The sequence below is a fragment of the Micromonospora aridisoli genome (assembly GCF_056150025.1).
Genome location: NZ_JAXCFK010000012.1, coordinates 169,993 through 223,663, shown reverse-complemented (window position 1 = coordinate 223,663; position 53,671 = coordinate 169,993). Strand labels below are relative to the sequence as shown.

Genomic DNA, 53,671 nt, shown 5'->3' with positions numbered 1-53,671 from the left:
CCGGCACGCGGGGCAACCGCCACTTCGCGCCGCCGGGACCATGTCCAACGACCGGCGGCCCACCATCATTCCCGGGCCACACCCACCCACCACGCCGGCAGGCGATCTTCCTCGGTCGCTCAGCCATGTCCAACGACCGGCGGCCCACCACCATTCCCGGACCACACCCACCCACCAGCGGCGGCAGGCGATCTTCCACGGTCGCTCACCCGTCAACAACCACCCCGACCCCGCCACCCATTCCACCCCGAGCCCCCAACCGCCCCGCAATCTTGGTCCCAAACCACCCACCGAAGGACGAAACCGCACCCAAGATCCCCACCCGACACCCCACGAAACCGGACACCCGGCGCACCCGGGCGGAGGTCACCCACGACGAGGGTGTGGCCCGCCGCGCCCCGCGCAGGAATCAAGCCTGACCGCCCGGAACCGGGCACGGCGGGCCACACCCCCAACAGCGCCCACAAACGGAGGTCGCCAGACCACACCCCCGACAGCCCCCAAAGCGACACGGCCCCGCCACACCTCCAACTCCGCCAGCAGCCGGGCAGCGGACCCAGATCGCCCTCTGCGGCGACGGCTGCGGCGTCCGGGTGGACACGGGATGGCAACGAGGATTTCTCATTTTCACCGGATCGGGTCCCAAGCCCACCTAGTGTTGGGCACACCGGTGCTAGTCACGGAGTTGGCCACCCGAACGACGTCCCACGCAGTCAGCGGACGAAAAGTGAGGGAAGACGCGTATGAAGGCAACAAGATTTCTCGTACCGGCTGCAGGCGGCATCGCCCTCGGCGCGCTGCTGCTGCCCGGCGCCGCGCTGGCCGACACCACCGTGTCGCCGTCCACCACGCCGGTCGGCGGAACCGTCGTACTGACCGCGACGACCTGCAACCCGAAGTCGGGCGACGCGATCTTCCGCGTCACCGGGCCCGACCGCGACCAGAACGTCCGCTCCACCACCGCCGCCGCGGGTGGCGGGTTGAGCGCCGAACTGTTCACCGCCGGGTTCACCCTCGGCACGTACACGGTGACGGCCACCTGCGGTGACGGCACGCCCGACGGCAGCGCCACCTTCACCGTCACCCCGATCGGCGGTGCCCAGGCGGGAGGCCGTGACGGCGGCGACGGCGCCGGGACGCTGGCCACGGGAGCCACGCTGCTCGTCACCGCGCTCGGCGGTGCCGTCATCCTCGCCCGACGTCGCCGCCACGCCATCACCGCCGCGACGCGCTGACCCGCGGCTCACCCCATCCATCCTGCGACGGGTGCCCGTACCGCTCCACGGTGCGGGCACCCGAGGTGGTTCCGACGGACGCCCCCCGCCGCCGCTTTCCCAGCCCTGTGTCGACGTGCATGGCCGGTCGGCGGGACCGAGGACGGTCGACACCGGCCCTCGCCCGCCGGGCGCGGGCACCGGCGAACGGAGGTTCCCGTGCGGGCGTACCACCTGCAGCGCTTGCTGCTCGCGCTGCTCGCGCTGACCGGTCTCGCGCTGGTCGGCACGGGCGTGGCGCGGCTGCCCGCCCGACCACCGCAGCCGGACGGCGCGGCCGTCCCACACCGGGCGGCGCCCGCGCCGAGCCTGCCGCCGCTGCCCCGGGCCGCACCCGTCGAGGTGCGGATCCCCACCATCGGCGTACGCGCACCGCTCGTTCCCGTCGCCGCCGACGACACCGGAGCGCTGGAGGTGCCGCCCCTGGACCAGCCCGACGTGGCGGGCTGGTACCGGCCCGGGGTCAGTCCGGGCGAGATCGGCAACGCCGTGCTCGTCGGCCACGTGGACTCCCGGACCGGGCCGGCCGTCTTCTTCGACCTGGGGCGACTGCGTCCCGGCGACACCGTCGAGATCGTCCGGACCGACACCCGTACGGTGCGCTTCGCCGTGGACGGCGTCGAGGCGTACCCGAAGGACAGGTTTCCCACCGACCTGGTCTACGGCCCGGGCGAGGCCGCCGGGCTCCGCCTGATCACCTGCGGCGGCCGCTTCGACGGCGAGTACGCCGACAACGTCATCGTCTTCGCCACCCGGGCATCGTGAACCCGCGTTTGACCGTCGGGGCGTCGGGAAGACCCGTCGCCAACGGCAGATCCCGAGGAGCGACGATGGCGCAGGCAGGACGGGCCAGGAAGCGGACCGGGGCGGACAAGGCCCCGCCGCCGCGGAAGGTGGCGGCGAAGAAGGCGGCCACGGCGGCGAAGCGGGCCACCGGAGCCACCGCGGCGAAGACGCCCGACACGAAGCCGACGCCGACGACGTCCCGCGTCGCCCGCAAGAAGGCCGTCTCCGCCACCGCCACCCCGGCCCGCCGGCCCACCGCCAAGGCGACCGCGGCCAAGAAGACCGCTGCGGCCACGAAGGCACCCGCGAAGAAGGCACCCGCCAAGGCACCGGCGAAGGCGTCCGGCGCGACGGCACCGGCCCGGAAGGCCGCGGGTACGAAGCGGACGCCGACGAGGAAGACCTCGGCCACCCAGGCCGCCGCCGCACGGCCGCGCTCCGCCAGCGCACCGCCGGCGAAGCGGGCCACCACGATGGAGTCGTTCGGCAGCCGCCGGGGTGCCCGCGCCGGATCCCGCTGACCGGCTCGGGCCACGGTCCGCGTCGACGCGGGTGGGACGCCCCGACGTCCACGGCCGAGGCGGCGACCGGAAGGATGGCGACGTGGCGAAGCGAGACAGACGACCGGCGCGCGGGGCCGAGGTGTCCGGCACGTGCCCGTGCGGGCAGGGCCTGCCGTACGCGGACTGCTGCGGACGGCTGCACCGGGGCGAGGCCGACGCGCCGACCGCCGAGGCGCTGATGCGGTCCCGGTACGCGGCCTTCGCCGTGGGCGACGCCGACTACCTGCTGCGCAGCTGGCACCCCCGGACCCGGCCACCACGGCTGCACCTCGACCCCGCCCAGCGGTGGACCCGGCTGGAGGTGCTCGGCACTGACGGCGGCGGCCTCTTCGACAGCACCGGCACCGTGGAGTTCCGCGCCCACTACCGCGAGGGACGGGAACCGGGCACGGTGACCGAACGCAGCCGCTTCGTCCGCGAGGACGGCCGATGGGTCTACCTGGACGACGATCCCGGCTGAAGCCGGTCATCCCGTCCGGACCGCCGGCACCGGCGAGGGCGGTCTCCGGTGGGCGGCCGGCCGGGCCGTCAGCAGCGCCGCGATCAGCAGGTACGGCACGGCGGCGACCGCGAACGCCACCGGATTGCCCGCCACGGTGGCGACCAGGCCGTACCCCGCGTACACGACGATGACGGTCAGATCGGTGCCCATGCCGGCGAGCGAGGTGACGGTGGCCCGCCCGGGCCCGGTGATCCGAGCCTGTAGCCGCGCATCGGCCAGCACCGAGGCCAGTTGAAGGCCGCAGAACGCCACCGCCACCAGGCCGAAGCCGGCCGGATGACCGACCAGCGCGCCGCCGGCCAGGGCCAGCGCCGAGCCGGCCAGCAGGAGCGCGTACCCACGACGGCCGAGCCGCTGCCCGGCGGGAGCGAGCAGGCCCCCGAGGATCTGCCCGATGGTGACGATCAGGAGCAGCAGCGGCACCGTGGCCAGCGCGACTCCGGTGTCGCGGGCCAGCAGTGGGGTGTACTCGTCCAGCGCTCCCCAGACGGCCGTGACCGTGGCGACGAGCAGCACGGCCCCGCGTACCGCCCGGTCGTCCCGGGCCTCGGTTACTCCCGCCCGCAGCCCGTCCCACCAGCCCGGCTCGCCGCTGTTCGGACCGGGGTCCGCGACGGCGTCCGCGGGCCGGCCCCCGACGGTGCGCGCCGTGCCACCCCCGACGGTGCTCTCCGCCGTGGCACCCTCGACCGAGGAGGCCGCGCCGCCCGGGTCGGCGTTGCGGGCAGCCGTGCGGCGGTGTTCGGGAAGGCGGAGAGCGACAGTGGCGGCGAGCAGGCAGGCCGCGACGCTGGCCGCGCCGACCGCAGGGAAGCCGCCGAGGCCGAGCACCGGGGCGGCCAGCACGATCGATCCCAACACCCCGACGGTGCCGGCGGTACGCGCCCGACCGATGACGCGGGCGTACCGGTCGGCGGCGCCGAGGCGGTCGAGTTCGTCGAAGACCAGGGCCTCCGTCGCGCCGGAGGCGAGCGCGCCGCCGGCTCCCCAGAGGACGAACCCGGCGGCGAACGCCGAATAGGACGGTGCCAGGGTCCAGAGCGCGAATCCGGCGGCGGTGCACAGGGGCGCTAGGCAGAGCATCCGACGGCGGGAGGTCACATCGGCCCAGGCGCCGGAGGGAACCTCCAGCACGATGCCGGCCAGCGACCAGATGACGAACAGCGAGGAGATTTGTCCCACCGACAGGCCGGTGTCGGCGAAGAGCAGCGCATACGCCGGATAGAGCAGGACCAGGTCGGTGAGGAACGCGTACGCGTAGAGCGTGCCGGCCAGGCGACGGACACGCGGCGAGGTCGGGGTCATCGGGGCCTTTCGGGTGGGACGGGTCACGGACGCCGGTGTCGGTGTCCGTGGCGGCCCACGGCCTCGGATGACGGATCAATGTCGCCAGGTCATGGTGGTGATGTTAGCGCCTCCCCCGGCGGCCCAAGCCGGTGCGGCGGACGCGACCGGAAGGCCGGGGGCGGAACGGGACCGCCCTCGGCCCCGTTCCGCCCCGGTGTTTCAGCGCTGCTCCCCGGTCCTCGGCAACACGATGGTGGAGTCGGCGTCGTCGCGCTGCGCCGGCACCTGCGGCGCGTTCGAGGAGACCACCTGGGTGGCGTCCGGGTCGCTCTCGCCCGCCGGCGGCGTGGTCGGATCCTGGCGCGGCAGCGGCGTGGTGGGGTCGGAGTCGATGCCGGGTCCGGTGACGACCTGGGTCGCCTCCGGGTCGTCGCCTGCGGAGGTGCGGGTGGCCGGTTCTCCGTCCACCGGCCCGAGAGTGCTGGGCGCGGCCGGGGCCGGCGCGTACGTGGGTGCGGAGGCCGGGGTGGCGGGGTCGGCGAGACGCTCGTCGGTGTCGCGGCGGCCGGCGGAGTAGGCGCGGGCGTGCTCGGCGATGGTCCGCGACTCCTGCTCGGCGCGGGCCAGCCAGGACTCCCACCGACTCTGCATCGGACGCACCAGGCCCCCACCGACGCCGACCACGAGGATGCCGCCGACGGTGGCCAGCACCGCGATCAGGACCGGCGTGGTCACCGCCGTGGCGACACCGATCTGGTTGAGCGCGGCGATGATGCCGAGACCGAGGATGAACGCCGACGCGACGGTGGCCAGCAGCCGGCCGTACGACAGTCCGCCGAGGGCGCCGGAGATGATGTCCCGCACCGCGCTGGCGATGGCGGCGGCGACGACCACGATGACGATCGCGACGAAGGCGCGGGGCAGCCAGGCGATGACCCCGCCGATCAGGTCGGAGATCGGGTTCGGTCCCCAGACGCCGAAGGCCAGGTAGAGGGTGAGCAGCAGGATCCCGTAGTAGGCGAGCCGGGCGACGATGTCACTGGCGTCGTAACGGGATCGGGCCAGGGCCCGACGGATGCCGCCGCGCTCGACCGCGCGGTCGAATCCGACCCGTTCGAGCAGCCGGTTCACCAGCTTCAGGGCGGCCTTGGCGATCAGCCAGCCGACCACCAGGATCGCCACGAAGGCGAGGGCCTTGGGCAGGAAGAGAAGTATCGAGCGGAGGGTGTCCCCCACCGCGTCACCGAAGTCGTCTCGCATCGGATGGTCCTCCACAGGGGGCGGGTGTCTCGTCCGGGCCGACCTACCCGTCGGGCGGCGGACGGAAACCCGGCCCACCGGGCGGGCAGGCGCACCGGCTCCGGCTGCTCACGGTCCGTCGCCCCGGAGGACGGTGCGACGGTCTCCGCGTAGGTGACCGACAGACCGCTCCGACCCAGGCCGGTCGGGCCTGGGTCGGAGCGGTGATACCGATGTCGACCTTGACGATCAGACGAAGTTCACGTCACTGCACCACATGTAGGCCTGGTCGAGGTGCGAAGCCTGCCAGATGACGAAGACGATGTGGCGTCCGGTGTAGCCGGAGGTCGAGACGTTGAACGAGATGTTCTGCGCCGGAGCGTACCTGCCGGTCTGCGTGATGAAGTCGAGGTTGCCCCACCCGAGACGCTGGGTGGTGGGGTCGAACCCCTGCTTGCTGACGTAGACGCGGAAGTAGTCGGCGCCGTGGCTCGCCTGGTCGTACAGCTGGACCGTGAAGTTGCGGCTGACGTTGGTCGCCCGCCACGCGCCGGGCTGGTTCAGGCTGTCGTTCCTGGACAGGCCGTTGCTGCACAGCTGCCCGTCCGGGGTGCGGGCCTGGAAGTTACCGCCGAGACCGTCCCGCAGCGCGCTCATCCAGTTCCACATGGTGTCCGGGTTCGCCTGGAACGCCCGGTAGCACATGGGGTCCTGTTGCTGCATGGCCGGGTTCGTGTGCTGGCTACCCCAGCTCTGCCAGCACTGGTAGGCGCGCGAAGCCGGGTTGATGATGGTGCCGTGGGCCTGGGCCGGGCTGCTCCAGGGCAGCACGCCGACCACCATCGCGAACAGCACGGCGAGCACCCGAAGGGGCTGGCGGACGGCTGACCGGGACGCCCCGCCGGACTGATCGGGCCTGCGTAGACGCATGGTGCATCCTCCGTTTTGTCGGTGATGTCGGTGTGGGAGCGCTTCCAACGACAGACAAGCATCGAGTCGGATGAATGTCAACATTGATCTTATTTGATAGCAGTGTGTGCCGAGTTGGTCCGAGTCGTCGCGAAGGGCGGCAATGCGGCATCTACCTGGGGCGATGGACCGCGCCGGAGCCCGGAGAGTCAGCCGATCGACGTCCGGGATCGAAACTTTCGGCCGTTGACGAACCGCGTCCTCTGACGCTGCGGCCGACCGGATCGACCACCTGTTCGGGGAGATCGCCGGGGGGACGGAACCAGCGGCGGCGGATTGGACCTGGCTCGGCTTCGGGTCGCCGCTCCTACGATGGCGGGCCGGCATCGTCGTGGAAAGGACGGACGGAATGATCGACCGATTCGCCGAACTGTCCACGCCCCTGGTGGCCGACGCCTGCGTACGCCTGGGGGTGCCGCCCCGCGCCGCGCCGGTGGGCGTCCGGCCGGTCCGCGACGGACAGCGGGTGGCCGGACGGGTGCTGCCGGTTCGGCACCACGGCAGCGTGGACGTGTTCCTGGAGGCGTACGGCCGGGCCGCCGCCGGTGACGTGCTCGTGATCGACAACGAGGGGCGCGTGGACGAGGCGTGCGTGGGAGACCTGGCGGTACTGGAGGCGGTCGCGGTCGGACTCTCCGGTGTGGTGGTCTGGGGGCTGCACCGGGACACCCCGGAGCTGGTCGACATCGACCTGCCGGTGTTCAGCTACGGCGCGTGTCCGCTCGGCCCACTGCGACTCGACGGGCGAGGGCCGGAGACGCTGACCAGCGCGCGCTTCGGCCCGCACCTGGTGGACTCCACCGATGTGGTGCTCGCCGACGACGACGGGGTGCTCTTCGTCGCCGCCGACCAGGTCGGGCAGGTGCTCGACACGGCGGCGCGGATCGGGCGTACCGAGCGGGAGCAGGCTCGCCGGATCCGGGCCGGCGAGACGCTACGCGACCAGACCGGCTTCGCCGACTATCTGGCCGCCCGGGCGGCCGACCCGTCGCTGACCTTCCGGCAGCATCTGCGCCGGATGGGCGGAGCCATCGAGGAGTAGGTCGCCGCCGACCTGCCATGCCGGGCCTGAGCTGCGCGTCTGGACGTTTGACCGAGGCCGGCGACGGAAAGTGTGGCGGGATGAGATGGGCCCGTCACGCCGTACCCGCCGCCGTCACCGCCCTCGCCGCGCTCGCCGCCCGTGACCTGCTGCAGCGCGAGCACGCGCTGAGACGCAACTTCCCGCTCCTGGGTCGCGCCCGCTACCTGCTCGAATCGCTCGGGCCGGAGCTGAGGCAGTACATCGTGGCCGGCAACAACGAGGAACGTCCGTTCACCCGGGACCAGCGTCGCTGGGTGTACGCCTCGGCGAAGCGACAGAACAACTACTTCGGGTTCGGCACCGACAACGACATCGAGTACACCCCGGGCTACCCGGTGATCAAGCACCGCACCTTCGGGCGGGCGGTGCCCGCGTCAACCCCGACGATCGGCCACGAGGTGCGGCTGCCCTCGGCGAAGGTGCTCGGGGCCGCCCGCAGGCGCACCCACGCGTTCCGGCCCGAATCGGTGGTGACCATCTCGGGGATGAGCTTCGGCTCGCTGTCCGGTCCCGCGGTCGAGGCGCTGAACCGTGGCGCGGCGATCGCCGGCTGTCTGCACAACACCGGCGAGGGCGGGCTGTCGCCGTACCACCGCCATGGTGGAGAACTGATCCTGCAGATCGGCACCGCGTACTTCGGCTGCCGCGACGAGCGAGGCCGCTTCGACCTGGCCCGCCTCAAGGACGTGGTGGCCAGCGCCCCGGTGCGGGCGCTGGAGATCAAACTCAGCCAGGGTGCCAAGCCCAGCCTGGGCGGCCTGCTACCGGCGGCGAAGGTCTCCGCGGAGATCGCCGCGACCCGCGGGATCCCGGTGGGGCAGGACTGCGTCAGCCCGTCGCGGCACGCGGAGTTCTCCGACTGCGACAGCCTGCTCGACTGGGTGGAACTCCTGGCCGCCGAGACCGGTCTGCCGGTCGGCATCAAGTCCGCCGTGGGCGACCTCGACTTCTGGACCGAGCTGGCCGACCTGATGCGCGACACCGGCCGGGGAGTCGACTTCGTCACCGTCGACGGCGGCGAGGGCGGTACCGGCGCCGCGCCGCTGATCTTCACCGACTCCGTGTCGTTGCCGTTCCAACAGGGCTTCGCCCGGATCTACCCCATCTTCGCCGAACGTGACCTGCACGAGCAGGTCGTCTTCATCGGCTCCGGCAAGCTCGGCCTGCCCGACAACGCGGTGGTCGCCTTCGCGCTCGGTTGCGACATGGTGGCCGTCGGCCGGGAGGCGATGCTGGCGATCGGCTGCATCCAGGCGCAGAAGTGCCACGCCGACACCTGCCCCACCGGGGTGGCCACCCAGAACGCCTGGCTGACCCGAGGGCTGGACCCGACGTCGAAGGCCGTGCGGGCGGCACACTACGTGAAGACCCTGCGGCGGGACCTGACGAAGGTCGCCGAGGCATGCGGGGTCGAGCACCCCGGCCTGATCGACACCGACGCCGTCGAGATTCTCGGCGGGCGGACCAGCGCCAGCCCGCTGCGCGAGGTGTACGGGTACCAGCCCGGCTGGGGCCTGCCCTCGGCGGCCGACCGCAAGGCGATTGTGGAGCTGATGTCCGGCGAGGCCACCCAGGGTGGCAGCGCTCCCCCGTCACCGACCGCCCAGCGCTGAGCCCGCGGCCGGGCCGTCCGGGCGCTCCCCGAACCGGAGTTCGCGAGACGCCCGACGGCCCGGCGACACGCCAGCGGTCACCGGCAGACCGGGACACCTGCCACGGCCTCGGTCACCGTCAGCGACCGGGCCGGTTCCGGGGCTCCGGCGGGATCCGACCGAGGCATCGAAGGATCGGACCGGAAGAGCCGGACCGACGGCACCGGTCGCCAGAGGAGGTGTACCGCGGACCCGTCGGGCCGCGAGACGCGGTGCCGTGCGCGGTAGCCGAACCGGTGGTGGAGGTGCAGGTCGTCGTCGCCGTGCACTTCTGTGTACGTGGGCAGGCCGAGGTTGTCCATCCACCGGTGGCTGCCGGCGAGGACCGCCGCGGCCTGTCGGGCCCGGTCCGCGTCCGGTGGTGCGGCGAGGAACGCCAGGTGGTTGTGGGCCTCGACGGGACGCCGGTTGGTGAGGATGTGATCGAGACGACGGAAGCGGACGGCATGTTCGCCGCTGCCGTCGTCGAGTCGCTCGTCGTAGCGTGGCGGCGGTGGGATCGGGCGGTACCGGTGGAACCAGACGGTCGCGGCGGTGCCATCCTTGAGCAGGAACGCGTCGCCGAACAGCAGGGCGTGCTCGATCCAGATCCGGGCCACGGCGGCGATCACGGCGGGTCGCCGCCGCTGGTCGGGCACGAGCCACGCGCCGAGGGACGTCGGGACGATCGTGGCGGTGACGAGGTCGACGAGCCAGTCGAGGTCGCACCATCGGGCGCGGTTGACCGGCAGGGTGACGTGCATGGCAGCTCCTGGTGAGGCGTGAGGTCGGCAAGACGGGGTTCGGCCGGCACCGCGCGGACGAGCGCGGCCGAGGCCGATGACGGTCGCGGGGTACGGCGGTCAGGCGTCGCGCCGCACGGCCCTGACCGGCGTGGCGGCGCGGATGGCGCTTTCCGCTCCGGTCAGGCCGGCCGGCTGCGTGGGCGTGGCGATCGGGAGCGCCGCAGCCGGGCACGCGCCGGGCGGCTCACCCGGCTGCTGACCGGCGGCGGCGTCCAGCCGGCCGCACCGGTGTCGACCGGGCCGCTGTGCGAGGTACAGGCCTGGTCGGCGCCGCTCGTGCCGGGAGCCGGGGACAGCGGCGGCTCGCCCGGTGTGCGCCCGGCCCGCCGCTTCCGCTCGTGCTGTCCTTCGTCGACGATCCGTTCGGGGCTCTGCGGCCGCGACGCTGTCGAGGGTTCCGAGCCGTGGCGGATTACGCCGTGGGCCGAGCGGGCCGACCGGCGGTTGTCCGTGCCGAGGCCGGCAAGGCCCGGCAGGCTCGGTGCCGCCGGCTCGGCTCCCGGCGGCGCGGCGGGATCCGGATCGGGTTCGGGAGCGGGGTCCATCGGCGTCGGGGCCGGCGCGGGCTGCGGCAGGCCGACGACGGGTTCCAGGACGTCGAGTACCGGTGCCAACAGGTCGAGGATCGGCGCCCAGTCCAGCAGCGGAGGGTCCAGGCCGGCCACGATGGAGTCGAGCAGTGGCGGATCGGGCTCCAGGAGCTGCTCGAGCACGGCGATCAGCGGCTCCGCGAGCGGTCCCGCGGCGGCGACCCGAGCGGCCACCTCGTCGCGTACCGCTTCGGGCAGCGGCGCGATCAGCCGCGCCACCAACTCCGCCGATCGGTTGTCGACGCTGCTCGGAGGAGGCGGCGATCCGGCCGCGCGGTCCGCCGGCGGCGGGTCGCCGGCCCGGTCCGGAGCGGCCGGTGGCGACGCCGGCCCGGTCGGAGCCGGGTTCGACCGAGCCGGGTCGGCGGGCGGCGTCATCTGTCCGGCGGGCGGTGCCGCACCCACCGGCGGCGCGCCGGCAGGTGGCGGCGGAGCGTCCGGTGGTCCGGCATCGGTGGGGGGCGTGGTCTGATCCCCCGGCTCCGCCGGTGGTGACTGGTCGGGTGATGACGTCGACCCCTGCGGCTCCGGGGCGAGCAGGCCGCGGACCAGGTCGGCGGCCCGGGTGGCCGGTGCGTCCCGGGTGGCGACGGGCGGGTCGTCGGCGGCGTGGGCGACATCCGGAGAGGCGACGTCGTAGGCACACCACGCCACGCCGGCAGCCACGATCAGGAGGCCCAGTCGTAACGCCGCGCCAACGAGGCCACGCCGTCGTCTCGTCACCGGCGCCTCCCATGCCCGACCGCCACTCACCGCGAAGGCACCCTAACTCACCGCAATGCCCAGGTCACCAGCCTACGGGCGTGTCGGATCGATGCGACCGATACTGGTCCAACCAGTTGACGAGTTGATGTGCGCTGGGCCACACTGCCGGTCATGGCATTCGTCCCCGTCACCCGGGCCTCCGTCTCCGACCTCGTCTTCGGACAGTTGCGCGACGCCATCGTCAGCGGCACCTATCGCACCGACGACAGCCTGCCGGGCGAGCGCGAGCTGGCCGCGACCTTCCAGGTGAACCGGCACGCGGTACGCGAGGCACTACGCCGGTTGCAGCAGCTCGGCCTGGTCCGGGTCAGCCAGGGCGGGGCGACCCGGGTGCTGGACTGGCGGGTGCACGCCGGCCTGGACCTCGCAATGTCCCTGGTGCAGTCCGGCGACGTCCTGCCGGTTGCCACCCTGGTTCGCGACATGATGGACATGCGGGCCTGCATCGGGGTGGACGCGGCCCGGCTCTGCGCCCGCCGCGCCGACGAGGCGGCACGGCGTCGGATCGTGCACGCGGTCGAGGAGTTCGCCGCCCTCGCCCCCGACCTGACGGCCATGGGTGAGGCCAACATCGGGGTGTGGCGGCTCATCCTGGACGGCTGCGGTAACACCGCGTACCTGCTGGCTTTCAACAGTCTGGTGGCCGGTGCCCTGGCGGTGGCCGAGGTGCCGCCGCAGCGGCGCGCCACCGAACTTCTCGACGTCACCGGGCACCGCCGGCTGGCCGAGGCCATCGCCGACGGCCGGGACACCGACGCCGTCGAACAGGCCCGGTCCCTGCTCACCGCCGCACTCACCGCCCCGACCAGAAAGGACAGCCGGGCATGATCCCCGCCGTGCTCTACGCCATCCCCGCGTTCCTGCTGCTCATCATCGTCGAGGCGTTGTCCTACCGGTTCGCGCCCGACGACGCCGAGCGCGGCTACGAGGCCCGCGACACCGCCACCAGCCTGACCATGGGCGCCGGCAGTCAGGTCATCGGCGTGCCGTGGAAGCTGCTCACGATCGGTCTGTACGCCGCCGCGTACACCATCTCACCGTTCAGTCTCTCCCCCGGCGACTGGTGGGTGTGGGTGCTGTTGTTCTTCGCCGACGACTTCGCCTACTACTGGTTCCACCGGGCGCACCACGAGGTCCGGCTGCTGTGGGCGGGACACGTGGTGCACCACTCCAGCGTGTTCTTCAACTTCTCCACGGCGCTGCGGCAGAGTTGGACGCCGATGACGTCGCTGCCGTTCTGGCTCGGTCTGGCCCTGCTCGGCATTCCACCGTGGATGATCTTCCTACAGCAGTCGATCAGCCTGCTCTACCAGTTCTTCCTGCACACCGAGCGGATCAACGTGCTGCCACGACCGATCGAGTTTCTCTTCAACACCCCGTCGCACCACCGGGTGCACCACGGCTCGAACGCCGAGTACCTGGACCGCAACTACGGCGGCATCCTGATCATCTGGGACCGGCTCTTCGGCAGCTTCCAGGCCGAGAGCGAGGCGGTCCGGTACGGCCTGACCAAGAACATCGGCACCTACAACCCGCTGCGGGTGGCGACGCACGAGTACGCGGCGATCGCGCGGGACCTGCGTACCGCCAGGTCGTGGCGGGAGCGGCTCGGCTACCTGCTGGGCCGCCCCGGCTGGCAGCCGGCCCGGTGAAGCCCGCATCCGACACCGGCCCGGCGAGGCGACCGGCCGGCGTACCGAACCAGCGCCCGGAGCGCGACGCGACGCTGCTGTGGGTGTTCGCCGCCGTGGCCGCCGTCGAACTGATCGCCGTCGCCACCGACGTGCGCGCGGTGCAGTGGTTGGCCAAGCCGCTCTTGGCGCCGCTGCTGCTGGCCTGGCTCTGGCGGGTCCGCGCGGCGGGTGCCCCGGTCACCGTCGGGCTGCTCCTCGCCACCGCCGGGGACGTCGCGCTGCTGCTGCCGTCGGACGCCGCGTTCCTGGTCGGGATGGGCTGCTTCCTCGGCACGCAGCTGGCGTTCATCACCGCGTTCGTCGGTCACCGCTGGCCCCGACCGGTGGCGGTGGCCGGGTATCTGGCGCTGTGGGCAGCGGCGAACGCGTTGCTCTGGCCCCGGCTGGGCGAGCTGCGGCTGCCGGTGCTCGGGTACAGCCTCGCGTTGAGCGTGATGGCGGCGACCGCGACCGCGCTCGGCCGGCGGGTCGCTCTCGGCGGCGCGTTGTTCCTCTTCTCGGACCTGCTGATCGGCCTTGGTGCGGCTGGGACGACGATGCCCGGTCAGGGTGTGCTGGTGATGGCGACCTACAGCGCCGCGCTATTCATGATCACCACTGGCTGGGCGGCGGCGTCGCGACGCTAGTGCCCCTCATAGAGGGCGGCCACCTCGTCGGCGAAGTGGTCCTGCACGGCCTCCCGTTTGATCTTGAGGGTGGGGGTGAGTTCCCCGTCGGCCTCGGTGAGGTCGCGGTGCAGGATCCGGAAGGTCTTGACCTGCTCGGCCCGGGAGACGCTCCGGTTCGCCCGATCGATGGCGGTCTGAATCTCCGCACGCAGTTGCGGGCTGTCCCGCAACGCGGACACCGACGCCCCGGAATGCCCGTGCTGCTCCCGCCAACGCGTCCACGCCTGCGGATCGACGGTAACCAGTGCGGCCACGTACGGACGGCCGTCGGCGACGAGCATCACCTGGCTGACCAGCGGATGTGCCCGGATGCGCTCCTCGATCGGCGCGGGCGCGAGGTTCTTGCCCGCGGCCGTGACCATGATCTCCTTCGTCCGGCCGGTGATCCGCAGGAAGCCGTCGTCGTCGAGTGCGCCCAGGTCGCCGGTGCGCAGCCAGCCGTCGTCGGTCAGCGCCTCCCGGGTGGCCTCCGGGTTGTTCCAGTAGCCACCGAACACCACCTCGCCACGGGCGTGGATCTCGCCGTCGTCGGCGATCCGGATGCGCACACCCGGCAGGGGTCGCCCGACCGTGCCGATCCGAATCGCCGTCGGCAGGTTCGCGGTCAGCGCCGGAGAGGTCTCGGTCAACCCGTACCCCTCCAGCACCGTGATGCCGGCACCCCGGAAGAAGTGGCCCAGCCGCTCCCCCATCGGCGCGCCGCCGACGATGGCCATCCGGCACCGTCCGCCGAGCGCGGCGCGCAGCCGACGGTACGCGGCCAGGTCGAACACCAGGTGCGCCAGGCGCAGCAGTACGCCGGGCCCGCTCGGGGTGTCCAACGCGCGGCTGTACCGCACGGCCGCCCGCTCGGCGAGACCGAACAGCCACCCCCGGTGCGCGTCCTCGGCGGTGTGCCGGGCCTGGTCGTGCATCTTCTCGAACATCCGGGGCACGGCCAGGATGAAGGTGGGCCGGAACCGGCGCAGCTGGTCGAGTACGCCGGAGAGGTCGGCGCTGTGCACCATCGTGGCGCGGGTGTGCACCATACCGACCTGGATCAACCGGGCGAAGGCGTGTGCCAGCGGCAGGAACAGCACCGTCAACGCGCCCGGATGCAGCAGTTCGGGCAGCACGGCGGTGGCGTTGCCGATGTCGGCGGACAGGTTGTGGTGGGCCAGCACGCAGCCCTTGGGCGGTCCGGTGGTGCCGCTGGTGTAGACGATGGTGGCGATGTCGGCGCCCTTCACGGCGGCTCGACGGGCCTCCACCTCGGCGGCGTCGACGGCTCGGCCCCGCGCCACCAGCTCGATGAGGTCGCCGGCGTCGATGCGCCACGTCTGCCGCAACTCGGGCAGCTCCGGCTTCAGCTCGGCCACGCTGGCGGCATGGTCGGCGGTCTCCAGCACGCACCCGACAGCACCCGAGTCACCGAGCATCCAGCGGATCTGCTCCGTGCTGGAGGTGTCGTAGATCGGCACCGTCACCGCGCCGATCGACCAGAGGGCGTAGTCGACGAGCGTCCACTCGTACCGGGTCCGGCTGAGCAGCCCCACCCGATCGCCGTGTGCGATCCCCGCGGCGAGGAAGCCACGGGCCACCGCCAGCACGTCGTCGCGGAACTGCCGGCAGGTCACCGGCAGGGCGCCACCACGTCCGGAGCGGCGCACCGGCCACGACCGGGGATCGGGTTCGGGCCGGACGAACTGCACCGCGTCCGGATCCTCGGTTGCGTTGCGCCACACCTGCTCCGCCAGGCCGGCATCGTCGGCACTGACGATCGGCTCGACCGCTGTCTCCCGCACGCTCGCCACCCGCCGTCGGTCTCCGCACCCCTGCGGCTCGATGGTGGCCCCCCACCCCCCGCCGTACCCCCAAAACCCCCAAACCCGCCCCCCACCCCACCCCCCGTGCTACCCCCACCCCGCCCCCGCCCGCCGATCTTGCACTTTCGGTCGCCTACGTGTCCCCCTGCGAGGCCTTTGCGGGGACAGAAGTTGCAAGATCGACGCGGACCCGGGGCGGGGGTGGGGGTTAGGGGTGGGGTGGGACGGGGGTGGGGTGGCGGGGGAGGTTTAGCTGGTTCGCGGCGGTGGTGATCAGCGCGTCGGTGGTGAGTCGCAGGTCGAGCACGAGGCCCCGCTCATCGGGGCGGAGCGGCTCCAGGGTGGCGGTCTGCGAGTCGAGCAGGCTCGCCGGCATGTAGTGGCCCGCCCGCAGCGTCAACCGCTCCCGGATCACCTCGGTCGGCCCGGCCAGGTGCACGAAGTCCACCTCCGGTGGACCCTGCCGGAGCACCTCCCGGTACGAGTGCTTGAGCGCCGAGCAGGCCAGCACCGTCGACACACCCTCCCGATGCCGGGCGGCCATCCAGTCGGCCAGGGCGCGCAGCCACGGCCAGCGGGCCGCGTCGTCCAGGGGTACGCCGGCCCGCATCCGGGTCACGTTCGCCGCCGAGTGGAACTCGTCGGCCTCGGCGAACACCAGCCCGGTCAGCGCGGCGACCCCCCGCGCCACGGTCGTCTTTCCGGCTCCGGAGACGCCCATCACCACCACGTGCCGGGTCGACTGGTCACCAGTCATGGACGGTGCCGTCCTGGAGTCGGTTGAACGGCAGGTACGCCGGCTGGTACGGGAAACGGGCGGCCGCCTCCTCGTCCAGCTCGACACCGAGACCCGGCTGCTCACCCGGGTGCAGGTAACCGTCGGTGAAGGTGAACGACTGACGGAACACCTCGTTGGTGAGGTCGCCGTGGCGCATGTACTCCTGGATGCCGAAGTTGTGGATGGCCAGGTCGAGGTGGAGCGCGGCGGCCATGCCGACCGGCGAGATGTCGGTCGGGCCGTGGATGCCGGACTTGATCTGGTACTGCGCGGCGAAGTCGAGCAGCTTGCGCATCGCGGTGATGCCGCCGGTGTGGGTGACCGCCGAGCGTACGTAGTCGATCAGCTGTTCCCGGATCAGCGTCTGGTAGTCCCAGACGGTGTTGAAGACCTCGCCGATCGCCAGCGGCGTGGTGGTGTGCTGGCGGACCAGCCGCAGCGCCTCCTGGTTCTCTGCCGGGGTGCAGTCCTCCAACCAGAACAGGTCGTACGGTTCGAGGGCCTTGCCCAGCTTCGCGGCCTGGATCGGGGTCATCCGGTGGTGCCCGTCGTGCAGCAGCGGCAGTTCGGGCCCGAACTCGTTGCGTACCGCCTCGAAGACGCCGGGCAGGTGACGCAGGTACGCGCGGGTGTCCCAGTCCTCCTCGGCCGGCAGCGGGGTGCGCTGCGCCGGCTCGTAGTCGTAGCGCTTGCCGTCGGCGCTGGGCTGGGTGGCCACGCCGTACACGGCGTTGATGCCGGGCACGGAGGTCTGCACCCGGATCGACCGGAAGCCGAGTTCGAGGTGCGACCGGATGGAGTCGAACAGCTCCGGCAGGTCGCGGCCGGAGGCGTGGCCGTACGCCATGATGCCGGTGCGCGACGCGCCGCCGAGCAACTGGTAGAGCGGCATCCCCGCGGCCTTGGCCTTGATGTCCCAGAGCGCGACGTCGACCGCGGCGATGGCGGCCATGGTGACCGGCCCGCGTCGCCAGTAGGCCGAGCGGTACAGGAACTGCCAGGCGTCCTCGATGCGGTGCGCGTCGCGCCCGAGCAGCAGCGGCACCACGTGGTCACGCAGGTACGAGGCGACGGAGAGTTCACGTCCGTTGAGCGTACCGTCACCGAGACCGGTCAGGCCGTCCTCTGTGGTGATCTTCAGTGTGACGAAGTTGCGGTCCGGACTGGAGACGATGACGTCGGCGGCCACGATCTTCACGAGGGGTGCCTTTCTCGCGCGGGAACGTACTCGGCGGAGGGTGCCACCGGCGGCGCTGCCGTTGGCCGCTCGGTCAGGTCGGCGAGGTACTTGTTGAATCCGTTCAATTGCGAGATGCTAGGCCGAAAAAGCAGACTTATTCAAGGGATAGACCTAACTGATATGATCCAACCGTGGATCTGACCTCCCCGGAGGCGTCCGCTCAGACCGCCCCTGCCGAGGCCGGGCTGCACGGACGCGTCCTCGACCACCTCGGCACCGCCATCTGCGGCGGGGAACTCGCGCCAGGGGCGGTGCTCAACATCGATGACCTGGTCGACCGCTACGCGGTGTCCCGCTCGGTGATCCGCGAGGTGCTCCGGGTGCTCGCGTCAATGGGGTTCATCGAGACCCGACGCCGGGTCGGCGTCATGATCCGCCCGGCCGGAGACTGGAACGTCTTCGACCCGCAGGTGATCCGCTGGCGGCTCGCCTCGGCCGGGCGCATCGCCCAGCTCCGCTCGATCACCGAGCTGCGGACCGCGGTGGAACCACACGCCGCCTGGCTCGCCGCGCACCGGGTCGACCACGACGGGGCGAGCGACCTGGTGGGCCTGGCCGCGAAGATGTGGGCCGCGGGCAAGGCCGGCGACGAGGAACGCTTCCTCAGCCTGGACATCGAGTTCCATCGCCGGGTGCTACGCGCCTCGGGCAACGAGATGTTCGTCAAGCTGCAGGACCTGGTCGCCGAGGTGCTCACCGGCCGCCACCACTACCACCTCATGCCGCACCACCCGCACGAGCAGGCGCTGCAACTGCACGCCGACGTCGCCCAGTCGATCCAGCGCGGCGACGGGGAGGGCGCCCGCCGGGCCATGAAGCAGATCATGGAGCACGCCTTCGACGAGATGGCCTCGATGTGGGAGCCGGAACGCAGCACCGAACCCCACCCCGCCTGAGGCCGATCGGCGCGCTCACGGCGATGTGACGAATCGCCCGCGCCCAGGGCCAGCGGACGCGCCAGCCGATACCTACAGTCGGGCCATGAGCACCGACACCGGCGCGCAAGCCTGGCTCCGCCGCCACGGCGCCGAGCAGCAGATCACCGCCGGTGGCGTACGCGTGCGAGCGGTCTACCCCGGCAGCTTCGATCCCTTCACCCCGGGGCACCTCAACGTGCTGCACCGGGCGCGCGACCTCTTCGCCGACGTGGTGGTGCTCGTGGCGGTCAACAGCGCCAAGCATCCGGGCACCGACGAGGAGGCACGAGCGGCCGCGGTGCGGGCCATGCTGCCGGCCGAGTGGACCTCCGTCACCGTGGTGGCCTGGCGCGGGTTGACCGCCACCTACTGCCGTCGCCACGACGCTGGGGTGATCGTCCGCGGCGTGCGTAACACCACCGACCTGCAGGCCGAGTACCGGCTCGCCGCGATGAACCAGGCGCTGGGCGTCCCGACGGTGTTCCTGCCCGCGGAACCCGAACTGGCCGTGATGTCGTCGACCGCGGTGCGCGCGCTGGGGACGTCACCGTCGTCCGCGCCGCCGTAGACCGCGCCGGACCTCGCCGCTCAGATCGAGACCACGGGCGTGTCCACGAGGTGCTCGGCGATGAACCAGGTCTGCAACTCGTTGGTTCGGATCACGTTCGAGACCAGCAGGTCGTTGCTGCCGTCGTCGCCGGCCTCGGCCACCCGCGCCGCCGCGTCGTGTGCGTCCCCGAGAATCGTCTCGTGCGCCTCCAGCAGGCGCGACAGCATCGCCGGCACCTCCTCGGCCCCGTTCGGCGGGCGCGGGATCCGGGTCATCTCGGCCACGTGACGCGGGTCCCCCACCGCGATGCCGCCCAGGGTCTGGATCCGCTCGGCGATCATGTCGACCAGTTCCAGCTGCTCGGTGGCGTGCTTGTCGAGCAGCAGATGAAGCTGGTAAAAGGTCGGGCCACGCATCAGCCAGTGGTGTTTCTTGTACAGCGAATGCAGGATGCGGGTGTCGGCGAGGATCAGGTTCAGCCGCTCACACGCGTACATCCGGCTGTTGTAGGAAAGGGCGACCGGCAGCTGCCGGACGGTACCGAACGCCTGGATCTCCCGGCCGTGCTGGTGCAGTCGGGGCTGACTGTCCGACTCGTGCTTCTGCTGGGTCACGGTCTCCTCCGGTTGTCGATGAGATGTCAGGCGGCGGCCCGCCCCGGGTCGCCGGGCCCGGCGACCCGGCCCTGTTCGGCGAGGATGCCGGTGGCCTGGCCGACCTCGATCAGGTAGCCGTCCGGGTCCCGCAGATAGCAGCGGATCTCCGCAGCGTGGTCCTTCGGTTCGGTCAGAAACTCCCCGCCGCGGGCACGCCACCGCTCGTAGACGGCGTGCACGTCGGTCACCCGGATGTTGATCGCGCCGCTGAGCGTGTTCGGGTCTGCCGGCGCCTGGGCTCGTACGGTCGGCTTGTCGTCGGTGGGGCCGCCCTCGTCGTTGAGCACGATGTAGCTGTTGTGCAGGCGCAGGACGGCCGGACGACGCTCGCGCACCACCGTCGCGCCCAGCACTCGCCGGTAGAACTCCCGGGAGCGGTTGACGTCGCGCACGATCAGGAGGTGGGTGAGGACCATTCCGCCCTCGGGCTGGAAGTAGTCCGGCGCCTCGTCGGCCATCTCGGCTCCCGTCGTCGAAAGCCGGCGCGTACCCGCTGGGCAGGCCCGCACACCTGCCCGAGCAGTTCCGCCGCGCACCGCCACCTGCGCGCACCGCCACCTGCCGTGCGCCCGGCTGACCGCTCACCCGTGGGGCCGTCGGGCCTGTGCTATGCGGCGCAGCACTTCGTGGACGTGCGGGCGGACCTGGGCCCGCAACGTCTCGCTCCAGGTCTCCTGCTCGTAGCGACAGTCCAGGTACAGCCGGCGGGCGTGGGCCAGGACGGGCCGGTGTTCCGGCGGCAGGCGGTCCAGGGCCCAGTCGGCCGCGGCGTCCTTGGCGCGGACCTCGCCGGTGGCCACGGTGAACCAGACCCGGGCGAGGGTGAGCAGTACGTTGCGGGTGTCGCCGTCGAGATCGTCGAGCAGCCCCGGTACGCCGGCCAGGCTCGCCCGGACGACGTCGGCGCGGGGCACCGGATCCAGCACCCGGGCCGGGGGCGGTCCGGCCAGCGGGTGATCACCGGCGCGGGCCGCCGCGACCACCAGTGTCAGGTCCGCCATCGTCTCCGGCTGCGGGACCGTGCCGGCCAGGTACGCCTCGCGCAGCCACTCGCCGTACTGGAAGTCGACGGTGGGCGGGTACCGCCAGGGTTGGACCTGGGTCGCGACGACCACGGTCAGCTCGACCGGGCGGGCCTGGTTCACCGAACCGGAGGTGGCCAGCAGCCCGTCGAGCAGCAACCGCCGTTGCCGGTCGACCAGGCTGTCGGCCGCGACGACGAGCACGTCGAGGTCGCTGGCGGGCCGCAACCCGCCGAGCACGGCCGAACCGTGCAGGTAGGCACCGACGAGCCGGTCGCCGAGCACACTCCCGACGAGTTCCACGGTGTGCCGGATCTGGTCCATCAGGGCCGAGTCTGGGTCCGGGCGGCCGTCGACGCCACCGTTTTACCCACTGTCACGCGGGCAGCGGGCCGCTGCGCGTGGTGCGTACGATGCGGCACATGGCGTTGTTGCACCGGGCGGACATGCGTCCCACCAAGCTGGAGTTGTTGGCGACCTGGCTCCCTTCCCGCGACTGGTACGCGGGCAGCGCCGACGTGACGCGGGTGGCCGGGTACCGGTTCGACGATCCCGCCGGGCAGGTGGGCATCGAGACGATCCTCGTCCGGGGCGGTGACGGGCCGGTGCACCAGGTGCCGTTGACCTACCGTGGCGCGCCGCTGGACGGTGCCGACGACCGGCTGGTGGGCACCACCGAGCACTCGGTGCTCGGCCGGCGCTGGGTCTACGACGCGGTCGGCGACCCGGTGTACGCGGCCGCGCTGGCCGACGCCATTCTCGCCAACTCCGGGCAGGCCGAGGAGTACTTCGAGGTCGACGGCCGGCGCGAGGTGCGGGAGCCGAGCATGGACATCACCAGCGACGCCCCCGGCGGCGACGTGCCCGCCGTCGGCGCGGTGCGCCGGGTGGTCGACGGCGACCTGACGCTCATCGTCACCGACACCGTCGAGCTGGGCGTGATCCGCCGCCCCGGATCGGTGCCCGCGCCGGCCGGTACCACGCTGACCGGCACCTGGGGCGACGTCCGCGCGCCGCTGGCGTACGTTTCGCCACGCTGATCCGCCGCCGGCGCGGCTCCGCGCCGACCCGACGCGTCGTCCCACCGACACGCTGCCCCGGGCCGACGCGTCGTCCCGCCGACGCGCCGACCGGGGCCGATGCGTCGTGCCGACGGTCGGCCGTCAGCCGGCGAAGGCGGAGAAGTCGAACCCGTCCAGGCGCTCCGGATCGGCGATCACATCGATCTCGGTGACCCGCGCGTCACGGATCTCGAACGCCATGACCGACAGCGGGCGATCCGACGCCATGACGACCACTCCGGCGGCGCCGTTGATCACCGCGTGACGCGCGAACGGCGAGAAGCGGCCGAAGGTCGTGGCCTGCGCGGCCACCGCCCGCGCCCCGGTGATCACGGTGGTGTGCCGGGCGCGCGTGCTGCCGCCGTCGGCCCGGAGCACCACGTCCGGATGCAGCACGGCGACCAGCCCGTCGATGTCGCCGTCGCGGGCGGCGGCGAGGAACGCGGTGACGACCGCGCGCTGGCGGGCAAGGTCGGTGTCGGGCGGCGGCGCCTGACCGCGTACCCGACGGCGGGCCCGGCTGGCCAACTGTCGCGCGGCGGCCGGCGACCGGTCGATCATCGGGGCGATCTCGTCGAAGGGCACCCCGAACATGTCGTGCAGCACGAACGCGAGACGTTCGGCGGGAGTCAGCGTGTCGAGCACCACCAGCAGCGCCAGGCCCACCGAGTCGGCCAGCACGGCGGCGTGCTCGGGATCGTCGGGTCCGGCGGGTGTGATCACCGGGTCGGGTACCCGGGTGTCCAGTGGCTCCTCACGCCGCCGCTGCCGGGTACGCAGGATGTTCAGGCACACGCGGGCGACCACCGTGGTCAGCCAGGCGGCGAGGTTGTCGACCTCGTCGGAGTCGGCGCGGGACAGCCGCAACCAGGTCTCCTGCACGGCGTCCTCCGCCTCGCCGAGCGATCCGAGCATCCGGTAGGCCACCGAATGCAGGTACGGCCGCTGCTGCTCGAACCGCTCGGCCAACCAGGCGGACTCTCCCATGCCACTCCCCCACTACTGACGGCTCATCCATTCGACCCCGGCCGGATCGTGGATGTGACACGCCGGGTGCCGTCACCGGCGCGTGTCAGGCCAGCAGGACGGGGTTGGTCAGGGCGGCCATCCGCCGGTCCGGATGGCGTACCTCGACCCGGACGAAGCCGCAGTCCGACGCGGCCGTGCGCCACTGGACCGTGCCCGCCCCGTCGGCGGGAAGTCGGTCGCGGAGCACCGTGCCGCGCTCGGTGTGCAGGCTGACGGTGCCGGACGGCACCCCGGACACCCGCACCCGTACCGTGACCGGTTCACCGCCGGAGTGCAGACGTTCACCGACGCCGGCGGTCCGGTCGTCGGTCGAGGCGGTGAGTTCCAGGTCGACGGCGGCCGAACCGGCGATCCAGCTCCGGCCGGCCCGCAGGCCGGCGAGGACTGCGTCGACGCTCAGCTCCTCGGTGAAGACCACGGTGTGCGGTGTGCCGAGCTGGCCGGCGAGGTGGGCGTCGCTGTTGCCGACCGCCGGCCACCACCGTCCCTGATGGACGTCGTGGCCGAGGTTGCGGCCCCACTCGGCCAGTGCCGCCTCGTTGTCGGCGTTCCACGGCAGGTCCGAGCACCACTGCCCGTTCCACACCTCCACGGCGTCGAACCAGCGGTACGGGTAGGCCAGCGTCCCGGACTCGTACGGCGCGTACGGGTGCGCGGCCACACAGATTCCGCCCGACCGACGTACCCGGGTCAGGTGCCGGTCGATGGCGTCGTCCCGCACGCCGTAGCACCACTCGACCTGTCGCCCCGGTTCGACGCCGAGGGCTAGCCAGTGCCCGGTGCGGGTGGTGACCTCCTGGCCGAGGATCACCAGCAGGTCGTCGCCGGCGTGCCGGGCCCAGTCGCCGTGCCCGGCCGAGGTGTTGTGCTCGGTGGTGGCCACGAAGTCCAGCCCCACCTCGCGGGCCGCGGCGGCGAGCTGGCCCGGGGTGAGTTCACCGCCGGTGGAGAGCACCGTGTGCAGATGGACGTCGCCCCGGTACCAGCCGGGGCCCCGGCCCGCCACCCGGCGGGCCGGGAACCCCGCCTCGTCGAGATTCCGCGGACCAGCTTCAGTCACGCGAGGGCCGCATGAGGCGATCGGGGGTGCCGAACGCGTAGCCCCGCGACCCGATCAGCTCCGAGTCGTCACGGTCCCAGGTCAGCTCGTCGATCACCTCGACGACGCCGGCGAGCCTCGCCGTGTGATCGGCGACGATGCCGGCGAGACTGCGACTCTCGACGGTGCCGGACAACGTCACCACGCCGTCCGTCACGCCGACCGTCACCGTGCCCGGGTCGACCCAGAGACCGCGCAGCACGTTGTCGACGACGTCGGCGCGGATTTCCTCGTCCGGCCGGGTGTGGATCCGCAGCAGGTCCCGCCGTGACACGATGCCGACGAGCCGCCGTTCGGCGTCCACGACCGGCATCCGCTTGACCTGTTCCGTTTCCAGCCGTCGGGCCGCCGCGGCGAGGGACGCCGTCGGTTCGACCACGACCGCCGGGGCGGTCATCAGGTCGGCGGCGACGTTGGCCTGCGCCTTCGCCGCCACCCGACGAACACCGATGATCCGCCGGTGCCGCTCGTCACCGGCGGCTTCGATCTTGTGCAACAGGTCGGCCTCGGACACGACGCCGAGGACATGGCCCTCCGCGTCGATCACGGGCACCGCACTCGCGCCGCTGTTCACCAGCGCGTCAACCACCTCGCGGTACGAGGTGTCCGGGCTGACCGACACCACGTCACGGGTCATCACATCGTCGACCGTCCACTGCCGCTTCTTCTTTGAAGTGTTGGTGGTCATCGCCTCCTCCTTTACCTTTCCAGCCTGCCACCGCCACCGCGCCCCCGACAGAGGCGTCCGGCCCTGCTCGACGTCGACGGTCTCTCTCTCCTACCCAGGGAGGAGACGGCCACCCGACCATCGGCCGCGATCGGGACCCGAGGTCGGGCGACGGCCCTGCGTACGCCCAGCAGCATCTACAGACATGACTGACAACCTGTCGCGGCGGGCGTACCGGCACCGTCCCCTGATGGTCTTCGTCTCGGCGATGGCGGTCCTCGCCGTCGTCTGCGCGGTCGGCATCGTCGCCGACCAGCGGGTCCTGACCGGCGCGCCGATCTGGCTCAAGCCGTTCAAGTTCTCGGTGTCCTTCGTGCTGTACGGCGGCACCCTTGCCTGGCTGCTCTCGCTGCTGCGTCGGCGCAGCCGGGTCGCGGAGTGGGCGGTGACGGTGGTGGTGGCCATGGGGGTGGTGGAGATGGTCGTCATCGTCGGCCAGGTGCTACGTGGCACCACCAGCCACTACAACGAGACCAGCGCGCTGAACGCCGGACTGTGGCAGCTCATGGGTGCGGCGATCATGGTGCTGTTCGTCGCGCACGTCGTGATCGGGGTCGCGGTGCTGCGGCAGCCGATGGCCGACCGGGCCGTCCGTTACGCGATCGGCCTGGGACTCGGTCTCGCCGCGCTCGGCATGCTGGTGGCGGTGCCGATGACGTTGCCCGGTCAGGCTCCCGCCATCGAGGGCATCGCCGGGGCGCACAGCGTGGGCGTACCGGACGGTGGGCCGGGGCTGCCGCTGGTCGGCTGGAGCACGACCGGCGGAGACCTGCGGATCGGGCACTTCGTGGGGCTGCACGGGCTGCAGGCGTTGCCGATCCTGGCGCTGCTGTTGGGCCGGTTCGCCGGTGGCCGGCTCGACGAGCGGACGCGGGCGCGACTGCTGCTCGTCGCTGGTGTCGCCTACGGCGCGGCGACGGTCCTGCTGACCTGGCAGGCCCTGCGCGGGCAGCCACTGCTGCGACCGGACGCGCTCACCCTGGTCGCTGCCGCAGCGCTGGCGGTGGCGACCCTGGCCGCCGTGGGTGGGGTGCTGGCCCGGCGTCGGGCACCGCTGAACGGGGACGAGTCGCGACCGGCGGGGCCGGCGGGCCGGGTCGACGGTGACGAGCGGGCGGAGGTGACGGCGTGACCGGCGCCCTCTTCGCCCTGACGTTCGCGGTCGCCGCGCCCTTCTGGATGCTGATGATCCTGCTGCCGAACTGGGCGGTGACGCACCGGATCATCCGGTCGCCACTGATCGTGGCACCGGGAGTAGCGATCTACGCGATCCTGGTGGTCCCGGCGTTCGGTGAGGTTCTGCCGGCCGTGCTCTCCCCCTCCCTGGACGGTGTCCGGGCGTTGCTCGGCGGTGCCGACGGCGCGGCGGCCGCCTGGGCCCACATGATCGCCTTCGACCTGTTCGTCGGCCGCTGGGCGTGGCTCGACAGCCGGGAACGCGCGATCCCGCCGCTGGTGATGGCGCCGGTGCTGGTGCTGACGATCTTGCTGGGCCCGCTCGGCCTGGCCGCCTATCTGGCCGTACGCACCGGATGGGCCCGCCCACCGGCCACTCGTGGCCCCGAGCCGCACCGCCTAGGCTGAGGCGGTGGGCTGGTTGGGACGGCTGTTCGACGCGCGCGACAGCCTCGCGCGGATGGTGCTGCTGGTCCTCGCCGGCCTGGGATATCTCTTCTTCGGTGCCCTGGTCGAGCCGACGACCACGCAGTGGGTCCTCGCGGCGTTCGCCTTCGCGGTGGGGCTGGCGCTGCACCACCGGCCGCTGGTCAATCTGCTCGCGCAGACGGCACTGCTGGCGGTCGCGATCTGGCTGATCGACGACTTCATGATCAATCAGGTGGGTGCCAGCTGGGCGCTGCTCGAAGTGACCATGGCGGCCCGCCGCAGCCGGACCATCTGGTTGGCGGCGGGGCTGCTGGCCGCGGTCGACCTGACCGACTCGATCGGCGACCCGCTGCCACGTTTCCTCTCCGGAGTGTTCGGATTGCTGCCCGAGGTGGGTGTTCCGCTGCTGCTCGGGCTGGTCATCCGGACCACCCGGGAACTCGGGCGGCAGTCGCGGCGGCGGGCCGAGGAGGAGCAGCGTCGGCGCGAGTCGGAGAGCCGCGCGGCGCGTGCCGACGAACGCAGCGCCATCGCCCGGGAACTGCACGACGTGGTCGCGCACCACGTGGCGTCGATGGTGCTGCGGGTCGGGGTGGCCCGACACGTGCTGACCGACCTGGACCCGCGGGTGGGCGCGGTCTTCGACGACGTGCACGGTACCGGCACCGCCGCCCTGGCCGACCTGCGCCGGCTGGTCGCGGTGCTGCGCGACCCCGACGGCGTACGCGGCGACGCCGCGCTGACCGCGATCGAGCCGTCGGCGCTGCCGGCCGCCCTCGGCGCCGCCGTGGACCGGGCCCGCCAGGCCGGTGTCACCGTCGCCGCCGACATCGACCCGGCGGTCGGCACGCTCGACGCGGTACGCGGCCTCGCGGTGCTGCGCCTCAGCCAGGAGGCGCTGACGAACGTGGCCAAGCACGCCGGCAGCTCCGCCGTGGCCCGCCTGTCCGTCGGCGTGGTCGACGGGGCCGTCCACTGGGAGGTGGTCGACGACGGGCGTGGTTGGGTGCCGGCCACGATGCCGGCCGGTGGCGGCCACGGCATCACCGGAATGCGCGAACGGGTCGAGGTGCTCGGCGGGCAGTTGACCGCCGGCCCGACCGGCACCGGGTGGCGGGTGGCCACCGTGCTGCCTGCCGGGCACCGGATGGCCGGGGCGTCCGCGCCGCCATCGTCGACCGGCGGCGGTCCGGACACGACGTCACGCGCCGACGCGTCGGTCGGTGCGTCGACGTCGACTGTGCCCGGCGAGCCCCCCGCGGGCCCGCGTGCTTCGGAGCGGGCGTGATCCGGGTGCTGCTGGTCGACGACCAGCATCTCATCCGCGCCGGTCTGCGCATGCTCTGCGAGGCCCAGCCCGACATCGAGGTCGTCGGCGAGGCCGACAACGGCCGCGACGCGATCGCCCTCGCCGCGCGGCTGGTGCCCGACGTCGTCGTGATGGACCTGCGCATGCCGGGCGTCGACGGGATCTCCGCGACCACCCGGATCCTCGCCGAGCGTCCCGGTGCCCGCGTGCTGGTGCTGACCACGTTCGGCGACGACGACCACCTCTATCCGGCGTTGACGGCCGGCGCCTGCGGCTTCCTGCTCAAGGACGCGCCGCCGGCCGATCTGCTGGACGGCGTGCGTCGCGCCGCGGCGGGCGACAGCCCGTTCAGCCAGGAGGTGCTGCGCCGGCTGGTGCAGCGGGCGGTGCACGCCCGCACCGGGACGCCGTCGCCGGTCGACGGGCTGACCGTCCGGGAGCAGCAGGTGCTGGACCTGGTCGCCGACGGGCTGTCCAACGGCGAGATCGCCGAGCGGCTGCACATCGGCGTCACCACGGTCAAGTCCCATGTCACCAGCCTGATGACCAAGACGGGCAGCCCCAACCGGGTGCGCCTGGCGCTGTTCGCCCGAGGGGTCTGAGTCCGGCCAGGGTGATCGCACGGTGCGCTGTCGGCCGGCCCGTCGCGGTCGTCGCCCCGGCCGTCCCGGGCTATCCCCCGGCCATCGCGCCGAGAACGATGAACGGCTCCTCGCCGGTGACGACCCGCTCGGGCAGCGGCGCGTCGGGTGAGCAGTTGGAGAGGTCCTCCTCGCAGGCGTAGAAGCGGACGAAGGCACGGCGCTGACCGCTGTGCCGGTCCCGGATGGTGCCGAGCAGCATCGGGTACCGCGCCTCGATCGCGTCGAGCACCAGGCGCTGGGTGGCCGGCCCGGGGCCGGCCACCTCGACACTCACCTCACCGGTGACTCCGGCGAGGGTCTTCAGATGAGCCGGGAGGACGACCCGGATCACGGCAGCGCCTGGACTTCGACCGAGAGCACGGGCGGCAGGTCCCGGACGATCGGCGCCCAGCTGTCGCCGCCGTCGGCGGAGCGGTAGACCTGGCCGCCGGTGGTGCCGAAGTAGATGCCGCAGGGGTCGAGCGTGTCGACCGCCATCGCGTCGCGCAGGATGTTGACGTAGCAGTCGGACTGCGGCAGCCCGTCGGTCAACGGCTCCCACTCGTCGCCGCCGGTGCGGCTGCGGTACACGCGCAGCCGGCCCTCCGGCGGGTAGTGCTCGGAGTCGCTCTTGATCGGCACCACGTAGATGGTCTCCGGTTCGTGGGCGTGCACCGCGATCGGGAAGCCGAAGTCCGACGGCAGGTTGCCGCTGACCTCGCGCCAGTTCGCGCCCGCGTCGTCACTGCGCATCACGTCCCAGTGCTTCTGCATGAACAGCGTGTCGGGCCGCGACGGGTGCTGGGTGATGTGGTGTACGCAGTGGCCGACCTCGGAGTCCTGGTCGGGGATCTCCCCCGAACGCAGTCCCTTGTTGATCGGCAGCCAGCTGGTGCCGCCGTCGTCGCTGCGGAACGCGCCGGCCGCCGAGATGGCGGTGTAGATCCGGCCCGGACGGGCCGGATCCAGGATGATGGTGTGCAGGCACAGGCCGCCGGCACCGGGCTGCCAGGACGGCCCGCTCGGGTGGGTACGCAGGGCGGTCAGCTCCGTCCACTTGCCACCGCCGTCGTTGGACACGTAGAGCGCGGCGTCCTCCGCGCCCGCGTAGACGGTGTCCGGGTCGTCGCGGGACGGCTCGAGGTGCCAGATGCGTTTGAACTCCCACGGACGCGGCGTCCCGTCGTACCAGAGGTGCTGGCCGACGTCGCCGGCGTAGGCGAAGTCGTTGTCGACCGTGCGCCAGCTCCGCCCCCCGTCGTCGGAGCGCTGGATCAGCTGCCCGAACCAACCGCCGGACTGGGAGGCGTAGAGCCGGTCCGGGTCGGCCGGCGACCCGGTGAGGTGGTAGATCTCCCAGCCGCCGAAGTGTGGCCCGTCGACCGTCCAGCTGTCACGTCTGCCGTCGGAGGTGAGGATGAACGCACCCTTGCGCGTCCCCACCAGTACGCGTACACCACTCATCTGAGCTTCCTCTCGTTTCGTCGGGCCGGCGGGCGGTCCAGCGCCGCCGCGTCGACACGCACCGGTCCTGGTCGGTCTACTCCTCGGGTACGACGAATTGGCATCAGCGGAACGGACAGCCGCCGGCGCCGGTCGGGCTTCCGTGGCTTCTGTCGGATGCCCGTCACACGCCGCCCTGACCGGCGTCCCGTCGCGGCGGCCCTTGCACCGCGTAGTGACACCGACCACGATGGGATCATGATCGATGGATTGATCTTGCGGGTCGTGTCCGACGGGCCGGTCACCGACGAGGAGCTGGCCGAGCAGGCACGCCATCTCAAGGAGCACCTCAACCAGCTCTCCGGTGTCGAGGCGACCGAGCTGACCGCCGAGGCCGCGCCGGGCACCCGGGACACCGCCAGCTACGTCTTCGGGGTGCTCGCCCTCGCCGTGTTCACCGTGCCGACGGTCAAGCGGGCGGCGGCGGACCTCCGGCACCTGGCCGAGGTCATCAAGCGCTACCAGGACCGCAACAAGGGCAAGCGGTTGCGCATGACCCTCCCCGACGGCACCGAGATCGACGTACGGGACGTGTCGGAGAAGACCCTGGCCGAGCTGATCAAGTCGGTGTCGGTACCCCGGCAGGGCACGGCGGCCGTGCCCGAGAAGGTCGACGGTGACTGACCCGGCGGGTTCATGGTGAAGCGGGCGCTGCTGGTCGGTGTGGGCGGCTACGCCAGCGAGGCGCTGCCCGCACTCGACTCCCCCGCCAGCGACCTCAAGGATTGGGCCCGGCTGCTGCGGGATCCGACGCTGGGCGCCTTCGACGACGTACGCGACCTCCTCGACGCCGACGCGCACCGTCTCCAGCTCGCCCTCTACGACTTCCTGACCAGCGCCGACCCCCACGACTTCCTGCTCGTGTACTACTCCGGTCACGGGCGGCTGCACCACGGCCACCGGCTCTACCTCACCGCGACCGACACCGATCCCGACCGGCTGCCACCCACCGCCGTGCCGACCGACGAGCTGCGGCACTGGATCGACGAATGTCGCGCCGGTGAGCTGGTGCTGATCCTCGACTGCTGCCACGCGGGCGCCTTCGGCGATCTCAAACAGCGCGGCGACCGCAGTCGGATCGTGGTGGTCTCCGCCGGTGCCACCGAGTTGGCCCACGAGGGTGACGGCCACAAGCAGCACGCGCTGCCGTCGGCGTTCTCCGGGCCGTTCCTGGAGGGGCTGCGCACCGGCGGCGCCGACCGCGACGGCAACGGGATCATCAGCGTCCGTGAGGCGTTCGAGTACGCGGCCGTACGCATGGTCGACCGGGAACGCCGGCAGACACCTCAGATGCGGGCCGCGGGCGTCGGGGATCTGATCCTGAGCAACGCGCCGCGCCGGCCGGAGCTGATTCCGGAGGAGCTGCTGGCGCTCACCCGCAGCCGGCTCGCGGCCGCGCGGGTGCTGGCCGTGGACGAGCTGAGCAACTGGGCGTACGGCCACCAGCGCAGCCGCGAACAGTTGGTCGCCGCCTTCGAGACGCTGGAGACCCTGGAACGGGATCCGAGCGAGCGGGTGGCCGAGCGGGCCCGCCAGGCCCTGTCGGGACGGCTGCGGGTGACCCGCGCCGAGGTGACGGAGGAGCCGTCACCGGAGCCGCCGGGCGAGCCGGGCTGGGCGGCCGGCAGCACCTTCTACGAGGTCAACGTCCGGTTCTTCTACGACTCCGACGGCGACGGTCACGGTGACCTGCGGGGTGTCACCGAGAAGCTGGACTATCTGCGCCGGCTCGGCGTCGACTGCCTGCTGCTCAACCCGATCATGTCGGCTCCGTCGTCGCCGGGTGACGGCCGGGCGGCCACCGACTTCGAGGCGATCGACGAGGGCCTGGGCGCGCCGTCGCACCTGCTGGAACTGCTCAGCCTCGCCCATCGGCAGGGCATCCGGGTGGTGCTGGACCTGGTGCTCAACCACACCAGCGACCAGCACCCGTGGTTCCAGGCGTCCCGCGACGACCCGGCCGGGCCGTACGGCGACTTCTACGTCTGGAGCGACACCGGCGAGGGCTACGCGGAGGCCGACGACCCGCTCGGCAGCGACGGCGCGGGATGGACCTACGACGGCCGGCGGCGTCAGTACTACTGGCACCGCTACGGCCGGGCGGAGCCGGACCTCAACTACGACGTGCCCGAGGTACGCGCGGCGATGCGCGACGTGATGGACTTCTGGCTGCGCCAGGGCGTCGACGGGCTGCGCCTGCTCACCGTCCCCTACCTGTTCGAGCGCAGCGGCACCTCCAGCAAGGGCCTCGACGAGACCCACGGCTACCTGCGCGAGCTGCGCTCCTGGTTGGACGCGGCATTCCCGGACCGGATCCTGATCGCCTGGAGCGAGGACTGGCCGGAGGGGGCCAGCTCCTACTTCGGCAGCGCCGAGCACCCCGAATGCCACCTGGTGATGTACGCGTCACTGATGCCGAGCCTGCTGCTGGCGATGCGGCGGGAGGCCCACCGGCCGGTGTCCCGGGTACTGGCGCAGATGGGTGAGCAGCCGGCCGACCGGCACTGGGCGGTGTTCCTGCGCAACGGTGACGAGATGCCGCTGGGTCTGCTGCACGAGCGGGAACGCGACGACCTGCTGCACGCGTACGCGCCGGTGGCCCGGATGCGGGGCGCGACCGGCATCCGCCGGCGCACGGCGACACTGCTCAACGACGACCGTGGGCAGTTGGAACTCGCGTTCGCGCTGCTGCTGTCGATGCCCGGCGTTCCGGTGCTCTACTACGGCGACGAGATCGGCATGGGCGAGAACCTGACGTTGCCGGGTCACCTGGCGTTCAACACCCCGATGCAGTGGGCCCCGGACCGCAACGGCGGCTTCTCGGTGGCCCAGCCGGAGAACCTGCCGGCGCCCCCGATCCACGAGTCGATCTACGGCTACATGGCCGTGAACGTGGAGAACCAGCTGCGCTCACGGTCGTCGCTGCTGCACGTGGTCGAGAAGCTGATCGCGACCCGGCGCGCCTGGCCGGCGTTCTCCCGCCCCGGCTGCCGGATCGTCCGCTCCACCAACCCGGCCGTGCTGGCCTTCCTGCGCGGTGAACCCGACGACGAGGTGCTCTGCCTGTTCAACTTCTCCCGCTACCCGCAGACCAGCACGCTGGTGCTCGCCTCACACGTCGGTCTGCGGCCACGCGAGCTGATGGGCGGCGCCGAGTTCCCCCGCGTGCCGGACTCCGGCGAGTACGACCTCGGCGTCGCCGGTCACGGCGTCTTCTGGCTCTCCCTGGCCACATCGCCCACCTGACCCCGGCCACGTCGCCGGCCCGGGCCGCGGGGCGAGTCGAGCGACCGGCGGCCCCGGGCAGCCGCACCGCCTCAGACCTCGGGGGCCCGGCGGGCGTCGGTGGGCCAGATGACGGTGGTGGGGATGCCCCGCTCACGGGCCCAGCCGACCGTCCGGTCGGTCGACGCGCCGTGGCGGCCCGGTTCGCCGTCCCAGACCGCCAGCAGCCGCTGCACCCGATGCAGCAGTTCCCGGTTGGCGGCCACGTAGGCGGCGGTGCCGGAGGTGCGGTGGCCGGTGTGGATGATCCGGGTGGCCCGGGCCAGCAGCTCGTCGAAGGCGCCCCGGCCGGCCGGGGCGATCGTGTCCCGGTAGTCGGGGGCGGGCAGGACCACCTCGTACGTGCCGCCGCCGTCCAGGACCGCACGGGCGAAGATCTGGTCGGTGCCGGCGGCCAGGCAGGTGACACCGTGCACCGGCCGGTCGCTGATCCGGCGCAGTTCGACCCGGATCGCCTCGGCGACCAGCCGCTCGGTGGCCGGGGTCAGGTTGATGTGGCCGGTGACGCCGACGCGGACCGGTTCCCGATCAGGCGACATCTGCCGCTCCTTCCCGCTGGGCGGGCACGGCGGGGTTCAGCCGGATCAGCTCGAACCCGCTGTCGGACAGCACGTCGGGCAACGCGCGGATCTCCTCCCGGTTCTGTTCCTGCGCGGCCGGGGGCAGCTCGTCCCACGGTCGCAGCAGGTGATGCCGGCGGCGTGAGTCGTCGCGCGGCTCGCCGTACGTCCAGCCCTCGGAACGCCGCTCCCGGCACCACCGCTCGTGTTCGAGCCGGGCCAGCAGCTCGATGCGGTCGTCGATGGCCCGCTCGGCGGCCGAGGCGTCACCGGCACCGCCGTGCCGGGGCGCCACCACGCAGCCCAGGTTCAGCAGCTTGGCGGCGATGTCCTGTACGTGGCTGCGGTTGGCCCGCCGCAGCGACTCCGGCAGCCGGGACCAGGGCACCATGGCGGGCGCGTCGCCGAGGCGTACCCCGGCCCGCTGCTGGGCGTACAGGTACCGCAGGTGGATCTGCTGGGCGAGCCGCTCGGTGAGGTCCTCGGCGATCAGCCGGGCGTCGCAGGCGTGCGTCAGCACCGGGTACAGCCGCAGCTTGCCGTGTACCTCGTCGAGCAGGTCGTGGCGGGCGTCGCCGTGGAACGCGGCGGCGAGCGCCGCCTGCCGGTAGACCGGTACGAAGACGACGCTGCGTGCCCCGCGCCAGAGCGCGGGTGTGTCCAACGCGAGGCGCAGGCCGTTGATCTCGTCGGTGGCGCAGATGTAGATGCGGTCGTAACCCTCCTGGTCCAGCTCGACCAGCCCGTCGATGTCGCGGTCGTACCCGGCCAGCCGGCAGACCTCGTTCAGGAACGGGTAGCGGGAGGTGGCCAGGGCGATTTCGTCGTGGGCGTCCGGCGCCACCAGGTCCACCCGCAACCGGCGGTCGGGCCGGACCGGTTCGGCCTGGTTCGCGCGCCAGTGCCGAGCGCTCTCCACCAGCAGGGCCCGCCGGAAACTGCCGTCACCGGCGATGAGCACCCTCGTCGGCCGGTCGGGGGCCGACGGCAGCGGATGGTGCCGGTGCAGCGCGCGGGCGGCGATGTCGTCGACGTGGAAGTAGTCCAGCCGCAGCCGGCTGGACCCGGCCGCACCGAGCCGCCGCGCCTGCAGCGACAGGCACATCTCCGGGTCGTGGACCTGCACGTACATCCGGGGCGGGTGTCGACGGTCCTGGATCAGCCGGTTGGCGGTGTTGGCGATCGCGTGGTTGCGGTCGTCGTCGTCGGTGCAGGCGTAGACGGTGTGTGCGCGCGGCAGGCCGGCACCGCGCAGCACCTCCACGTTGGTCGGATCGCCGACGACGCCGAGATAGCGGCGGCGTCGGTACTCCAGCGGCCCGAACGGTTCGGCGCGTACGACGACCACCCGGTCACCGTCGGCGTGCAGCCGGTCGGCCAGCATCTGGGCGAACTGGGAGTCGCCGCAGACGACCGCGTGGCCGCTGGCCCGCCGGGCCCGCCGCCGCCGGATCTGCGCGGCCAGCAGCAGCCGCCCGGCCTCGGCCACCGCCAGCAGGGTGAAAAGTGGAGCCATGAACCGGGCGACCTGCAACTGCCACGGATAGGGGCCGGGCTCCTCGAAGAGTTCCGCGCTGAGGAAGAACAGTTGCAGGTCGTAGTAGAGGATGTCGTACCGGTCCGCGATGGCCTCGGGCCGTACCTCCGCCAGCCGTTCCAGGCCGATGTAGCCGAGCACCGAGGCGACCAGCCCGATCACCCCGAAGACGACCCGCAGCCACCACGCGGCGGGACGGGCCGCCCCGGGGATCGGCTGGGTCATCGAGCGGTCGCCTCGGAGACCGTCGGGGAACCCGGCAGTCTCCCGACCCGTCGGCGTCGCCCGGGCAGCCGTCGAGGCCCGGGTCGGCGCCCCAGCCACCGGATCACGACCATGGGCGCCATGTTATTGGACACAGTCGATCACCACGGCCCTCGGCGTGCCGGCCGGTCGGGCACTTTTCGCAGGTGACGCCGTTTGCCAGGGTCGAGCTGTCGTGGTTCAGCTCGACATGACCCGGGCGTGCAGATCGGTGACGACCTTGCGGGCGGACTCGAACGCCCCGGCCTGCCAGGCGATGTAGTGGCTGAGGTGGTCACCGGCGAAGTAGACCCGGCCGTCCGGCTCCAGCAGCCGGCCGTACTGCCCGCTGGTGCGCGACGGCCACGACACCCAGCCGCCCTCGGAGTGGCGGGTGCGGTCCCAGGCCACCGAGAACGACGTCTCCAACTCCGTCCGGTACGCCTCGCCGTGGATTTTCACGCCCTGCGCGACGGCGCGGGCCTCCCGCTCGGCGGGCGTCAACGCCGCGTAGGCCTGGGCGTTGGCGCCGAAGTTGTAGTAGCCGACCACCACGCCCCTGGCGCCGTGGTAGCCGTAGGAGGGGTACCAGATGGTGGCGAGGTCCAGGTTGGTGTTGGTGATGCCGGAGTAGATGTTCTCGTCCTGCTCCCACCACCGCCGCCGGTACTGCAGGCCGATCTTGCCGGTGGCGTTCGGGACCGCGTAGGCCAACGCGTCGCGGACCGGCTGGGTGAGGTTGGACGGGATCTTCACCAGCACCTGCGGTGGGATGGTGCAGACGCAGAAGTCGGCGGTGGCGGTACGTGTCCGGCCGCCCGGCCCGTCGTAGACCACCGCGACACCGGAGCCGGTGTTGGAGACCGACCGCACCTGAGCGCCGTAGGTGACGAGGCCGCGACCCACTGCCGCTTCGAGGGCGTACGCGATGCGGTCCATCCCACCGACCGGCTGGAACATCAACATCGCCTGGTCGTAGCCGAACTCGAAGGAGATGTAGCGGCCGATGCCGCTGGCCAGAACGTCCGTCAGCGGGTACGGGGTGAGTTTCGGGGTACCCGCCTCGAAGCCGGCGCCCGGCTCCACCAGGTAGCCGCGTCGGTCGGTGCCCGTGTACCGCCAGCTGGCCGCCGGGTCGTCGGCCACCCGGCCGCCGATCGCACCGAAACCGCGCAGGAATTCCAGCAGCCGTTCCTTGTCCTCACCGGTCAGGTAGGTGTCGAGGGCACCCTGGTCGGTGGCCTTGGCGAGCAGTTCGGAGACGTACCCGTAGACGTCCGCCTTCGCCTCACGGTGCCGGATCGGCCGGCCGGCCAGCGCTCCGACGTTCTCGTTGACGTAGTAGGCGTCGGCGTTCTGGTTGCCGAAGATCTCGATCGGCACACCGAGTTCCCGACAGTAGTCGAGGGTCACCATGTGCTGGGCGATGCGGGCCGGGCCGGCGTTGAGGTACTGGCCGTCGGCGAAGCGGGCCCGCTGGGTTCGCCCGTCCAGATCGGTCTCGGTGGTGCCGCCCCGCACCGTCCAGTTACGCCCGCCGGGCCGGTCACGCGCCTCCAGCAGGCGCACCCGGTAGCCCGCCTTGCCCAACTCGTACGCGGTGGCCAGGCCGGCGATACCGGCCCCGAGCACCAGCACCGACTTCGCGGACCGGCCGGTCAGCGTGAAATTGGACCGGTTCGGCGCCCGAAACGGTGGTGCCGCCTGCGCGGCCGGTGCCAGGCCGAGTGCACCCATCGTGCCGTAGAGCACGCCCGCCCCGCCGGACACCCCGACGGCCTGGAGGAACTGTCGCCGTGTCGTCGGTATCGTCACCGCCACCTCCCGAGCAAGATCGATGCTTGACGATCGCAACGGAGGATTTCATCGACGGATCCCGTTCGTTACGCGTCGATCACCGGCCCCGGTGCCGCCGGGGCGCGCCACCGGGTCGCCTCACCCCGACACTGGGTGGATCGGGGTGATCGTGCGGATGAAGGCGACCACGTCGAAGCTGCCGGCCAGTGTGGGCAGGTCGTAGTAGTGGTCCTCGTCGTGCGCCGCCTGGTACAGGCCGGAGATCAGTCGGGTGCGCCACGGCCGTTCGAGGCGGTCGGCAAGGTCGGCGGGGACCCCGGAGCGCAGGTCGACGATCCGTTCACCGGGGCCGCGGAGCAGCACCCCTTCCAGTGACGACGGGACGGGCCGGGGGATGTCCGTGGCGGGAATCCGGCCGTGCCCGAAGGTGACGTGGACCGCCGCGTACTCCTGGCCCAGGGACGCCCGCAGGTGTGCGCCCATCATGGTGCCGCCGTGCGCCGCGACGTGGGCGCTGCCTTCCCAGAGCACGATCCGGTCACCGGTACGCCGCTGATGGTCGAGGATCCGCTCGGCCGCGGCACGCTCCTCCGCGCCGGCGTCGTATCCGCTCCCGAGAGCGTGCGCGTGGAAGTCGACGATCCCCTCGATCAGCCGCGACGCCTCGTCGCGCTCCGGGCTGTCGTCCACCTCGGCGGCCAGGCCGTGGGCGGTGCGGGCGAGTTCGACGAACGGTACGCCCGGGTGGGTGCCGCGCAGCCGCTGGACGTGCTCACCGTTGTCGTGGGCCGTGCGGATGACGTCGAAGATCTCGCCGATCCGTGCCGCTGCCGCCGGGTCCGCCGGGGCGAGCAGTGCCACGACCCGGTCGTAGTCGGCGGGCAGCGTGCGCCGGCCGTTGACGGCGATGACGCGTACCTGATCGTCGGGGTGTCGTTCGTTGTGCCGGCGCAACCCGGTGAGCGCGTCGCGCATCTCGATGGTGCGCCACGGGCCCCACGCCTGGCCGAGTGCCGCGTCGAGGTCGACGTCCTCGCCCCGGACGTACCGGTCGTAGAGGTCGCCGACCCGCTGGTTGTCCAGCAGCGCGACGACCCGGAACCCGCGCTGGACCAGCTCGTGCGTGGTCTGCTCGACCAGGCGGAAGGTCTCGGTGGCCTCACGGGTGCTGGTGCCGAGGCCGACGATCGTCGCCTTCTCGACGAGGGTGGCGAGTGTCTGGTGATTGCTCATGCCGCGACGATCCAGGTTCAACATATGTTGAAGTCAAGCGTTTCGTTCGCGGACGGATCACCGCGCCGGGTCGTCGTGCCCGATCTCGCACAGCCTCGTGCCCGACTCCATCGCCGCCAGTTGCGCCTTGAGGGTGCGTACCCGCTCCTCGACCTCGGTCACCAGCCGCTCCGCGACACCCGCCCACTCCTCGGGCGTCGGGTCGGCCGACAGGTCCGCGAACAGGGCGGCGATCTCGCGGACGCTCAGGCCCACCCGCTGGGCGAGCTCGGCCACCTGGATCCGGCACGCGGCGCTGGCGTCGAAGCGCCGTTGGTTGCCCGCGGTGCGTACCGCGTTGATGACCCCGTAGTTCTCGTAGAACCGCACGGCCGATGGCGCGACGCCGCTGTCGGCGGCGACGTCGCTGACGCTGAACGTCCGGGGCGAACTCACGGGCACCGTCATGGTCGCAGGATAGGCACCCGGGAACTTGACTTCAACATATGTTGAACCTGCACGGTTTCGGACATGACCACTTCGACCAGACCGCACAACAGCCCTCACACCACGACGGGCCCCGCCGGAACACGCGTCGCCGTGATCTCGGGCAGCGTCCGCAAGGACCGGATGGGTCCGACGATCGCCGCCTGGGTCGCCGCCGCACTGGACGCCGCCGAGGTCGACCTGATCGACGTCGCCGATGTCACGCTGCCCGACGACAGCCTGCTTTTTCCCGGCGGCGGGCCGAAGAGCGAGATCGCCGACCGGATAGCCGCGGCCGACGCGTACGCGTTCGTCACGCCGGAGTACAACCACAGCTACCCCGCCTCGCTCAAACGGCTGATCGACTGGCACTACGGCGAGTGGCGCCTCAAGCCCGCGACGATCGTGGCCTACGGCGTCCACGGCGGACATGCCGCGATCGAGCATCTGCGCGGGGTGCTGGCCGAACTCAGCGTGGTGACGACCCGCCGCGCCGTGGGGCTGCGGGTGCCGTGGGCGTCGCTCGACGACCAGGGTCGGTACACGCCCGACGCCGACGTCTCCCGCGGCCTGGCCGCGAGCCTGGCCGAGCTGCGCTGGTGGGCGGAGGTGCTGGCCGACGCCCGGCGCGACCGCCCGCTGCCGACCTGAAAGGGGACGGTCCCCCGGTCACGTCGGCGGGCGCGGCACCCCACCACTCCCCTCGTCGGCGACGGAGATGTCCAGTTCGGTGAGGAAGGCCGTCGCCGCGGGGGTGAGGGTGGCGCGGTTCCAGATGAGGTGCTCGATCCGGGCCGGGGCGTCCCGTACGGGGATGGTGACCACACCCGGCAGGTGCGGTACGTAGTTCGACGGCAGCAGGGCGATGCCGAGCTGCCGGCGGATCAGCCGGGTCATCATGAAATCGACGGTGCTCACCTCGAAGGCGACCTCGCGGTGCACCCCGGCGGCGGCGAAGGCCTGGTCGGACTGGGCCCGTCCGGCCGTACCCGCCGGCAGATCCACGAACGCCTCGGTGGACAGCCGGGCGAGGTCCACCTCGGTCTGGTCGGCGAGCGGATGCTCGGGGGCGACCACGGCCACCAACCGGTCGTACGCCAGCCTCCTGGCCTCGACCCCTTCGGGCCGGGCGGTCACCGGAAGCCCGAGGAAGCCGACCTCGATCGCGCCCTCCTTGACCTGGTCGATGAGCTGTTCGCTGCCACCGACGCGCAGCCGGATGCGGACGTGCGGGTGCCGCCGATGAAAGGCGTCCAGCGCGGCCGGGATGTCGACGGCCGCGACGGTCGGGATCATGCCGACGGTGAGTCGGCCCCGGATCTCGCCGACGGCCGAGGCGACCTCGGCGGCGGCCCGCTCGGCGGCGTCCAGGCACTGACGGGCCGCCGGGAGGAACGCCTCGCCCGCCGGGGTCATCCGCACCCGGCGGCTCGTCCGGTCGAAGAGGCGGGCACCGAGCTCCCGTTCCAGGCGGGCGATCTGGTGACTGAGCGCGGACTGGACGACCAGGCAACGCTCGGCGGCCCGGGTGAAGTTCCGCGTCTCCGCGACGGCCACGACGTAGCGCAGCTGTTGAAGCTCCATCCGACGATCGTGAATCACGATGGATGGGTTGACAAGGATGTGTTGGACTCATGGATCCGGAGTGTCGATCCTGGTTCCTGTGACGAACCTGGTGCTATCTCCCACCGCGGGCCGCCTCGCCGCCACCGCCACGACAGCCTTCGCGCCGGCGGTCTGGGGAACGACGTACGTGGTCACCACCGAGCTGCTGCCAGCCGGTCACCCGCTCTTCGCGGGGCTCATGCGGGCCCTGCCGGCGGGCCTGGCCGCGCTGGCGATCGGCCGCGCGCTGCCGCGCGGCGCGTGGTGGCTCAAGGCGGCGGTGTTGGGCGTACTCAACATCGGTGTGTTCCTGCCGCTGTTGTTCATCACCGCCGAGCGGTTGCCCGGCGGGGTGGCGGCCACGCTGGGCGCGGTGCAGCCACTGGTCGTGGCGATCCTGGCCGTGACCGTGCTGCACCAGCCCCCGTCGGCCTGGAGCTTCGGGTGGGGAATCGTCGGCGTCGCGGGCGTCGGGCTGCTGGTCATCGGCCCCGACGCGGCCTTCGACGCGGTCGGACTGGTGGCCGGTTTCAGCGGCGCCGGGGCGATGGCGCTCGGGGTGACGCTCACGAAGCGTTGGGGGCGCCCCGAGGGTGTGGGCCCCACGGCGTTCGCCGGCTGGCAACTCGCGGCCGGCGGCCTGTTCCTGCTGCCGGTGACGCTCCTGGTCGAAGGGACGCCACCCGCCGTCGACGCCGGCGCCGCGCTCGGCTACCTCTGGCTCGGCCTGCCCGGCGGCCTGCTCGCCTACATCCTGTGGTTCCGCGGCATCGCCACGCTGCCGGTCACCTCCGTTGCCGTGCTCGCCCTGCTCTCGCCGATGGTGGCGGCGCTGCTGGGTGCCGTGCTGCTCGACGAGCTGCTCACCCCGATCCAACTGGTCGGCTTCGCTCTCTCCCTCGCCGCGATCGTGGCGGGCCAGGTCAGCCCGACCCGCACCAAGCCCCCACCATGCTCACCAAGGAAAGGATCAACCAATGAAGATCATTGTCGTCGGTGCCACCGGCATGGTCGGCTCGCGCGTCGTCCTCGAAGCCCTGGATCGGGGACACGACGTCACCGCCGTGTCCCGAAGCCCACAACCGGCCGACCTGCCCGCCGAGGCGATCGCCGCCAGCGGCGACGCGACGAACGTCGACCAGATGAAGAGCCTGTTCACCGACGCCGACGCGATCGTGGGCGCCACCCGCCCCGCGCCCGGCGCGGAGAGCACCGCCGCCACGACCACCCGGGCCCTGCTCGACGCCGCCGCCGCGACCGGAATCCGCATCCTGCTGGTCGGCGGCTCCGCGCCGCTGCGGAGTCCGTCCGGTGGGCTGGTGCTCGACGACCCCCGGTACGTGCCACCCGCCGTACGCGACATCGCCGCCGCGAGCGCGGCCCAGTTGGAGGTCTGCCGGACCCATCCCGCCGACTGGGTCTACCTGAGCCCGCCCGCTCTCCTCGAACCCGGGGCACGCACCGGCGGATATCGACGAGGTGGCACCGCGCTCATGATGGCCCCGGACGGCTCGTCCCGGATCTCGGCGGAAGACCTCGCCGTCGCCGTCATCGACGAGTTGGAGGAGCCCGGCGGCGAACGCCACTTCGCCGTCGGCTACTGACCATCAGGCCGGGCCGGTGACCAGCGGGTCGTGGACCCGGCCGAGGAACAGCGGCACCCCGGTCACCTGGTCGTGGATGATGAACAGGAACGGTCGGTTCACGAAGAACTGCGGCCCCTGCGGGATCGACGGCGGCCGGACGATGACCGCCGACGCGGCGGCCGCCTCGACACCCTTCTCGTCCACCCCGATGAACGTCTCGTGCACCACGTTGTCGATGCACAGGGCCGGATCGGTCGTGCTCATGGCGGTGAAGTCGGCCTGCGCCGTGAACGCCGTGGGCATGCCGAGGCCACTCAGCACCGGACCCAGTTCGGCCGGCAGGCGGAACGTCCACCGGGGCATACGCAGTTGGATGTCTCTGAAACGGAACCCGGTCAGCAACGCGCCCAGCCAGGTGGCGTCGAGGTTCGCCTCCACCGCGGCGAGGTCGTCCCGGGTCGGCAGGACGACGGCCATGGCCAGCCCGCCGCCCGCGAGCGGCACGTCGACCGCACGCCACCCGTCGCCCTCCAGGTAGCCCATCCGGTCGAAGGGACCGCGCATCATCGGCACGGAGACGACGCTGCCGTCGTCCCGGGTGAACGGTTCCTCCGCCGTGGCGGCCAGGGTGAACGGGTAGTACCAGGCCGCCTTCAGGTAGATCGTGTTGGTCAGGATCAAACTGGTGGCGGGGCTCACGGTGCCGGACGTCAGCAGCTCCGGAATCTTCGCATTGGTCCGGTCGGACACCCAGGTGTTGATCTCCTGCCGGGCCGCCTCCGTCGCGCCCCGGAAGTCCACCGGGTGCGGCGCGGCACCATAGTAGGCGGCCACGGTGTCCCGGAACCCGGGCCGCAGGCCCAGGTCGAGCCGGGTCCACAGGGCGTTGGCCGTGTTCAGCCGGGGCTGCCTGACCCCGTCGCCGTCCTGATAGCGGCCGGCGAGCAGCTGGTCCACGGTGTTCAACCCACTGTGGAGGGCGTCGGGTCGCGGGTACGGCGCGTGGAGCACGGCGTCCATCTCGTCGGCCGTGGTGGAGCCGGCACCCGCCCGGGTCATCGCGAGCGCCAGCCCGACCGAGTACGGCGCGCACACCACGTTGCCGCCCTGGCTCGACGCGATCTCGTGGTAGAGGTCGACGGTGAAGCCGCGTACCGCGGTCGCGGCGGCCTGCACCGTGGCCGGATCGGGGGGTACGCGCTCCGGGCCGGTAGAGGTGGACGACCCGTTGAGCCGGGCATGACCTGGGGTGGCGGTGGCGGTGAGGGCGGCGGCGGCGAGCGGCACCGCTCCCAATATAGATCGACGAGAGACCATGTCTTCACGTTAGGGCAATTCGCTGGAGACACGCCAGATAAGAGCTCGGTTTCATTGAGCTATGAAGCTAGGACTAACAACCACCCGAACACCCGGCGCCTGTTCTCCAGCGATGCGCAGCTGCACGACTGGTTTCGCCGTAGGCGACCGGGAGCACCTCAGGGTTCACGCCACGAACCTCGCCCCAGTTGCGCCAGACCTTTACATCGGATCTGCCTGTGGCGGATCACCTGCGGGCCGCAGCCGCTTCTGCCACCGAGCAATGGTCCGCTTGTACGCCTCGGGCATGGGCAGGGCCGGCACCTCGTCGTACCCGAACACGCCAAGCTCCCTGTGCTCGGCCGAGTACGCGAGATTCTCCCCGCCCAGGTAGCTCGTGCCGTAGCTGACGATGAAGACATGCCGCACCGGGGTGATTTCGTAAACCCAGGTGTCGATGATGTCGACGTCGACGATCTTCAGGCCAAGTTCCTCGGCGACCTCCCGGCACACGCCTTCCTCGGGTGTCTCGCCGACTTCGAGTTTGCCGCCCGGCAGCTCCCACTCGTCACGCTCGTTCCTGAGCAGAGGGACCCGGCCGTGGTAGTCGACCACCAGCTTCACCGAGATCGGCAACTGATACTCGAAGTAGCCTGGGTTGCGCTCGACGAGGTACGGGGGATGTTCGATCATGCGGGTCCTCATGGTTGTGGAAGTCGGTCGGCCGACGAACTCTCGATGAGCAGAGCGTGGCTCAGTTCGAGGTGAGCAGCACAGCGGCCACGTCGTCGGCGCGTTTGAATCGGCCCGTCCCGCGTTCGGGTCCGGTCTCGGCCTCCCGGATAAGCTTCTCCAGGAAGGGCAGCCCGCGCTCGGTGGCATCCTGAATCACGGGTTGCCAGTCCTGATAGATCCCGTAGTCGGTGACCAGCCGCGCAAAGCCGTCAGTGCACAGCAGGACGGCGTCGGTCGCCGCCCAGGTCCCGGCCACACCGTGCGGACGCAATCGGCGTCGAGGATGGCCGGAGAAGATGGATTCATCGCCGCCGGAGGTCATCGTGTAGATCCGCCGATCGTGCATGGCCGCGGCGACCCGGTCGGGATCCGTCTCACCGGCCGCGACCGCCGCCGCCTCCCGGCGGTCGAAATAGCCGGTGGCCAGCACGACCACCTCAGGACCCGCGATCACAGCCGTCGCATCTCCGATCCGGCTGATGTCGTAGCCGGTTCCCTGGTCCACGCAGAGTGCGATCGAGCAGGCAGGAGGCACTCGTTCGGCCGGAAACTCCAAGACTGTCTGCCGCCGAGCGACGTCGTCGGCAACTGCTTCGAGCAACGCGGCGGCCTCACCCCGATATCCGTCAGTGCCCGCTTCGCGCAGGCACTTGTCGATGGTGTCCACAAGCCACTGGACATCGCTTTCGGCGGGTAGTGCCGCCTCCGGATAGAGGTCCGTGGCACCGTCAATGACCCAGGCGAGACTCCCCTCATGGCCGACGCGGTCTTCGTTCATCCGGGCGCCGCCCGCCGTGGAGATCGCTGTTCGCACCCGCACGCTCGCCCCACCCTCATGACATCCACGAAGCAGGTACGAAGATCCCAGCTCCGATCAGCGCACAGCCCAACACGACTGCCACTGCGACCCGGCGTACCCGGCTGTTGTTGACAAGAGAGAACGTACCGAACACCACACCGACCGCGCCGGAGGCCACGAGCATCAGCCGGATGCCGTCAATGCCTCCCGTCTGACTCGCGATGTTGGCCGCCGTGGCGATGAACGCGACGACGGCCGCCAACAGGCCAAGTAGTTGAAGTTGTTGTGCCTTGAACTCGGCCAACTCGGTGCGGAAGCGTTCGTGAGCCCGATTCCACCGCGCCCGTTCCTGCATCAGGTCGATTCGGACGCGAGTGGCCTGGTACTGGGTCAGCCGACGCAGATAGTCGCGGGCGGTTCGCGGCTCAAACTCGATCGCCTGGGCCACCGCGGAGCGGGCCGCTTCGAACTCCCCACGAAGCGCCAGTACGCGACCCTTCGTCTCGAAGTAGTGAGCGACACTGCCCTGCGACAGGGTGATGGCCCGGTCGACGTGGCGTTCGACCTCGTCGAGGTCGCGGGTCCGCTGTGGTGTGTCCAGGCGTTCCAGATACTCGACCCAGAACGCCGCCAGCTGATGCACCACCGCAGGCACGTCCGGCATGGCACCGACCGCGTGGCGGGAGTATTCGACTGCGCTCCGGAGGGAGGCGAGGTCACCTCGGGTACGCGCGGTGATGGCTCGGAAGGTGTGGAAGTACGGCTCGCCTCCGAACTCCGCCTCGTGCTGGCGTACGACCACAGCGTACTCAGCGTGGCGTTCCTCGCGCCGCAGGCGAAGCAGCAGTGCGTACAGTGCCGCGAAGCGTGTCCGCGCCCGCCCGCCCTGGTCGTCGAGGATCGCCCGCAACGCCGGCTCCGGATCTGGGTTCGCCTCCAACACTTCACGGATGACCAGCGGGAACCGAGGGTCGGTGGGGTGCGCCTTCGCCAGAGCCGCAGCGAGTTGAACTCGCGCAACGCTCGGCCTGGATGGCGATCTGGTTCTAGGAATCCGCAAGTCGGAACCCCCGATTCAGCCATGCGTATGGATGATTGTTTCTGACCCTGGCGAGCAGACGTACGAGAAGCCGGTCACCGCTGAACTCTGTACGCCCGTGCAATATCCGATGGTTGTGGATCAGATACCCGTCTCCGGCCCTCAGGTGAAGGGTGCCGGCCGTCGCACGGATCAGGTGACGAAGTGCTGCCACCCCGTCCGGTGCCCCGCCAAGGCAGCGCGGGCGGGCGACGCCGTCGTCGCGGTAACGGAGCTTGGCCAGCCCTGATCGTGTCTCCACCACAGGGACATCGTCTCCACCATCAGCGGTGACCAGTCGCAACCCAGCCAGCACTGGCCCCGGAAGGTCTCGACGGAGCGAATCCAGAAGGCGTGCCCCATCTACCAGGACGGCCTCTCCACCAGCCGGAGCAGGAGACAGCATCATCGCGGCGACCAGGCTGGGTGGATGGGCCTCAAGACTTCGATCCGTGTGCGGAACCAGCACGTGGTGGGAAAAGCCCGCCATGTTTTCCGGCTCGTCGGACATGTTGCGGGGGACGATTATCGTCAGCCCTTCGCCTGATTGATGCGGATGGTCAACCGGTTCCGTCCAGGCGTCGAGCAGCTGCCGGACTTCACCGACGCTCCCCTGCCTGATCAGCACGATGCCGTCACGGGCGAGAACGGCAGGGACCTGGTCGGCGGCGATCTCGGCCGCACCACTCTTATCCAGCAGTCGCATGGCCAGCCGCAACACTCGATTGGCATCGTGAGCAATTGACTATATTCGAAGGATGTGGCCCGGCCATACTGTCGGAAACCTGACAGCACTTGGTGATCTATTGAACCCCACGAGCTGCAATATCCAGACCGCGAATGTCACTCAATCTGTTCCATCCCGACCGACGCTCGCAACCTCATCCACTGGCGCCATGGTGGCTGGGCTAACCACAGTAATTGGCTTTGCGGGTGCGCTGGTCGGCGGCGGCGTCACGTACGGCGTTGCACGCTTCGACATCCGCAGACCGCAATCAGACCCGCAAACACTCGAAGCAGCGAACGTGCTGATACCGAGCAGACTGCAGGGTCAAGTGCTGCTCACTCGACCCGTCGACCGGTCGGATCCAGCCGGTACGGTGAGCCGACCGGTCCGTCCGCCGGACCGGTCCGGGGTGAGGGAGGGCTGCGTGGCGTCCAGGGAAGCCGACATCGCCGCCGAGCAGGAATACTTCGACACGGCGGCGAAGCACCGCAATGTGCGCCGCGACAACCTGCGGCGGCTGCCGTCCGCCGCCGCCCACGCCGGCGCCGCGGCCCACCTGCGCCGGCACGCCGACGCCGTCGCGCGAGCGCTGGGCGCCGCGGACGAGGCGGTGGCGTTCGGCCGGATCGACACCGAGACGGGCGAGGTCCGGTACGTCGGGCGGCACCTGATCCGGGACGCCGACGGCGAGGTGCTGGTGGTCAACTGGCACGCTCCGGCGGCCGCCGGCTGGTTCGAGACCACCCCCGACAACCCCGCCGGGGTACGCCGTAAGCGGGCCTTCACCTGCACCGGCAACACCATTGACGACGTTACCGACACCATCCTGGCGGACATCGCCGAGGCGGTGGACGCGCATCTGCTGACCGAGCTGGCCCGCGGTCGTACCGGCACCATGCGGGACATCGTGGCCACCATCCAGGCGGCCCAGTTCGCGCTGATCCGTGCCCCGCGCGACCAGGTACTGGTGATCGAGGGCGGCCCCGGCACCGGCAAGAGCGCGGTGGCGTTGCATCGAGTGTCCTGGTTGCTGTTCCAGCACCGCGCCGACATGTCGGCATCGGACGTGCTGGTGGTCGGGCCGCACCCGACCTTCGTGCGCTACATCGGCGAGGTGCTGCCCGCCCTCGGCGACGAGGGGGTCGAGCTGCGTGACGTCGGCCGGCTCGCCCCAGACGTGCCGCGCGGACGCACCGAGCCCGACGCGGTGGCCCGGATCAAGGGCGAGGCGCGGATGGCCGGGCTGCTGGCCCGCGCGCTGGACGCCCGGATCGGCGACCCCGACCCGGCCGAGCGGCTGTTGGTCGGCGGTCGCTTCGTCACGCTTCCGGGCGGCGAGGTCGGCGAGGCACTCGCGGTGGCGCGGGCCGCGACCCTGCCGTACGCGGATCGGCACCGGCTGTTGCGCGACCGGCTCACCGCCCTGGTGGCCGCCCGCACCGGCGTCGACCCGGGCGGCGCCGACGCGGTCGGCAACCTCGCCGAACGGCTCTGGCCACGGCAGACCCCGACCGGTCTGCTGCGCGATCTGCTCGGCTCCACCGCCCGGCTGCGGGCCGCCGCCGGGGACGAGTTCACCCCGGATGAGGTACGGACGCTGCACCGGCGCGGCGCGGACCGGTTGTCCCAGGAGACCTGGTCACCGGCGGACCTGCCGCTGCTGGACGAGCTGGCGTACCTGATCGACGGGCCGAGCCGGCGGTACGCGCACGTGGTGGTCGACGAGGCGCAAGACCTGTCCCCGATGCAGTTGCGCGCGGTGGCCCGGCGCAGCGCCACCGGGTCGCTGACGGTGGTCGGCGACCTCGCCCAGTCCACCGGCAGGTGGGCGCGTGACTCCTGGGACGAGGTACTCGCCCACCTGCCGAGCGCCCAGCCGGTCCGGATCACCCCGCTGCGGTACGGCTACCGGGTACCCCGGCAGGTGTATGCAACGGCGGCGCCGCTGCTCACGGTGTCCGCGCCGGGGGTGGCGCCGGTGGAGGTGGTCCGGGACGGCCCGGCGGACACCGGCGTACACCGGGTGGGCCTGGCGGAACTGGCCGGCCGGGCGGTCGCGGTGGCCCGGGAGCACGCCGAGGCCGGTCGCTTCGTCGGCATCGTCTGCCCGCCCCGGCAGCGACGCCCGGTCGAGGCGGCGCTGGCCGCCAACGGGATGGCCTGGAGCAGCGCCGACCGGGGGGAGCTGGGCGGCGCGGTCAACCTGATCAGCCCGCAGGAGGCCAAGGGCCTGGAGTTCGACGCGGTGGTGGTGGTCGAGCCGGTGGAGATCGTGGCCAGCGACGAGCGCGGTCACCGACTGCTCTACGTGGCGTTGACCCGCACCACCGGGTACCTCGACATCGTCTGCACCAGCGACCCGGTACCGCTGGACGCGCCGGCCCGGCCCAGGCCGTCGGCGGGCGGTGAGCCGGACCCGGCGTTCACCCCGCGGGAGGCACACCGGCTGGCCGCGCACCTGGCCGGTCAGCTACGCAGCGCCGCGCCACCGGCGTTCTGGGCGGACGTGCTCGCCGAGGTGCGGACCCTGCTGGCGGATGGTGCGGGTCCCGCATCCGACGCCGCCCAGCCCAGTCCTCGGTCGTAGGGTCCAGCCACCCGGCCGTCAGCTCCGGGCGGCCGGTGGCCGACTGATCGCCGCCGAGTCGAGCCGCCGGCCCACCGTCCACTCCAGGATGTCGTGTTCGATGTCGGCCTTCCGGGCCTTGCTGGGCACCGTGATGCCCAGCTCCCGGGCCAGCGCCCGCAGCTTCGCCACGGTGAGCTTCAGGTCGGCGAGGTAGCGCGCGCCGGCCACCCGGTCGCCGATGGCGGCGAGGTCGGTCCGAACCCGGTCGGTGGCCACCCCGGCCGACGCCGGCGCGGCGGTCGACCGGGCGGCGGGCCGGGCCTTGTCCACCACGGCGAGCTTCGCGCTGCCGTCGGCCAGCGCGGCGAGCTGGTCGGCGGGCAGCGCGCGGACGAACTCCGCAACCCGCAGCAGGACGGCGTGGGCCAGGTCGGCGGGTTCGGTCACCGGGGACTCTCCTCTTTCACAGGCAGGTACGGTTTCACAGCCGGGTACGGGCCAGGAACTCACTGGCCAGCTGCTGCAGCTCGTGCTGCACGGTCGCGTTGGCGTTCGGGACCAGCACTGCGGGCAGCCGCCGCTCACCGGCCGTACCGAACAACGTCTTGTTCTCCCGGATGGTCTGCCGGAACACCGGGACCTCCAGGCTGTCGGTGTGCTTCATGTAGTTGCGGGATGCGTTGATCGGCCCACCCCCGGCGTACTGGATCATAGTGAACACCACGCCCAGGTACTGCGGGTCGATGGTCGGTCCGGGGGCGGCGACCCGGTTGAAGTCGCGGACCAGCTCGGAGACCTTGCTGCGCAGGTAGTCGATACCCAGCGTGGACAGGTAGTCCGGCCGGGCCGGGGTCAGGATATGTTCGCTGGCCACGATGCCCGTACGGGTGACCATGGTGAAGTTCGGCGCGCAGTCGATCAGGATGTCGTCGTACCCGGCGAACTCCTCGGCGCCGAGCGCGTCGGCCAGCGCCCGGTGCAGCGGCAGGAAGTGCGGGCTGCCATGCTGGAAGCGTGACCCGCCGAGCGCCGCGGCCATGTCCAGGTCCACGTCGACCAGGCCCAGGTGGGAGGCGACAAGGTCGAGACGACCGCCGTCAGGCAGCAGCGCGTTGGCTGGTTCCGGGGTGACCACGTACGGATGCAGCGGGCCGGTGGGCTCGTCGGCCAGCACCGACCCGAACCACTGCAGGATCGTCTTCTCGTACGCCAGATCCTGTTCCCAGGTCGTCGCCGGATAGAACGAGAAGGTGAGGCTGGCCTGCGGGTCGAGGTCGATGAGTAGGACCCGGCGGCCCCGCGCGGCCAGCTCGGCGCCGAGGTTCGCGGTGATGGTGGTCTTGCCGACGCCGCCCTTGTAGTTGATCACGGACGTGATGCTCATGCCGCTCCCCACATCGCACCATCGTCGCAGCAACAGGCCACGCTCCGGGAGGAGGCTCTTCGGCGGCACACCGGCGTCCGATACCTCGAAGAACCCCGCCATCTGATACCGCTCACCTGAGCACGAATGCCACCTCGCGCACCTGGAGGAACGATGTCGACCATTGAAGCGATCACGATCTGCAGCAGCTCCAAGTTCTACGACACCGCCCGACGTGCGGAGGCAGCATTCCGCGCCCTGGGCCTGACCGTCTACACCCCGCGCTACGACTTCAACGAACAGCTGGTGACAGTCGGCGAGTCCGACAAGGCCCGGCTCACCCACGAGTTCCTCGCGAAGATCGCGAAGTCGGACGCCATCTTCGTCGTGGCCAGCGGCGGATACGCGGGCGTCAGCGTGTGCATCGAGGTCGGCTACGCCGTGGGGCAGGGCAAGATCGCCCTGTTCTCCGAGCAGCCGACGGAGTTCGCCCTCCGGGCGCTGGTCGACGCGGTTGTTCCCGTCGAGGACATCGGCTTGGTGGCAACAAACGTTCAAGGAGCCCGATGACGAGGACTGGCAGGCGTATGCCGTAGGCCGGTGGGACGAGTCGCTGCGGATTATCGACGCGAGCGGTGAGGCCACTGGAGCGTCCGCGCCTGGACTGAGCGATGACCGACCGGAACGCGGACGCAAAAACAACCGGACGCACCACCACCTACGCGCTCTGACGCTGCCACGCCGGTCGACCTCGGACCGATGCCCCCTCCCCCGTCCGGTTCACGTCTGCGGCGTCCGACGGGAATTCGCCGACGGCCGTCCACCGGCCGATATAGACCGAGGAATGGAAATCGACGATCGTACGGTCGCTTCATCGAAGAATCGATTGACAACTTGCCCGACCGGCTGGTGAGGAATCCGGCTCTGCTGAGCAGACTCGGGGTGTGACCAACCAGTCTCCGCAAAACCCGGGCCGGCAGCAGCCCTCGCCGCCAACTCCTTACCCGCATGTGCCGGTGCGACCTTCGAAACGGACGAACCCGCTGCTAATCGTTCTGGTCGGTGCCGTCGCCCTCGTGCTCCTGTGCTGCGGAGTGGCAACCATCTCGACGATCGTCGCGCCGTCGTCCGAATCTCCCGGGCAGAAGGGTCTCGCCGCTGAGGCGGTGCCGTCCGCCCAGGCCGAAGACACCTCATCCCCCGCTGCGGCCGCACCGGCAGCGCCCACGCAGCAGGCAACCCCAACGCAGTCCGCGACGCCGGTAGCGAAGACGCGCATCATCACGAAAACGGAGAAGGTCGCATACAAGACGAGGACGGTCAACGACTCGTCCCTGGCCAAGGGCACCAAGAAGGTGCGTACCCGCGGCGTCCCGGGTGTCCGGACCCTCACGTACCAGGTCACCGTGATCGACGGCATCCAGACGGAGAAGAAGCTGATCAAGTCTGAGATCACGACGCAGCCGGTTACGCAGGTCGTCCGGGTCGGCACCAAGGAGGCTCCGCGGTGCGATCCGAACTACGCAGGTGCCTGCGTACCCATCGCGAGTGATGTCGACTGCGCCGGCGGAAACGGCAACGGACCCGCCTACGTTGAGGGGCCCGTACGAGTGACCGGCTCCGACATATACGACCTTGACCGGGACGGGGACGGCATCGGCTGCGACCGCTGATGTCGTCGCCGCAGGAGTGGCCGGGCTATCGGTGCTGGTTGAGTCCAGTTAGGTCGAACCCGTCACGAGTTCCAGGACGAGGGTTTCGACGCGACGAGGTGTCGCAGCGAAGGCAGCTGTAACCGACGTTGGGCAGGCCCCGCCGGCCCACCTCGAACCGGATCAGGGTGCGGGCACAGCGCCCGCAGTCGTCACCGAGTTGTCCGCTGCCCGGAGCGATGCCGGGCCGTCGCCGCTGCGCCCGCAGCGGGACCACGAGGCTCACTCACATCAGATAGTGTCCGCTCGAACACCTACCGGTGAAGTCGGCGGGGAGGCTCGACGATGAGTGTCGGCGAGGTCAAGGCTCTGCTTCGCGCCGCCATCGAGGCGGCACGCCACGGAGGACGGGTCTTCGACGAGGCAAGCGGGCACGCCGGAGCTGCCACGGCACGCGCCCGGGCAATGCTTGCCGGAAGTAAGAACAAGGATGTGACAGGCGCTCTGGGAGCGCTTGCCGAGGCGTCAACCGAGGTTCGGCAGACCGGCCGCCGTTTCACCGCCACCGCCGAACACGCCGAGAACTACCTGCACCGGCTCGGATGACGGGCAGCATCGGGGAGTTGGTCGCCGAACTCCTCACCGTTCGCCGAAGCTTGACCGAGGCAGCTGTCACCTCGCTGCGCGCCCAGGCCGACGCCATGCAGGTCCTCACGCACCTGACCGAGGTACGCCAGGGCAGCAGCGACGCCAAACTCGGACTCGCCGTCACCGAGGCCGAGGTGGCACGCGACAAGGCTGGCCGGTACGCGCGACTTCTCATGGTCGCCGCGAATCACATCGGCGCATACGTCAATACGATTGCACCCGGTGCTGTCCCGGCGGGCCCGGACATGGTGACTTCCCCCTCCGGGGAACGGATGGTGGTTGAAGCGGAGAGGCGGAGACGCCGGGCTGATGCGTTCTGGAGCAAGCAGACACAGAAGGCAGACGACACTCAGGACAGTCTCACGAACGTTGAAAACAAGGTTCGGGAAATAGCGAGCCTTTTCAAAGAGAAGTACGGTGGGCAAGGGGCTGCAACCAGCACCACGACTGGTCATCAGCCGGCCCCTTCCCCGGAACGGCCGCAGGTCGACACGCCGGTGACCGCGGCCATCATGGCGGCCGGGGCACTGGCGGTGGCGACCAAGGCGATCGCTGAGGAACTCACGAGACGACGGACGAGAAGGCGTGACACCGATGGTCAGACCTGAGCTGCCCGCATACATTCGCACGCTGGTACGCGGCGAGCACGCTGCAAACGATGCGATCGAGGCCAGGCTCCAGGCGGAGGGCTGGGACGGTTTTCCACGGTTC

55 protein-coding genes and 1 pseudogene (1 of these 56 cut by a window edge) are annotated in these 53,671 nt (G+C 71.4%); 26 read left to right on the top strand and 30 right to left on the bottom strand.

Annotated elements, in window-relative coordinates:
- Positions 1-743 precede the first annotated feature (743 nt).
- Together SM447_RS24170 and SM447_RS24165 are read left to right on the top strand one after the other, a co-directional pair.
- A complete protein-coding gene (locus SM447_RS24170) occupies positions 744-1,235 on the top strand; it encodes a hypothetical protein (protein ID WP_474575142.1) in 492 nt (163 codons plus the stop codon).
- A 198-nt stretch (positions 1,236-1,433) separates the two neighbouring features.
- Entirely contained in the window at positions 1,434-2,039 is a 606-nt protein-coding gene (locus tag SM447_RS24165; RefSeq protein ID WP_474575141.1) for a class F sortase, read from the top strand.
- Here the strand turns inward: SM447_RS24165 and SM447_RS24160 are convergent.
- Positions 2,011-2,595, bottom strand: a complete 585-nt coding sequence (locus SM447_RS24160) for a hypothetical protein (protein ID WP_474575140.1) — start codon at positions 2,593-2,595, stop codon at positions 2,011-2,013. The two genes, SM447_RS24165 and SM447_RS24160, sit on opposite strands and share 29 nt — an antisense overlap.
- Before the next feature lie 68 nt (positions 2,596-2,663).
- Here SM447_RS24160 and SM447_RS24155 point away from each other — a divergent pair, with 68 nt between their 5' ends.
- Positions 2,664-3,083 carry a YchJ family protein gene (locus SM447_RS24155; RefSeq protein ID WP_474575139.1) on the top strand — a complete coding sequence of 140 codons (420 nt, stop codon included), beginning with the start codon at positions 2,664-2,666 and terminating at the stop codon, positions 3,081-3,083.
- A 6-nt stretch (positions 3,084-3,089) separates the two neighbouring features.
- Here the strand turns inward: SM447_RS24155 and SM447_RS24150 are convergent, their stop codons facing one another.
- The 3 genes from SM447_RS24150 to SM447_RS24140 form a co-directional block, all read right to left on the bottom strand.
- Positions 3,090-4,430, bottom strand: coding sequence for an MFS transporter (locus SM447_RS24150; RefSeq protein WP_474575153.1), 1,341 nt, complete (start codon positions 4,428-4,430; stop codon positions 3,090-3,092).
- 201 nt (positions 4,431-4,631) lie between these two features.
- On the bottom strand, positions 4,632-5,672 hold the full coding sequence (locus tag SM447_RS24145) for a membrane protein (protein ID WP_474575138.1): 1,041 nt from the start codon (positions 5,670-5,672) through the stop codon (positions 4,632-4,634).
- A 228-nt stretch (positions 5,673-5,900) separates the two neighbouring features.
- The gene (locus SM447_RS24140; RefSeq protein WP_474575137.1) at positions 5,901-6,581 is read right to left on the bottom strand and encodes a lytic polysaccharide monooxygenase auxiliary activity family 9 protein; all 681 of its coding nucleotides are present in this window, start codon (positions 6,579-6,581) and stop codon (positions 5,901-5,903) included.
- A gap of 388 nt (positions 6,582-6,969) precedes the next feature.
- On the opposite strand from SM447_RS24140, the gene SM447_RS24135 reads away from it, so the two are divergent.
- Complete coding sequence (locus SM447_RS24135) at positions 6,970-7,662, top strand: RraA family protein (protein ID WP_474575136.1); 693 nt, start codon at positions 6,970-6,972, stop codon at positions 7,660-7,662.
- 80 nt (positions 7,663-7,742) lie between these two features.
- Positions 7,743-9,317 carry a glutamate synthase-related protein gene (locus SM447_RS24130; protein WP_474575135.1) on the top strand — a complete coding sequence of 525 codons (1,575 nt, stop codon included), beginning with the start codon at positions 7,743-7,745 and terminating at the stop codon, positions 9,315-9,317.
- 77 nt (positions 9,318-9,394) lie between these two features.
- On the opposite strand, the gene SM447_RS24125 is transcribed toward SM447_RS24130, so the two are convergent.
- Positions 9,395-10,099: a hypothetical protein gene (locus SM447_RS24125; RefSeq protein ID WP_474575134.1), complete on the bottom strand. Its 705-nt coding sequence runs from the start codon at positions 10,097-10,099 to the stop codon at positions 9,395-9,397.
- Positions 10,100-10,260: 161 nt separating this feature from the next.
- A complete protein-coding gene (locus SM447_RS24120) occupies positions 10,261-11,454 on the bottom strand; it encodes a hypothetical protein (protein WP_474575133.1) in 1,194 nt (397 codons plus the stop codon).
- A gap of 153 nt (positions 11,455-11,607) precedes the next feature.
- Between SM447_RS24120 and SM447_RS24115 the strand changes: the two genes are divergently transcribed.
- The 3 genes from SM447_RS24115 to SM447_RS24105 are packed head-to-tail and all read left to right on the top strand — an operon-like array spanning position 11,608 to position 13,816.
- Positions 11,608-12,324: a FadR/GntR family transcriptional regulator gene (locus tag SM447_RS24115; RefSeq protein WP_474575132.1), complete on the top strand. Its 717-nt coding sequence runs from the start codon at positions 11,608-11,610 to the stop codon at positions 12,322-12,324.
- Positions 12,321-13,148 (top strand): sterol desaturase family protein, encoded by an 828-nt coding sequence (locus tag SM447_RS24110; protein WP_474575131.1) that lies wholly within the window; start codon positions 12,321-12,323, stop codon positions 13,146-13,148. Before SM447_RS24115 ends, SM447_RS24110 begins: the two co-directional genes overlap by 4 nt.
- Positions 13,145-13,816, top strand: coding sequence for a lysoplasmalogenase (locus SM447_RS24105; protein WP_474575130.1), 672 nt, complete (start codon positions 13,145-13,147; stop codon positions 13,814-13,816). Before SM447_RS24110 ends, SM447_RS24105 begins: the two co-directional genes overlap by 4 nt.
- Here the strand turns inward: SM447_RS24105 and SM447_RS24100 are convergent.
- The 3 genes from SM447_RS24100 to manD form a co-directional block, all read right to left on the bottom strand.
- Positions 13,813-15,642, bottom strand: a complete 1,830-nt coding sequence (locus SM447_RS24100; RefSeq protein WP_474575129.1) for an AMP-dependent synthetase/ligase — start codon at positions 15,640-15,642, stop codon at positions 13,813-13,815. The genes SM447_RS24105 and SM447_RS24100 overlap by 4 nt on opposite strands.
- A gap of 229 nt (positions 15,643-15,871) precedes the next feature.
- Positions 15,872-16,420 (bottom strand): gluconokinase, encoded by a 549-nt coding sequence (locus tag SM447_RS24095; RefSeq protein ID WP_474575128.1) that lies wholly within the window; start codon positions 16,418-16,420, stop codon positions 15,872-15,874.
- Positions 16,410-17,639, bottom strand: coding sequence for a D-mannonate dehydratase ManD (manD, locus tag SM447_RS24090; RefSeq protein WP_474575127.1), 1,230 nt, complete (start codon positions 17,637-17,639; stop codon positions 16,410-16,412). Before manD ends, SM447_RS24095 begins: the two co-directional genes overlap by 11 nt.
- A gap of 173 nt (positions 17,640-17,812) precedes the next feature.
- On the opposite strand from manD, the gene SM447_RS24085 reads away from it, so the two are divergent.
- A complete protein-coding gene (locus tag SM447_RS24085) occupies positions 17,813-18,577 on the top strand; it encodes a FadR/GntR family transcriptional regulator (protein ID WP_474575126.1) in 765 nt (254 codons plus the stop codon).
- 85 nt (positions 18,578-18,662) lie between these two features.
- Positions 18,663-19,166 carry a pantetheine-phosphate adenylyltransferase gene (coaD, locus tag SM447_RS24080; RefSeq protein ID WP_474575125.1) on the top strand — a complete coding sequence of 168 codons (504 nt, stop codon included), beginning with the start codon at positions 18,663-18,665 and terminating at the stop codon, positions 19,164-19,166.
- Between the two features lie 20 nt (positions 19,167-19,186).
- On the opposite strand, the gene SM447_RS24075 is transcribed toward coaD, so the two are convergent.
- The 3 genes from SM447_RS24075 to SM447_RS24065 form a co-directional block, all read right to left on the bottom strand.
- Positions 19,187-19,762, bottom strand: coding sequence for a Dps family protein (locus SM447_RS24075; protein WP_474575124.1), 576 nt, complete (start codon positions 19,760-19,762; stop codon positions 19,187-19,189).
- Positions 19,763-19,788: 26 nt separating this feature from the next.
- Entirely contained in the window at positions 19,789-20,262 is a 474-nt protein-coding gene (locus SM447_RS24070) for a VOC family protein (protein ID WP_474575123.1), read from the bottom strand.
- Between the two features lie 123 nt (positions 20,263-20,385).
- Entirely contained in the window at positions 20,386-21,150 is a 765-nt protein-coding gene (locus SM447_RS24065; RefSeq protein ID WP_474575122.1) for an aminoglycoside adenylyltransferase family protein, read from the bottom strand.
- A 98-nt stretch (positions 21,151-21,248) separates the two neighbouring features.
- Here SM447_RS24065 and SM447_RS24060 point away from each other — a divergent pair, with 98 nt between their 5' ends.
- Complete coding sequence (locus SM447_RS24060; RefSeq protein ID WP_474575121.1) at positions 21,249-21,866, top strand: CG0192-related protein; 618 nt, start codon at positions 21,249-21,251, stop codon at positions 21,864-21,866.
- Positions 21,867-21,989: 123 nt separating this feature from the next.
- Here the strand turns inward: SM447_RS24060 and sigJ are convergent, their stop codons facing one another.
- From sigJ to SM447_RS24045, 3 genes are all read right to left on the bottom strand, one after another.
- Positions 21,990-22,874, bottom strand: coding sequence for an RNA polymerase sigma factor SigJ (gene sigJ, locus SM447_RS24055; RefSeq protein WP_474575120.1), 885 nt, complete (start codon positions 22,872-22,874; stop codon positions 21,990-21,992).
- An 85-nt stretch (positions 22,875-22,959) separates the two neighbouring features.
- Complete coding sequence (locus SM447_RS24050; RefSeq protein ID WP_474575119.1) at positions 22,960-23,976, bottom strand: CehA/McbA family metallohydrolase; 1,017 nt, start codon at positions 23,974-23,976, stop codon at positions 22,960-22,962.
- Positions 23,969-24,703: a CBS domain-containing protein gene (locus SM447_RS24045; RefSeq protein ID WP_474575118.1), complete on the bottom strand. Its 735-nt coding sequence runs from the start codon at positions 24,701-24,703 to the stop codon at positions 23,969-23,971. The genes SM447_RS24050 and SM447_RS24045 overlap by 8 nt, the downstream gene beginning before the upstream one ends.
- Positions 24,704-24,887: 184 nt before the next feature.
- Between SM447_RS24045 and SM447_RS24040 the strand changes: the two genes are divergently transcribed.
- From SM447_RS24040 to SM447_RS24025, 4 genes are read left to right on the top strand one after another with little or no spacing between them, the layout of a single operon-like run.
- On the top strand, positions 24,888-25,874 hold the full coding sequence (locus SM447_RS24040) for a hypothetical protein (protein ID WP_474575117.1): 987 nt from the start codon (positions 24,888-24,890) through the stop codon (positions 25,872-25,874).
- A complete protein-coding gene (locus SM447_RS24035) occupies positions 25,871-26,326 on the top strand; it encodes an ABA4-like family protein (protein WP_474575116.1) in 456 nt (151 codons plus the stop codon). The genes SM447_RS24040 and SM447_RS24035 overlap by 4 nt, the downstream gene beginning before the upstream one ends.
- A 4-nt stretch (positions 26,327-26,330) precedes the next feature.
- The gene (locus SM447_RS24030) at positions 26,331-27,635 is read left to right on the top strand and encodes a sensor histidine kinase (protein ID WP_474575115.1); all 1,305 of its coding nucleotides are present in this window, start codon (positions 26,331-26,333) and stop codon (positions 27,633-27,635) included.
- Positions 27,632-28,258 (top strand): response regulator transcription factor, encoded by a 627-nt coding sequence (locus SM447_RS24025; RefSeq protein ID WP_474575114.1) that lies wholly within the window; start codon positions 27,632-27,634, stop codon positions 28,256-28,258. Before SM447_RS24030 ends, SM447_RS24025 begins: the two co-directional genes overlap by 4 nt.
- A 70-nt stretch (positions 28,259-28,328) precedes the next feature.
- On the opposite strand, the gene SM447_RS24020 is transcribed toward SM447_RS24025, so the two are convergent.
- Positions 28,329-28,631, bottom strand: a complete 303-nt coding sequence (locus SM447_RS24020) for a MoaD/ThiS family protein (protein WP_474575113.1) — start codon at positions 28,629-28,631, stop codon at positions 28,329-28,331.
- The gene (locus SM447_RS24015) at positions 28,628-29,743 is read right to left on the bottom strand and encodes a WD40/YVTN/BNR-like repeat-containing protein (protein WP_474575112.1); all 1,116 of its coding nucleotides are present in this window, start codon (positions 29,741-29,743) and stop codon (positions 28,628-28,630) included. Before SM447_RS24015 ends, SM447_RS24020 begins: the two co-directional genes overlap by 4 nt.
- 237 nt (positions 29,744-29,980) lie before the next feature.
- Between SM447_RS24015 and SM447_RS24010 the strand changes: the two genes are divergently transcribed.
- Together SM447_RS24010 and SM447_RS24005 are read left to right on the top strand one after the other, a co-directional pair.
- The gene (locus SM447_RS24010; RefSeq protein ID WP_474575111.1) at positions 29,981-30,406 is read left to right on the top strand and encodes a hypothetical protein; all 426 of its coding nucleotides are present in this window, start codon (positions 29,981-29,983) and stop codon (positions 30,404-30,406) included.
- A 12-nt stretch (positions 30,407-30,418) separates the two neighbouring features.
- Positions 30,419-33,028 (top strand): caspase, EACC1-associated type, encoded by a 2,610-nt coding sequence (locus tag SM447_RS24005; RefSeq protein ID WP_474575110.1) that lies wholly within the window; start codon positions 30,419-30,421, stop codon positions 33,026-33,028.
- Between the two features lie 71 nt (positions 33,029-33,099).
- Here the strand turns inward: SM447_RS24005 and SM447_RS24000 are convergent, their stop codons facing one another.
- From SM447_RS24000 to SM447_RS23980, 5 genes are all read right to left on the bottom strand, one after another.
- Positions 33,100-33,606, bottom strand: a complete 507-nt coding sequence (locus SM447_RS24000; protein ID WP_474575109.1) for a hypothetical protein — start codon at positions 33,604-33,606, stop codon at positions 33,100-33,102.
- Positions 33,596-35,389, bottom strand: coding sequence for a RyR domain-containing protein (locus SM447_RS23995; RefSeq protein ID WP_474575108.1), 1,794 nt, complete (start codon positions 35,387-35,389; stop codon positions 33,596-33,598). The genes SM447_RS24000 and SM447_RS23995 overlap by 11 nt, the downstream gene beginning before the upstream one ends.
- A 219-nt stretch (positions 35,390-35,608) precedes the next feature.
- Positions 35,609-37,222 carry a flavin monoamine oxidase family protein gene (locus SM447_RS23990; RefSeq protein ID WP_474575107.1) on the bottom strand — a complete coding sequence of 538 codons (1,614 nt, stop codon included), beginning with the start codon at positions 37,220-37,222 and terminating at the stop codon, positions 35,609-35,611.
- Between the two features lie 120 nt (positions 37,223-37,342).
- Entirely contained in the window at positions 37,343-38,437 is a 1,095-nt protein-coding gene (locus SM447_RS23985) for an erythromycin esterase family protein (protein WP_474575106.1), read from the bottom strand.
- 57 nt (positions 38,438-38,494) lie between these two features.
- Entirely contained in the window at positions 38,495-38,884 is a 390-nt protein-coding gene (locus tag SM447_RS23980) for a MerR family DNA-binding transcriptional regulator (RefSeq protein ID WP_474575105.1), read from the bottom strand.
- 63 nt (positions 38,885-38,947) lie between these two features.
- On the opposite strand from SM447_RS23980, the gene SM447_RS23975 reads away from it, so the two are divergent.
- Positions 38,948-39,553 (top strand): NADPH-dependent FMN reductase, encoded by a 606-nt coding sequence (locus tag SM447_RS23975; RefSeq protein ID WP_474575104.1) that lies wholly within the window; start codon positions 38,948-38,950, stop codon positions 39,551-39,553.
- 18 nt (positions 39,554-39,571) lie between these two features.
- On the opposite strand, the gene SM447_RS23970 is transcribed toward SM447_RS23975, so the two are convergent.
- The gene (locus tag SM447_RS23970; RefSeq protein WP_474575103.1) at positions 39,572-40,486 is read right to left on the bottom strand and encodes a LysR family transcriptional regulator; all 915 of its coding nucleotides are present in this window, start codon (positions 40,484-40,486) and stop codon (positions 39,572-39,574) included.
- Between the two features lie 19 nt (positions 40,487-40,505).
- Here SM447_RS23970 and SM447_RS23965 point away from each other — a divergent pair.
- Both SM447_RS23965 and SM447_RS23960 read left to right on the top strand, forming a co-directional pair.
- A pseudogene (locus tag SM447_RS23965) lies at positions 40,506-41,360 on the top strand (EamA family transporter); the annotation flags it as partial.
- A gap of 124 nt (positions 41,361-41,484) precedes the next feature.
- Entirely contained in the window at positions 41,485-42,111 is a 627-nt protein-coding gene (locus SM447_RS23960; protein ID WP_474575102.1) for an NAD(P)-dependent oxidoreductase, read from the top strand.
- A 3-nt stretch (positions 42,112-42,114) separates the two neighbouring features.
- On the opposite strand, the gene SM447_RS23955 is transcribed toward SM447_RS23960, so the two are convergent.
- The 5 genes from SM447_RS23955 to SM447_RS23935 all read right to left on the bottom strand — a co-directional run bounded on the left by SM447_RS23955 (position 42,115) and on the right by SM447_RS23935 (position 46,722).
- The gene (locus SM447_RS23955) at positions 42,115-43,380 is read right to left on the bottom strand and encodes a serpin family protein (RefSeq protein ID WP_474575101.1); all 1,266 of its coding nucleotides are present in this window, start codon (positions 43,378-43,380) and stop codon (positions 42,115-42,117) included.
- 231 nt (positions 43,381-43,611) lie between these two features.
- A complete protein-coding gene (locus tag SM447_RS23950) occupies positions 43,612-44,082 on the bottom strand; it encodes an NUDIX hydrolase (protein WP_474575100.1) in 471 nt (156 codons plus the stop codon).
- Between the two features lie 61 nt (positions 44,083-44,143).
- On the bottom strand, positions 44,144-44,944 hold the full coding sequence (locus SM447_RS23945) for a protein phosphatase 2C domain-containing protein (RefSeq protein ID WP_474575099.1): 801 nt from the start codon (positions 44,942-44,944) through the stop codon (positions 44,144-44,146).
- 13 nt (positions 44,945-44,957) lie between these two features.
- Positions 44,958-45,863, bottom strand: coding sequence for a hypothetical protein (locus tag SM447_RS23940; protein ID WP_474575098.1), 906 nt, complete (start codon positions 45,861-45,863; stop codon positions 44,958-44,960).
- 106 nt (positions 45,864-45,969) lie between these two features.
- Complete coding sequence (locus SM447_RS23935) at positions 45,970-46,722, bottom strand: TauD/TfdA family dioxygenase (protein WP_474575097.1); 753 nt, start codon at positions 46,720-46,722, stop codon at positions 45,970-45,972.
- A gap of 430 nt (positions 46,723-47,152) precedes the next feature.
- Between SM447_RS23935 and SM447_RS23930 the strand changes: the two genes are divergently transcribed.
- A complete protein-coding gene (locus SM447_RS23930; RefSeq protein WP_474575096.1) occupies positions 47,153-49,315 on the top strand; it encodes a HelD family protein in 2,163 nt (720 codons plus the stop codon).
- Positions 49,316-49,333: 18 nt separating this feature from the next.
- Here the strand turns inward: SM447_RS23930 and SM447_RS23925 are convergent, their stop codons facing one another.
- The gene (locus tag SM447_RS23925; protein WP_474575095.1) at positions 49,334-49,744 is read right to left on the bottom strand and encodes a hypothetical protein; all 411 of its coding nucleotides are present in this window, start codon (positions 49,742-49,744) and stop codon (positions 49,334-49,336) included.
- A gap of 34 nt (positions 49,745-49,778) precedes the next feature.
- Positions 49,779-50,681, bottom strand: a complete 903-nt coding sequence (locus SM447_RS23920; protein ID WP_474575094.1) for a ParA family protein — start codon at positions 50,679-50,681, stop codon at positions 49,779-49,781.
- Positions 50,682-50,834: 153 nt separating this feature from the next.
- Between SM447_RS23920 and SM447_RS23915 the strand changes: the two genes are divergently transcribed.
- The 5 genes from SM447_RS23915 to SM447_RS23895 form a co-directional block, all read left to right on the top strand.
- Positions 50,835-51,230: a hypothetical protein gene (locus SM447_RS23915; RefSeq protein WP_474575093.1), complete on the top strand. Its 396-nt coding sequence runs from the start codon at positions 50,835-50,837 to the stop codon at positions 51,228-51,230.
- A 374-nt stretch (positions 51,231-51,604) separates the two neighbouring features.
- The gene (locus SM447_RS23910; RefSeq protein ID WP_474575092.1) at positions 51,605-52,333 is read left to right on the top strand and encodes a G5 domain-containing protein; all 729 of its coding nucleotides are present in this window, start codon (positions 51,605-51,607) and stop codon (positions 52,331-52,333) included.
- A gap of 324 nt (positions 52,334-52,657) precedes the next feature.
- Entirely contained in the window at positions 52,658-52,918 is a 261-nt protein-coding gene (locus SM447_RS23905) for a hypothetical protein (RefSeq protein ID WP_474575091.1), read from the top strand.
- The gene (locus SM447_RS23900) at positions 52,915-53,568 is read left to right on the top strand and encodes a hypothetical protein (RefSeq protein WP_474575090.1); all 654 of its coding nucleotides are present in this window, start codon (positions 52,915-52,917) and stop codon (positions 53,566-53,568) included. Before SM447_RS23905 ends, SM447_RS23900 begins: the two co-directional genes overlap by 4 nt.
- Positions 53,555-53,671, top strand: partial view of a hypothetical protein gene (locus SM447_RS23895; RefSeq protein ID WP_474575089.1) — the 5' portion only. It continues 306 nt past the right edge of the window; the window shows 117 of its 423 coding nt (coding positions 1-117); it begins with the start codon at positions 53,555-53,557; its stop codon lies off the right edge, out of view. The genes SM447_RS23900 and SM447_RS23895 overlap by 14 nt, the downstream gene beginning before the upstream one ends.

What these genes read in the sequence shown, in the direction of transcription:
- SM447_RS24170 (WP_474575142.1), top strand. Translation starts at nt 744, where the DNA reads ATGAAGGCAACAAGATTTCTCGTACCGGCTGCAGGCGGCATCGCCCTC.
- SM447_RS24150 (WP_474575153.1), bottom strand. Translation starts at nt 4,430, where the DNA reads ATGACCCCGACCTCGCCGCGTGTCCGTCGCCTGGCCGGCACGCTCTAC.
- SM447_RS24145 (WP_474575138.1), bottom strand. Translation starts at nt 5,672, where the DNA reads ATGCGAGACGACTTCGGTGACGCGGTGGGGGACACCCTCCGCTCGATA.
- SM447_RS24140 (WP_474575137.1), bottom strand. Translation starts at nt 6,581, where the DNA reads ATGCGTCTACGCAGGCCCGATCAGTCCGGCGGGGCGTCCCGGTCAGCC.
- SM447_RS24135 (WP_474575136.1), top strand. Translation starts at nt 6,970, where the DNA reads ATGATCGACCGATTCGCCGAACTGTCCACGCCCCTGGTGGCCGACGCC.
- SM447_RS24130 (WP_474575135.1), top strand. Translation starts at nt 7,743, where the DNA reads ATGAGATGGGCCCGTCACGCCGTACCCGCCGCCGTCACCGCCCTCGCC.
- SM447_RS24125 (WP_474575134.1), bottom strand. Translation starts at nt 10,099, where the DNA reads ATGCACGTCACCCTGCCGGTCAACCGCGCCCGATGGTGCGACCTCGAC.
- SM447_RS24115 (WP_474575132.1), top strand. Translation starts at nt 11,608, where the DNA reads ATGGCATTCGTCCCCGTCACCCGGGCCTCCGTCTCCGACCTCGTCTTC.
- SM447_RS24110 (WP_474575131.1), top strand. Translation starts at nt 12,321, where the DNA reads ATGATCCCCGCCGTGCTCTACGCCATCCCCGCGTTCCTGCTGCTCATC.
- SM447_RS24095 (WP_474575128.1), bottom strand. Translation starts at nt 16,420, where the DNA reads ATGACTGGTGACCAGTCGACCCGGCACGTGGTGGTGATGGGCGTCTCC.
- coaD (WP_474575125.1), top strand. Translation starts at nt 18,663, where the DNA reads ATGAGCACCGACACCGGCGCGCAAGCCTGGCTCCGCCGCCACGGCGCC.
- SM447_RS24070 (WP_474575123.1), bottom strand. Translation starts at nt 20,262, where the DNA reads ATGGCCGACGAGGCGCCGGACTACTTCCAGCCCGAGGGCGGAATGGTC.
- SM447_RS24065 (WP_474575122.1), bottom strand. Translation starts at nt 21,150, where the DNA reads ATGGACCAGATCCGGCACACCGTGGAACTCGTCGGGAGTGTGCTCGGC.
- SM447_RS24060 (WP_474575121.1), top strand. Translation starts at nt 21,249, where the DNA reads ATGGCGTTGTTGCACCGGGCGGACATGCGTCCCACCAAGCTGGAGTTG.
- sigJ (WP_474575120.1), bottom strand. Translation starts at nt 22,874, where the DNA reads ATGGGAGAGTCCGCCTGGTTGGCCGAGCGGTTCGAGCAGCAGCGGCCG.
- SM447_RS24045 (WP_474575118.1), bottom strand. Translation starts at nt 24,703, where the DNA reads ATGACCACCAACACTTCAAAGAAGAAGCGGCAGTGGACGGTCGACGAT.
- SM447_RS24040 (WP_474575117.1), top strand. Translation starts at nt 24,888, where the DNA reads ATGACTGACAACCTGTCGCGGCGGGCGTACCGGCACCGTCCCCTGATG.
- SM447_RS24015 (WP_474575112.1), bottom strand. Translation starts at nt 29,743, where the DNA reads ATGAGTGGTGTACGCGTACTGGTGGGGACGCGCAAGGGTGCGTTCATC.
- SM447_RS24010 (WP_474575111.1), top strand. Translation starts at nt 29,981, where the DNA reads ATGATCGATGGATTGATCTTGCGGGTCGTGTCCGACGGGCCGGTCACC.
- SM447_RS24005 (WP_474575110.1), top strand. Translation starts at nt 30,419, where the DNA reads ATGGTGAAGCGGGCGCTGCTGGTCGGTGTGGGCGGCTACGCCAGCGAG.
- SM447_RS24000 (WP_474575109.1), bottom strand. Translation starts at nt 33,606, where the DNA reads ATGTCGCCTGATCGGGAACCGGTCCGCGTCGGCGTCACCGGCCACATC.
- SM447_RS23995 (WP_474575108.1), bottom strand. Translation starts at nt 35,389, where the DNA reads ATGACCCAGCCGATCCCCGGGGCGGCCCGTCCCGCCGCGTGGTGGCTG.
- SM447_RS23985 (WP_474575106.1), bottom strand. Translation starts at nt 38,437, where the DNA reads ATGAGCAATCACCAGACACTCGCCACCCTCGTCGAGAAGGCGACGATC.
- SM447_RS23980 (WP_474575105.1), bottom strand. Translation starts at nt 38,884, where the DNA reads ATGACGGTGCCCGTGAGTTCGCCCCGGACGTTCAGCGTCAGCGACGTC.
- SM447_RS23975 (WP_474575104.1), top strand. Translation starts at nt 38,948, where the DNA reads ATGACCACTTCGACCAGACCGCACAACAGCCCTCACACCACGACGGGC.
- SM447_RS23970 (WP_474575103.1), bottom strand. Translation starts at nt 40,486, where the DNA reads ATGGAGCTTCAACAGCTGCGCTACGTCGTGGCCGTCGCGGAGACGCGG.
- SM447_RS23960 (WP_474575102.1), top strand. Translation starts at nt 41,485, where the DNA reads ATGAAGATCATTGTCGTCGGTGCCACCGGCATGGTCGGCTCGCGCGTC.
- SM447_RS23950 (WP_474575100.1), bottom strand. Translation starts at nt 44,082, where the DNA reads ATGATCGAACATCCCCCGTACCTCGTCGAGCGCAACCCAGGCTACTTC.
- SM447_RS23920 (WP_474575094.1), bottom strand. Translation starts at nt 50,681, where the DNA reads ATGAGCATCACGTCCGTGATCAACTACAAGGGCGGCGTCGGCAAGACC.
- SM447_RS23915 (WP_474575093.1), top strand. Translation starts at nt 50,835, where the DNA reads ATGTCGACCATTGAAGCGATCACGATCTGCAGCAGCTCCAAGTTCTAC.
- SM447_RS23905 (WP_474575091.1), top strand. Translation starts at nt 52,658, where the DNA reads ATGAGTGTCGGCGAGGTCAAGGCTCTGCTTCGCGCCGCCATCGAGGCG.
- SM447_RS23900 (WP_474575090.1), top strand. Translation starts at nt 52,915, where the DNA reads ATGACGGGCAGCATCGGGGAGTTGGTCGCCGAACTCCTCACCGTTCGC.